The 57,224-nt window shown below is 63.4% G+C and carries 53 protein-coding genes and 1 tRNA gene (1 of these 54 running past the window's edge); 36 read left to right on the top strand and 18 right to left on the bottom strand.

Annotated features, from left to right (window positions below):
* The 3 genes from E1809_RS19555 to E1809_RS19545 all read left to right on the top strand — a co-directional run.
* Nucleotides 1-382: the end of a circularly permuted type 2 ATP-grasp protein gene (locus tag E1809_RS19555; RefSeq protein WP_133205906.1), read on the top strand. It extends 1,175 nt beyond the left edge of the window; only the last 382 of its 1,557 coding nucleotides appear in the window; the start codon falls outside the window, past its left edge; it ends in the stop codon at nt 380-382.
* Between the two features lie 72 nt (nt 383-454).
* Nucleotides 455-1,381 (top strand): alpha-E domain-containing protein, encoded by a 927-nt coding sequence (locus E1809_RS19550; protein WP_133205905.1) that lies wholly within the window; start codon nt 455-457, stop codon nt 1,379-1,381.
* Nucleotides 1,378-2,229, top strand: a complete 852-nt coding sequence (locus E1809_RS19545; protein WP_133205904.1) for a transglutaminase family protein — start codon at nt 1,378-1,380, stop codon at nt 2,227-2,229. The genes E1809_RS19550 and E1809_RS19545 overlap by 4 nt, the downstream gene beginning before the upstream one ends.
* A 79-nt stretch (nt 2,230-2,308) precedes the next feature.
* Here E1809_RS19545 and E1809_RS19540 read toward each other — a convergent pair whose 3' ends face one another.
* Nucleotides 2,309-3,760 carry an SDR family NAD(P)-dependent oxidoreductase gene (locus tag E1809_RS19540; RefSeq protein ID WP_133205903.1) on the bottom strand — a complete coding sequence of 484 codons (1,452 nt, stop codon included), beginning with the start codon at nt 3,758-3,760 and terminating at the stop codon, nt 2,309-2,311.
* A 110-nt stretch (nt 3,761-3,870) separates the two neighbouring features.
* Nucleotides 3,871-5,253: a glucose-1-phosphate adenylyltransferase gene (gene glgC / locus E1809_RS19535; RefSeq protein WP_133205902.1), complete on the bottom strand. Its 1,383-nt coding sequence runs from the start codon at nt 5,251-5,253 to the stop codon at nt 3,871-3,873.
* Between the two features lie 105 nt (nt 5,254-5,358).
* Here glgC and glgA point away from each other — a divergent pair, with 105 nt between their 5' ends.
* Nucleotides 5,359-6,576: a glycogen synthase gene (gene glgA / locus E1809_RS19530; protein WP_133205901.1), complete on the top strand. Its 1,218-nt coding sequence runs from the start codon at nt 5,359-5,361 to the stop codon at nt 6,574-6,576.
* A gap of 144 nt (nt 6,577-6,720) precedes the next feature.
* Here glgA and E1809_RS19525 read toward each other — a convergent pair whose 3' ends face one another.
* Nucleotides 6,721-8,823, bottom strand: a complete 2,103-nt coding sequence (locus tag E1809_RS19525; RefSeq protein ID WP_133205900.1) for an acyl-CoA dehydrogenase family protein — start codon at nt 8,821-8,823, stop codon at nt 6,721-6,723.
* Between the two features lie 35 nt (nt 8,824-8,858).
* Complete coding sequence (locus tag E1809_RS19520) at nt 8,859-9,551, bottom strand: TetR/AcrR family transcriptional regulator (protein WP_133205942.1); 693 nt, start codon at nt 9,549-9,551, stop codon at nt 8,859-8,861.
* A gap of 131 nt (nt 9,552-9,682) precedes the next feature.
* On the opposite strand from E1809_RS19520, the gene E1809_RS19515 reads away from it, so the two are divergent.
* The 3 genes from E1809_RS19515 to E1809_RS19505 are packed head-to-tail and all read left to right on the top strand — an operon-like array spanning nt 9,683 to nt 13,319.
* Nucleotides 9,683-11,053: an acetyl-CoA C-acetyltransferase gene (locus E1809_RS19515; protein ID WP_133205899.1), complete on the top strand. Its 1,371-nt coding sequence runs from the start codon at nt 9,683-9,685 to the stop codon at nt 11,051-11,053.
* A 5-nt stretch (nt 11,054-11,058) separates the two neighbouring features.
* Complete coding sequence (locus E1809_RS19510; protein WP_133205898.1) at nt 11,059-12,411, top strand: 3-oxoacyl-ACP reductase; 1,353 nt, start codon at nt 11,059-11,061, stop codon at nt 12,409-12,411.
* Nucleotides 12,408-13,319 (top strand): MaoC family dehydratase, encoded by a 912-nt coding sequence (locus E1809_RS19505; protein WP_133205897.1) that lies wholly within the window; start codon nt 12,408-12,410, stop codon nt 13,317-13,319. The genes E1809_RS19510 and E1809_RS19505 overlap by 4 nt, the downstream gene beginning before the upstream one ends.
* A gap of 206 nt (nt 13,320-13,525) precedes the next feature.
* Here the strand turns inward: E1809_RS19505 and E1809_RS19500 are convergent.
* A tRNA-Leu gene (locus E1809_RS19500) sits at nt 13,526-13,608 on the bottom strand.
* Nucleotides 13,609-13,640: 32 nt separating this feature from the next.
* Nucleotides 13,641-13,877, bottom strand: coding sequence for a hypothetical protein (locus E1809_RS19495; protein WP_133205896.1), 237 nt, complete (start codon nt 13,875-13,877; stop codon nt 13,641-13,643).
* 30 nt (nt 13,878-13,907) lie between these two features.
* On the opposite strand from E1809_RS19495, the gene E1809_RS19490 reads away from it, so the two are divergent.
* Together E1809_RS19490 and E1809_RS19485 are read left to right on the top strand one after the other, a co-directional pair.
* Nucleotides 13,908-15,212 carry a M20/M25/M40 family metallo-hydrolase gene (locus E1809_RS19490; RefSeq protein WP_133205895.1) on the top strand — a complete coding sequence of 435 codons (1,305 nt, stop codon included), beginning with the start codon at nt 13,908-13,910 and terminating at the stop codon, nt 15,210-15,212.
* A gap of 48 nt (nt 15,213-15,260) precedes the next feature.
* Nucleotides 15,261-16,418, top strand: a complete 1,158-nt coding sequence (locus E1809_RS19485) for an acyl-CoA dehydrogenase family protein (RefSeq protein ID WP_133205894.1) — start codon at nt 15,261-15,263, stop codon at nt 16,416-16,418.
* Between the two features lie 23 nt (nt 16,419-16,441).
* Here the strand turns inward: E1809_RS19485 and E1809_RS19480 are convergent, their stop codons facing one another.
* The gene (locus E1809_RS19480) at nt 16,442-16,675 is read right to left on the bottom strand and encodes a DUF5703 family protein (RefSeq protein WP_133205893.1); all 234 of its coding nucleotides are present in this window, start codon (nt 16,673-16,675) and stop codon (nt 16,442-16,444) included.
* A gap of 39 nt (nt 16,676-16,714) precedes the next feature.
* Between E1809_RS19480 and E1809_RS19475 the strand changes: the two genes are divergently transcribed.
* Nucleotides 16,715-16,987 (top strand): hypothetical protein, encoded by a 273-nt coding sequence (locus E1809_RS19475; protein WP_133205892.1) that lies wholly within the window; start codon nt 16,715-16,717, stop codon nt 16,985-16,987.
* A 42-nt stretch (nt 16,988-17,029) separates the two neighbouring features.
* On the opposite strand, the gene E1809_RS19470 is transcribed toward E1809_RS19475, so the two are convergent.
* Nucleotides 17,030-17,962, bottom strand: a complete 933-nt coding sequence (locus E1809_RS19470) for an aldo/keto reductase (RefSeq protein WP_133205891.1) — start codon at nt 17,960-17,962, stop codon at nt 17,030-17,032.
* Between the two features lie 52 nt (nt 17,963-18,014).
* Here E1809_RS19470 and E1809_RS19465 point away from each other — a divergent pair, with 52 nt between their 5' ends.
* Nucleotides 18,015-18,848, top strand: coding sequence for an undecaprenyl-diphosphate phosphatase (locus E1809_RS19465; protein WP_133205890.1), 834 nt, complete (start codon nt 18,015-18,017; stop codon nt 18,846-18,848).
* Between the two features lie 16 nt (nt 18,849-18,864).
* A complete protein-coding gene (gene mshC / locus E1809_RS19460; protein WP_133205889.1) occupies nt 18,865-20,145 on the top strand; it encodes a cysteine--1-D-myo-inosityl 2-amino-2-deoxy-alpha-D-glucopyranoside ligase in 1,281 nt (426 codons plus the stop codon).
* A 51-nt stretch (nt 20,146-20,196) separates the two neighbouring features.
* On the opposite strand, the gene E1809_RS19455 is transcribed toward mshC, so the two are convergent.
* Complete coding sequence (locus tag E1809_RS19455) at nt 20,197-21,102, bottom strand: PAC2 family protein (protein ID WP_133205888.1); 906 nt, start codon at nt 21,100-21,102, stop codon at nt 20,197-20,199.
* Between the two features lie 119 nt (nt 21,103-21,221).
* On the opposite strand from E1809_RS19455, the gene E1809_RS19450 reads away from it, so the two are divergent.
* The 18 genes from E1809_RS19450 to E1809_RS19365 all read left to right on the top strand — a co-directional run bounded on the left by E1809_RS19450 (nt 21,222) and on the right by E1809_RS19365 (nt 42,067).
* Nucleotides 21,222-21,953 (top strand): HAD family hydrolase, encoded by a 732-nt coding sequence (locus tag E1809_RS19450; RefSeq protein WP_133205887.1) that lies wholly within the window; start codon nt 21,222-21,224, stop codon nt 21,951-21,953.
* A gap of 42 nt (nt 21,954-21,995) precedes the next feature.
* Entirely contained in the window at nt 21,996-23,123 is a 1,128-nt protein-coding gene (locus E1809_RS19445) for a site-2 protease family protein (RefSeq protein WP_133205941.1), read from the top strand.
* A gap of 118 nt (nt 23,124-23,241) precedes the next feature.
* Nucleotides 23,242-24,294 (top strand): tRNA (adenine-N1)-methyltransferase, encoded by a 1,053-nt coding sequence (locus tag E1809_RS19440; RefSeq protein ID WP_133205886.1) that lies wholly within the window; start codon nt 23,242-23,244, stop codon nt 24,292-24,294.
* 100 nt (nt 24,295-24,394) lie between these two features.
* Entirely contained in the window at nt 24,395-26,209 is a 1,815-nt protein-coding gene (arc, locus tag E1809_RS19435) for a proteasome ATPase (RefSeq protein WP_133205885.1), read from the top strand.
* Nucleotides 26,210-26,259: 50 nt separating this feature from the next.
* Nucleotides 26,260-27,876, top strand: coding sequence for a depupylase/deamidase Dop (dop, locus tag E1809_RS19430; RefSeq protein WP_133205940.1), 1,617 nt, complete (start codon nt 26,260-26,262; stop codon nt 27,874-27,876).
* A gap of 133 nt (nt 27,877-28,009) precedes the next feature.
* Entirely contained in the window at nt 28,010-28,213 is a 204-nt protein-coding gene (locus E1809_RS19425; protein WP_059389233.1) for a ubiquitin-like protein Pup, read from the top strand.
* Nucleotides 28,214-28,290: 77 nt separating this feature from the next.
* The gene (prcB, locus tag E1809_RS19420; protein ID WP_133205884.1) at nt 28,291-29,100 is read left to right on the top strand and encodes a proteasome subunit beta; all 810 of its coding nucleotides are present in this window, start codon (nt 28,291-28,293) and stop codon (nt 29,098-29,100) included.
* Nucleotide 29,101: 1 nt separating this feature from the next.
* A complete protein-coding gene (gene prcA, locus E1809_RS19415) occupies nt 29,102-29,809 on the top strand; it encodes a proteasome subunit alpha (RefSeq protein ID WP_133205883.1) in 708 nt (235 codons plus the stop codon).
* 1 nt (nt 29,810) lies between these two features.
* Nucleotides 29,811-31,175, top strand: a complete 1,365-nt coding sequence (gene pafA / locus E1809_RS19410) for a Pup--protein ligase (protein ID WP_133205882.1) — start codon at nt 29,811-29,813, stop codon at nt 31,173-31,175.
* Nucleotides 31,176-31,284: 109 nt separating this feature from the next.
* Nucleotides 31,285-32,241 (top strand): FKBP-type peptidyl-prolyl cis-trans isomerase, encoded by a 957-nt coding sequence (locus E1809_RS19405; RefSeq protein WP_133205881.1) that lies wholly within the window; start codon nt 31,285-31,287, stop codon nt 32,239-32,241.
* Between the two features lie 48 nt (nt 32,242-32,289).
* The gene (locus tag E1809_RS19400) at nt 32,290-32,685 is read left to right on the top strand and encodes an FKBP-type peptidyl-prolyl cis-trans isomerase (RefSeq protein WP_133205880.1); all 396 of its coding nucleotides are present in this window, start codon (nt 32,290-32,292) and stop codon (nt 32,683-32,685) included.
* 95 nt (nt 32,686-32,780) lie between these two features.
* Nucleotides 32,781-34,784, top strand: coding sequence for a helix-turn-helix transcriptional regulator (locus E1809_RS19395; RefSeq protein WP_133205879.1), 2,004 nt, complete (start codon nt 32,781-32,783; stop codon nt 34,782-34,784).
* 9 nt (nt 34,785-34,793) lie between these two features.
* On the top strand, nt 34,794-35,144 hold the full coding sequence (locus tag E1809_RS19390; RefSeq protein ID WP_133205878.1) for a hypothetical protein: 351 nt from the start codon (nt 34,794-34,796) through the stop codon (nt 35,142-35,144).
* A gap of 35 nt (nt 35,145-35,179) precedes the next feature.
* Entirely contained in the window at nt 35,180-35,440 is a 261-nt protein-coding gene (tatA, locus tag E1809_RS19385; protein ID WP_133205877.1) for a Sec-independent protein translocase subunit TatA, read from the top strand.
* A gap of 62 nt (nt 35,441-35,502) precedes the next feature.
* On the top strand, nt 35,503-36,297 hold the full coding sequence (gene tatC, locus E1809_RS19380) for a twin-arginine translocase subunit TatC (RefSeq protein ID WP_205754261.1): 795 nt from the start codon (nt 35,503-35,505) through the stop codon (nt 36,295-36,297).
* A 24-nt stretch (nt 36,298-36,321) separates the two neighbouring features.
* Nucleotides 36,322-39,219: a DEAD/DEAH box helicase gene (locus E1809_RS19375; protein ID WP_133205875.1), complete on the top strand. Its 2,898-nt coding sequence runs from the start codon at nt 36,322-36,324 to the stop codon at nt 39,217-39,219.
* Between the two features lie 31 nt (nt 39,220-39,250).
* Nucleotides 39,251-40,912 carry an amidohydrolase gene (locus E1809_RS19370; protein ID WP_133205874.1) on the top strand — a complete coding sequence of 554 codons (1,662 nt, stop codon included), beginning with the start codon at nt 39,251-39,253 and terminating at the stop codon, nt 40,910-40,912.
* A gap of 408 nt (nt 40,913-41,320) precedes the next feature.
* On the top strand, nt 41,321-42,067 hold the full coding sequence (locus E1809_RS19365) for a polyprenol monophosphomannose synthase (RefSeq protein WP_133205873.1): 747 nt from the start codon (nt 41,321-41,323) through the stop codon (nt 42,065-42,067).
* Nucleotides 42,068-42,168: 101 nt separating this feature from the next.
* Here the strand turns inward: E1809_RS19365 and E1809_RS19360 are convergent, their stop codons facing one another.
* From E1809_RS19360 to E1809_RS19345, 4 genes are all read right to left on the bottom strand, one after another.
* Nucleotides 42,169-42,516, bottom strand: a complete 348-nt coding sequence (locus E1809_RS19360; protein WP_133205872.1) for an RNA polymerase-binding protein RbpA — start codon at nt 42,514-42,516, stop codon at nt 42,169-42,171.
* A gap of 265 nt (nt 42,517-42,781) precedes the next feature.
* A complete protein-coding gene (locus tag E1809_RS19355) occupies nt 42,782-43,834 on the bottom strand; it encodes an SPFH domain-containing protein (protein WP_235835690.1) in 1,053 nt (350 codons plus the stop codon).
* Between the two features lie 99 nt (nt 43,835-43,933).
* Entirely contained in the window at nt 43,934-44,395 is a 462-nt protein-coding gene (locus tag E1809_RS19350; RefSeq protein WP_133205871.1) for an NfeD family protein, read from the bottom strand.
* 106 nt (nt 44,396-44,501) lie between these two features.
* Nucleotides 44,502-45,356 carry a methyltransferase domain-containing protein gene (locus E1809_RS19345; RefSeq protein WP_133205870.1) on the bottom strand — a complete coding sequence of 285 codons (855 nt, stop codon included), beginning with the start codon at nt 45,354-45,356 and terminating at the stop codon, nt 44,502-44,504.
* 68 nt (nt 45,357-45,424) lie between these two features.
* Here E1809_RS19345 and E1809_RS19340 point away from each other — a divergent pair, with 68 nt between their 5' ends.
* Nucleotides 45,425-47,446, top strand: a complete 2,022-nt coding sequence (locus tag E1809_RS19340) for a S9 family peptidase (RefSeq protein WP_133205869.1) — start codon at nt 45,425-45,427, stop codon at nt 47,444-47,446.
* A 28-nt stretch (nt 47,447-47,474) separates the two neighbouring features.
* Here E1809_RS19340 and E1809_RS19335 read toward each other — a convergent pair whose 3' ends face one another.
* The 4 genes from E1809_RS19335 to E1809_RS19320 form a co-directional block, all read right to left on the bottom strand.
* Nucleotides 47,475-48,152 carry a peptide deformylase gene (locus E1809_RS19335; protein ID WP_133205868.1) on the bottom strand — a complete coding sequence of 226 codons (678 nt, stop codon included), beginning with the start codon at nt 48,150-48,152 and terminating at the stop codon, nt 47,475-47,477.
* An 81-nt stretch (nt 48,153-48,233) separates the two neighbouring features.
* Nucleotides 48,234-49,376: an FAD-dependent oxidoreductase gene (locus E1809_RS19330; protein ID WP_133205867.1), complete on the bottom strand. Its 1,143-nt coding sequence runs from the start codon at nt 49,374-49,376 to the stop codon at nt 48,234-48,236.
* Complete coding sequence (locus tag E1809_RS19325; protein WP_133205939.1) at nt 49,369-50,097, bottom strand: class I SAM-dependent methyltransferase; 729 nt, start codon at nt 50,095-50,097, stop codon at nt 49,369-49,371. Before E1809_RS19325 ends, E1809_RS19330 begins: the two co-directional genes overlap by 8 nt.
* Nucleotides 50,097-51,233 carry a type III polyketide synthase gene (locus E1809_RS19320; RefSeq protein ID WP_133205866.1) on the bottom strand — a complete coding sequence of 379 codons (1,137 nt, stop codon included), beginning with the start codon at nt 51,231-51,233 and terminating at the stop codon, nt 50,097-50,099. Before E1809_RS19320 ends, E1809_RS19325 begins: the two co-directional genes overlap by 1 nt.
* Nucleotides 51,234-51,404: 171 nt before the next feature.
* On the opposite strand from E1809_RS19320, the gene E1809_RS19315 reads away from it, so the two are divergent.
* From E1809_RS19315 to E1809_RS26815, 5 genes are all read left to right on the top strand, one after another.
* Nucleotides 51,405-51,869 carry a phage tail protein gene (locus E1809_RS19315; protein WP_133205865.1) on the top strand — a complete coding sequence of 155 codons (465 nt, stop codon included), beginning with the start codon at nt 51,405-51,407 and terminating at the stop codon, nt 51,867-51,869.
* A gap of 290 nt (nt 51,870-52,159) precedes the next feature.
* The gene (locus tag E1809_RS19310; RefSeq protein WP_133205864.1) at nt 52,160-52,840 is read left to right on the top strand and encodes an IclR family transcriptional regulator; all 681 of its coding nucleotides are present in this window, start codon (nt 52,160-52,162) and stop codon (nt 52,838-52,840) included.
* A gap of 183 nt (nt 52,841-53,023) precedes the next feature.
* A complete protein-coding gene (locus E1809_RS19305; RefSeq protein ID WP_133205863.1) occupies nt 53,024-54,496 on the top strand; it encodes an aromatic amino acid ammonia-lyase in 1,473 nt (490 codons plus the stop codon).
* Between the two features lie 83 nt (nt 54,497-54,579).
* A complete protein-coding gene (locus tag E1809_RS19300) occupies nt 54,580-55,806 on the top strand; it encodes an MFS transporter (protein ID WP_205754260.1) in 1,227 nt (408 codons plus the stop codon).
* Between the two features lie 279 nt (nt 55,807-56,085).
* Nucleotides 56,086-56,232, top strand: coding sequence for a hypothetical protein (locus E1809_RS26815; RefSeq protein WP_165962399.1), 147 nt, complete (start codon nt 56,086-56,088; stop codon nt 56,230-56,232).
* A 206-nt stretch (nt 56,233-56,438) separates the two neighbouring features.
* Here the strand turns inward: E1809_RS26815 and E1809_RS19295 are convergent.
* The coding region (locus E1809_RS19295; RefSeq protein ID WP_133205861.1) for a DUF5134 domain-containing protein at nt 56,439-57,224 on the bottom strand (786 nt) is incomplete at its 5' end.

Here is a 57,224-nt window from a genome sequence, read left to right as displayed (position 1 = left end):
GGAACTGGAGGCCTTGCGAAAGCGGGTCTTGGCCGATCCTCGTGGCTGGATCGCGCAGCCGGTGCTGCAACTGTCCACCGTGCCGACGCTTTCCGGCGACCGTTTCGGGCCGCGCCACGTGGACCTGCGTCCGTTCGCGGTCAACGACGGCGAGGACGTCTGGGTACTTCCGGGTGGCCTTACGCGCGTGGCGCTGAAGGAGGGCTCGCTTATTGTGAATTCGTCCCAGGGCGGCGGTTCGAAGGACACCTGGGTCTTGTCGGATTCGCCGCAACTCCCGTCGGCCGAATTGCCGCGATCGACCATCACGGTCCGGGAACAAGTCTCGGTTTGGCCTGTCGAAAGCAATTGGCGCGACCGCCAATCGGACCAGCAACAGTGACCCGTCACGCGACAGTGACCGGACTGGATACCTTGATCGCCACAACGCAGGACCCTAAGGAGGCACAGTCCCATGCTGAGCCGTATTGCTGAATCTCTTTTCTGGATCGGCCGCTACGTGGAGCGAGCCGACGGTACCGCCAGGATCCTGGACGTCCACCTGGAACGCCTGAACCATTTGCCGCTCGAGGAACAGCGCAGTGTGGCAAGGCAACTGCTCGCCGTCATGGGCGCCCGCCCTCAGAGCGAGGACTTTGGCCTGCCGGAACTCCTGAACGCCCTCGCCTATGACAAGACCAGCGCAACCTCGATTGCGGGTTCGCTGGGAGCGGCGCGCGAGAACGCCCGCCGGGCCCGCGAGACTGTGTCTTCGTCCTTGTGGGAGAGCCTCAACACCACGTACTACGGGCTGAACCAGCACCGTAAGGACGTCGTGGGGACCTACCGCTTCTGCAACTGGGTGTTGGAGCGGACAGCGATGGTGAGGGGTCTTGCCGACACCACAGTCAGCCACGACGAAAGCTGGCTGTTCCTTGTCCTGGGCCGTTCCCTCGAACGGGCCGACATGACTGCGCGCATGCTTTCCACGCGCGATGTCTTGTCCGCGGGCATGTCCTGGGTGAACATGTTGCGCTGTGCGGGCGCCTACGAATCTTTCCTGCGGACCCGTAGGGCCGCGTTCGGTGACCAGCACGCGGCGGAGTTCCTGCTCCTTGACCGGCTGTTCCCGCGCTCCATCGTGTTCGCCCTACGCGACGCCGACGAGTGCCTCTCCAAGCTCGACCCCACGGCGCAGCGCGTGGGCTTCATCAACGACGCCCGCAGGATCGTTGGCCAGGCCCGGACATTCCTTGAGTTCCACCGCACGGACGACCTCATGTCCGAGCTCCCGGAACACATGGACCGGGTCCAGAAAGCCGTGGCCCAGGCTTCCGACGCAATTACCCGTAAGTACTTCAATCAGGCGGATGAACTGGCCTGGGTGGGAGAAGTTTCATGACCCGGCTGAGCATCATCCACAAAACGGCGTACAAGTACAACCGTCGAGTGACCTTGTCCTACAACGAGGCACGGATGACTCCGCTGACAGACCCGCAACAGGTCGTCCTGGAGTCATCCTTGAAGATCACGCCTTCGCAGGCTGCAGTCAGCACCTACCGCGACTACTGGGGCACCCGCGTTACAGCCTTCGACATGCAGGTTCCCCACGAACGCCTCGAAGTCGTGGCCACCACCACCGTCGAGGTCCATCGCGTGGAAAGGGTGGCCCTTGACGAGGAAATCGTGGGATGGGATGTGCTCGCTTCGGATGAAGTGCGCGACCGCTTCAGCGACTGGATCCCGCAATCCCAGCTCAGCGGGCCCGGAGACGAGGTCCTCGGCATCCTTCCCGGCGTCGTGGAGGGCAAGAACCCGCACGAGACGGCGATGGCCGTTTTCGAATGGATGCGTGGCGAAATGAGCTACGTGAAGGGCACCACGGGAGTTACCACCAATGCCGAGCAGGCGTGGAACCAGCGCCAGGGTGTTTGCCAGGACCTGGCCCACTTGGCAATTGGATCCCTTCGTAGCCGAGGGATTCCCGCCCGCTATGTGTCGGGCTACATCCACCCGCGGCCCTCGGCAGAGATCGGCGAGACGGTGGCCGGACAATCGCACGCCTGGTTGGAATGGTGGGACGGTGAATGGCGCAGCTGGGACCCGACCAACCACAAACCGGCCGGCGACCTCCACGTGACTGTCGCCCGCGGCCGCGACTACCGGGACGTTCCTCCTTTGAAGGGCATCCTGTCCGGGGGCGGCGGCTCGGGCCTGACCGTCTCGGTGGAGATCACCCGCCTCACCTGACCTAGGAGTTTGTCTACAGGTGATGCCCCGTTAAGACGCATCTTAACGGGGTTCATCTGTACACAAACTCGAGTAATTCCTACCAGGGGGAGGGCTTGTAGTCCTTCAGGAAGACGCCGTACTGGTCTTCGCCCTGTTCGCCCATGACGATCGGATCGTAGACCCGCGCAGCGCCGTCCACGAGGTCAAGGGGTGCGTGGAAGCCTTCCTCCATGAGGCGGACTTTGGTGTAGTGCGGACGTTCGTCGGTGATCCATCCGGTATCGACGGCGGTCATCAGGATGCCGTCGGTGTCCAGCATTTCCTGTGCGCTGGTCCGCGTCATCATGTTCAGCGCCGCTTTCGCCATGTTGGTATGCGGGTGCCCCGGTCCCTTGTACACGCGGGAGAACTGCCCTTCCATGGCCGAGACGTTCACGATGTACTTGCGGCGTGCCGTGGAACGCTTCATGGCGCCGCGGAGCCGGCTGACCAGGAGGAACGGGGCCGTGACGTTGCAGAGCTGGACCTCGAGCATCTCAAGGGGATCGACTTCGTCCACTACCTGGGTCCAGCTGTTGATCGTCGCGAGGTCCGGAACCAGGCCGCCGGCGTCGATCGCGGTGCCGGAGGCGATCCGCTCAAGCGAGGCCGAACCGGTCGACAAGGCAAGGGAAGTGATGGCGTCTCCGGCCAGCACGGGGTGTTCGGTGACGCTGTGGGCAATGGCCAGGGGATGTTTGTCGTGCGCGTGGCCGAACGTGACGAGCTCCGGTCCGCCATTGCCTGCAAGGAGAGCTTGCGGCAAGGGCTCGTCTTCGGCGTCGACCAGTGGCTTGTACGCGTTTCCGGAGCGCCGCACGGTCTGTGCGGCGTTGTTGATGATGATGTCGAGGGGACCCGCTTGGTTGAGGGTATCCGTCAGCGCAATGACCTGTGCGGGATCACGGAGGTCGATGCCCACGATCCTGAGCCGATGCAGCCAATCCGCGCTGTCCTCCATCGCTGCGAAGCGTCGGGCAGCGTCCTTCGGGAAACGGGTGGTGATGGTGGTGTGCGCGCCGTCGCGCAGCAAGCGGAGGGCGATATACATGCCGATCTTGGCACGGCCGCCCGTGAGGAGGGCGCGGCGTCCGCTGAGGTCGGTGCGGGCATCGCGCTTGCTGTGGCTGAATGCCGCGCATTCCGGGCACAACTGATGGTAGAAGGCATCCACCTGCGTGTAATGCTGCTTGCAGATGTAGCAGGGCCTTGAGCGAAGGAGATGGCCCGCAATTTCGCCCGTCGCGGACGACTCGAGCTTGTTGCCGCGGGTCTCGTCGTCGATCCTGTCCGGCGCCGCCGTCGCGGTCAAAGCGAGTACCGCGCGGTCGGCTTCGGCGATTGAGTCCCTCTTGGTGACACGGCGATGGCGCTTGACTGCCTTGAACATCTTCCCCGTGGCGCGCCGCACGGCGAGGTAGTCGGGGTGCTCCTCGTCATAAGCGTGGATGGTGTTCAAGACCTTGAGGCAGGCCTGGATCTCTTCAGGCGTCAAATCGGCGGTGCTCATTGCGTCGATTTTACAGTGTGGAAACGGCAAAGCCTCCCCGGCGGCCAAGGCTCGTGACCTTGGCCGCCGGGGAGGCCCGGGGAGTTTGCGTAGCGGGTTGTTCGCCGGGGTCAGACCTCTACGGACGCGGGCTGGCTCCGGTCGGCGTGTTCGGCGGCGTCCCGGATGCCGGCGAATCCTTCCGTCGCCGTCCTGATGGCGTCCGGCAGGGAGCGGCGGTATTCGGCAGCCATGGCGAGTTCGGACTCATCGGGTTCAGGTACCACTTGGCCCTTGGCGAGCACCGTAATGCCGGACTCCGTGACCTTGAAACCGCGGGAGCGGTCGAACTCGGCGTCCAAGCCGATGGTTGCCCCGGCCGGGATCTTGACGTTCTTGTCGATGATGGCTCGCTTTACAACAGCGCCTTCCCCGACCCGGACCTTGTCCATGAGTACCGAGTCCTGGATTCGGCTGCCCGATCCGGCGTAGACATCGTTGGAAAGGACGGACCCTTCCACGATGGCCCCCGAAATCACGGCGCCGCTGGCCACGATCGAATCCAGGGCGGTTCCGATCGTGTTGTTTTCACCGCGCACGAACTTGGCCGGCGGAGCGATGCTCTGGCGGGTGTAGATCGGCCATTCCGAGTTGTACAGGTTGAACACGGGCACTGGCGAGATCAAGTCCATGTGGGCGTCGTAGAACGAGTCGATAGTACCTACGTCGCGCCAGTAGGTGCGATCGCGTTCTGTCGAGCCGGGAATGTCGTTGAGGGTGAAGTCGTACACGCCGGCTTCGCCCTTGCCTACGAAGTAGGGGATGATGTCCCCGCCCATGTCGTGCTTGGTGTCCAGTCGCTCCGCGTCAATGCGAAGTGCTTCCACCAGGGCATCGGCATCGAAGACGTAGTTGCCCATCGAGGCGAGGAACTGGGTGGGATCGGCTGCGAGGCCTTCGGTCTCGGCCGGCTTTTCGACGAAGGCCGAGATCTTCTGGGAATCGTTCTTGTCGACCTCGATCACGCCGAACTGGTTGGCCATGTTCAACGGCTGGCGGACGGCCGCGACGGTTGCCTTGGCGCCGCTTGCGACGTGCTGCTGGACCATCTGCTGGAAGTCCATGCGGTAGACGTGGTCTGCCCCGACGACGACGACGATGTCCGGATTGGCGTCGTGGATCAGGTTGAGGGACTGGTAGATGGCGTTTGCGCTACCGAGGAACCAGCTCTTCCCGACACGCTGCTGCGCGGGAACGGATGCCACGTAATTTCCAAGCTGCGTGGACATGCGCCACGTCTCGGAAATGTGGCGGTCAAGGCTGTGCGACTTGTACTGCGTCAGCACGACGAGTTGGAGATACCCGGAATTGACCAAATTCGAGAGAGCGAAATCGATCAATCGATACCCCCCCGCGAACGGCACGGCAGGTTTTGCCCTGTCTGCCGTCAATGGCATGAGGCGGTTTCCTTCGCCGCCAGCCAACACAATTGACAATACTTTCTTCAACGCCATGGTGCTTGCTCTCCCTGTACGTCTTTGTAGCCCCCCGAAAAAGCCCGGGGTTGCCGGACTCTTTCACACTAGAACACATACTCCGGAAGGACTACGTTAGGTAGCGTGCGCGTAGACATTGTGACTAAAGAATTTCCACCCGAAATCTATGGCGGAGCCGGAGTGCATGTTGCCGAGCTCAGTCGCGTCCTGGCAAAGCATGTGGACCTGCAGGTGCGAGCCTTCGGGGCGCCCCGCGAAGCGGGTTACCACGGGGCAACCGTGACGTCGTATTCCACCCCCGAAGATCTGGGCTCGGCCAACGCCGCCGTACAGACCCTCGGGGTGGATTTGCGCATTGTCCCGGATGTCGCCGGAGCGGACCTGGTCCACTCCCACACGTGGTATGCCAACATGGCCGGACACTTGGCATCCCTGCTGCATGGCATCCCCCATGTGCTCAGTGCCCATAGCCTGGAGCCCCTCCGCCCTTGGAAAGCGGAGCAGCTCGGCGGCGGTTACGCCTTGTCGTCCTGGGTGGAGAAGACCGCCTATGAGGCCGCCGCGGCGATCATCGCGGTTTCGGACGGCATGCGCCAGGACATCCTGCGCAGCTACCCTAACGTCGATCCCGCCAAGGTTCGCGTGGTCCACAACGGGATCGACGTCGACATGTGGCAACGGGACGAAGGGGAGGACGCGGTACGCGCCCTCGGCATCGACCCCGCCAAGCCGAGCGTGGTCTTCGTCGGTCGCAATACCCGCCAGAAGGGCGTTCCGTACCTCCTGAGGGCCGCCGCGAGCCTCCCGGCGGATGTTCAGTTGGTTCTCTGCTTGGGCGCGGCCGACACGCCGGAACTCGCCGCGGAAACCGCTCGCCTCATCGAAGACCTGCAAGACAAACGCGAAGGTGTGCTGCTGATCGAACGCATGCTTCCCCGCCACGAGCTCATCCAGGTCCTCAGCCACGCGACGGCCTTCGCTTGCCCTTCCATTTACGAACCGCTCGGTATCGTCAACCTTGAGGCCATGGCGTGTGGCGCGGCCGTCGTCGCCAGCGCGACCGGCGGTATTCCGGAGGTGGTGCAGCACGGTGAAACCGGCCTCCTGGTGGAACTGGAACAGGTCACCGATGGCACGGGAACTCCGTTGAATCCGGAGAAATTCGTTGCCGATTTCGCCGCGGCCCTCAATGAGGTTGTCTCGGATCCGGAGCGTGCGAAGGCCATGGGTGCCGCCGGCCGTATCCGGGCCGAGCAGCATTTCTCGTGGGAGTCGATAACGGAAACCACGCTCGAGGTGTACCGTTCGGTCCTCGGTGCCTCCTCAGCGCAGGCGGGCTAGTCTCCCGCAATGAGCCAGTAACGACGACGACGGCGACGATCCCCGCGCGGGAATTGTCGCCGTCGTTGTTTGGCGCGGTTGCCAGCGGCGAATATTTGCCGAATATTCACCGACCTAGCACTGCAGTGTGATAAAGGGAATTCCTTAAGCGGATTTGCTTCCCTTAACGGCACGGTGTGGTTTTTCCCGGGCAGGCAGTTTTCCCTCGGCGCGCTGCGCTTCGAAGTAGATGCGTGCCTCGTCTTGCCGTTCTTTCTCCGATCCGGAGGCAATGGCCGCACGCAAATGTTCGGGTCCATAGCCGAAGGATTCCACGAGCTCCAGGGCATGCGGCCGGATCTTGGCGAGCAGGCGGTTGGTGTAAGCCCCTACTGTCCGGCCCCGCTGCATCGACAAGCGGCCGTTCATGAGGTACCAGGACAAGTGCTTTTCGATGAGCGAGAGGCCAAAGAGGTCGCGGAGCCAGGTCATGACCTGCTTGGTTCCCGGATCGGAAATTCTCCCGAGGGCCTCCGTGAACGCTTCCCACTGCAGCAGTTCGGCATGGGCCTGTGCGGCATCGATCAGGTCGTCCTGGTGCTGGTTGAAAAGTGCGGCGGCTTGGTGCTGCGGCAGCTTGTTCGCCCCTTTGAGCGCCGAACCCACTTCCGCGACCATCGACTGCACCCGGTCCGCCAGCAGGGTGCGTTGCCCGCCCTCGTCGCGCAGGGCGACGGCGGCTTTCTGGACGGATCCGGTGTCCGCCACGAGTTGTGCCACCGCCCGCAGTCCGGTGCGGTGGAAAGCTGCCCCGGCAGCTTGGGTAACCACGAAGCGGGCGAGGACGCCAAAATCGACCTTCCGGAACTCCTTGGCGAAGTCGGCCAACAAGCGCTTGGCGACGAGCTGAAGCAAAACCGTGTTGTCACCCTCGAAAGTGGCGTAGACATCGAGGTCGGCGCGCAGAGACGCGAAGCGGTTTTCGATGAGGAACCCTGCGCCGCCGCATGCCTCGCGGCACTCCTGCAAGGTGTCGAGGGCATGCCACGTGCTCAAGGGCTTGAGGGCGGCGGCGAGGGTCTCCAGGTCTTGGCGGTCGGCATCCGAATCGTGGCGGCCGGAGAAGACGTCATCGAACTTCTCGAGTAGCTGCTCGTGCGCGAAGCCCGCCGCGAACGTCGTGGCGAGGCGCGTGAAAAGACGGCGCTGGTGCCGCTGGTAGTCGAGGAGGACTTCTTCTTCCTGGGTTGACGACGCGTGGAACTGGCGCCTTTCGGAGCCGTAGCGGATAGCGGTCGCCAAGGCCACTTTGCTCGCCGCGACCGCGGCGCCGTCGAGCGAAACGCGCCCTTGGACCAACGTGCCGAGCATTGTGAAGAACCGGCGGCCCGGACTGGCGATCGGGGAGCTGTACTTACCTTCGGCGGAGACGGCGCCGTAGCGGTCGAGGAGGTTCGTCCGGGGGATCCTGACTTCGCTGAAATGGAGGCGGCCGTTGTCGATGCCGTTGAGGCCGCCCTTGACGCCGTCGTCCTCGCCGCCCACTCCCGGCAGGAATTCCTCGGTGTCCGGGTCCCGCAGCGGGACATAGAACGCGTGGACACCATGGTTGACGCCTTGCGTCACCAACTGGGCGAAGACGACGGCGGCCAGGCCGTCTTCCGCTGCGTTGCCGATGTAGTCCTTCCACGCCGCACGGAACGGGGTGTTGACGACGAATTCCTGCGTCGCGGCGTCGTACGTGGCCGTGGTGGAGATGCTGGCGACGTCCGAACCGTGGCCTGTTTCGGTCATGGCGAAGCAGCCGGGAATGTCCAGGCTCATGATTCCGGGAAGCCAGGCGTCGTGGTGTTCCTGCGTGCCGAGGTGCATGACGGCGGCGCCGAACAGCCCCCACTGCACCCCGGCCTTGATCTGGAGTGACGGATCCGCGGTGACCAGTTCTTCGAAACCGGCGATGTTGCCGCCATGGTCGCTCGAGCCCCCCAATCGTTCTGGGAACGCCCGGTGCACGGCGCGGTTGTCGACGAGGTACTTCAGCTGCCCGAAGACGCGCTTGCGGTGCTCTGTGTGGGTAAGTCCTTCGATTTTGTGCACCTCGGGACGGCCCGCGAGTCCGCGTGCCGTGCGCCGCACGTCGGCCCATTTGCCTAGAAGCAGCTCGCCGAGTTCCGCGACATCGACGGAAGGGCCGCCGGCCTGGGCGGCTGCCGGGGTCCCGGCGGGCTCCCGAGTGCCGGAGGAAGTGCGGTCCGCTACTTCAGTCATGGTGATCCCTTCGTTGGTTCCGTGTAACTGGTGAGTCATTTGCCGGTGGCGGCGGGGATGGTGAGTTCAGGGGCGATTCCAACGCACAGCCAATCGGTGATGCGTGCCGCCATGGTTTCCTGGTCCGGTTTGGTTGGTGACGGGGGGCTGCCCAGCCACATTTCGCCTGCATTCCGCACGAGCCCGATTGCCGCCGTCGGCCAGTAGTCGACCAGCGTCAGGGCGTCCGTTCCCAGGCTTTCGCGGATGGGCCGGGCAATCATTGCCGTGATCGATTCGAAGAAGTGGCCAAGGGCACCTGAGGAGGCGATTGCATCTTGGGCAGATGGTTCCGCCGGTGAAAGGCGCGTGATGAAGGCGTAGACGTTGGGGCTGGACTCGGCCATCTGCAAGTATGCGGACACCATCGCCAACAAGCCTTCCCGGGGTGTCCGGGCGCTTTCCACTGCTTCTTTCATGCGTCGCTGCATCTGACCAAGGACCACCTCGCCCATCGCTTGTTGCAGTCCTGCCTTGTCGCCGAAATAGCGGTAATAGACCGACTTCGAAGTGCCGGCAGCGGATGCGATGTCCTCCATGGAGGCGTCGCTACCCAAGGCGTGGACGGCCTTGCGTGCGGCTTTGATGAGCGTGCGGCGGCGTTCTTCGCGATGGACTTGCCAGCGCGCGGTTCGGCCGTCGACGGTGGGAGCCTCGCCGTCGACGGCGGCAATCCCGACGGCGGGAATCCCGCCGTCCGCGACCGGTGGAACCGCAGCGCCGTGCTCGGTGGAAAACGCTGGACTGGGAATGTTCACGATACCCAGCGTATCAAGTACGCTGGGTATCGGTAACCCGAACAAATATTGAGGAGAAGCGCATGCCCGCAGAAGAGCAATCCGCGAGCGCACCACAGCAGACGTCCGGTGGCCATCAACCCATGCGTCGGGCAGTGGTGGTGGGCGGCAACCGTATTCCCTTTGCCCGTACCGGCGGCGCCTACACGAAGTCGTCCAACCAGGACATGTTGACGGCGGCACTGGACGGGTTGATCGCGCGTTTCGGACTTCAGGACGAGCGGATCGGCGAAGTTGCCGCCGGTGCGGTCCTGAAGCACTCTCGCGATTTCAACCTCACCCGCGAAGCCGTCCTTGGCTCCGCGCTCTCGGCTGAAACTCCTGCCTACGACCTTCAGCAGGCATGCGCGACGGGCCTGGAAACCGTCCTGGGCCTCGCCAACAAAATCAAGCTCGGCCAGATCGACTCAGCCATCGCCGGTGGCGTGGACTCTGCTTCGGACGCCCCCATCGCCGTCAGTGAAGGCCTCCGCGAAATCCTGCTGGACCTTAACCGGTCCAAAACGTTGCCCGAGCGGCTCAAGGTGCTCGCCCGGCTCCGACCCAAGGACCTCGCTCCGGACGCCCCCAATACAGGAGAACCGCGGACCGGTCTTTCCATGGGGGAGCACCAGGCCTTGACCACTGCACAATGGGAGATCGCCCGGGAAGCGCAGGATGAACTTGCGTACAACAGCCACCATAATCTCGCCGCGGCCTACGAGCGGGGCTTCTTCGACGACCTCATCACGCCGTACCGCGGGCTGAACCGGGATTCGAACCTCCGTCCCGATACCTCGATGGAGAAACTCGCGAGCCTCAAACCTGTCTTCGGCAAGGGCCTCGGCACGGAGGCCACCATGACCGCGGGTAACTCCACGCCCTTGACCGACGGCGCATCCACCGTCCTGCTCGGCACGGAGGAATGGGCCGATGCCCGGCGTTTGCCGAAACTTGCCGTCGTGGTCGACGGCGAAGCGGCCGCCGTCGATTTCGTCCACGGTAAGGACGGACTGCTGATGGCGCCCGTCTTCGCCACGCCCCGGCTCCTCGAGCGCAACGGGCTGTCGTTTGAGGACATCGACTTCTTCGAAATCCACGAAGCCTTCGCCGGCACGGTCCTCAGCACGCTCGCTGCGTGGGAGGACGACGAGTTCTGCCGCACCCGGCTGGGCCTCGGAGGCGCCCTTGGCAAGATCGACCGCGCCAAATTGAACGTGAACGGTTCGTCGCTGGCGGCCGGGCATCCTTTTGCCGCCACGGGCGGACGGATTGTGGCGTCCCTTGCCAAGTTGCTTCACGACCGTGGACCGGTTGACGGTCGTCCGGCCCGCGGGCTGATTTCCATTTGCGCTGCCGGCGGACAAGGCGTGGTGGCCATCCTCGAGGCGTACACCGCGCCGGAAGGACGGTAGCGGGCATGGCGGACAAGTACACGCAATTCGTCAGTCATGGCATTGGCAAGGACCTTGCCAAGAGGCTTGGATTGCCCCAACCGGCACGTCTCCGTCGGTATGCCCCGGGATTGCCCCTCGTGCCGGGACCGGTGCTGGTTCTGGGCACGGGACGCATGGATGCGAACGGAGCGGACGAACTGGCTTCCGAGCTTGCAGCTTGGGGCTTGGACGTTCGGCGCAATGCATTGCCCAAGGAAAAACTCGGGGCGATCATCCTGGTACTTGATGACGTTGGACATCCCGATGACCTCGCGAAGCCCGTCCTGACGGCGGCGCAGTCCCTTCGCGACCTTGCGCCCAGTGCGCGGGTGGTCACGGTGTCCCGTACGCCTGACTCCGCGGGCCTTCCGGCCGTCGCGGCAGCGCGCCAGGCGGTTGACGGATTGTTGCGCTCCCTGGCCAAGGAGCTCAGGGCGGGCGCCACGGCCAACGGGATCCTCCTCGCTAACGGTGTTGGCGCCGTCAGACTAAGTGCTTTGGGGGCGCTTCGCTTCTTCCTCTCCGGCCGCTCGGCCTTCGTCGATGGACAGTTGCTGACGGTAGCCAAGGATGCGGGGCAATTGCCGCCGGACCCCGATAGGCCACTCGCGGGCAAGGTCGCTGTGGTTACGGGAGCGGCGCGAGGCATCGGTGCCGCGATCGCCCGGACGCTGTACCGGGACGGGGCGAGGCTCGTCGTCGTCGATATCCCGGCGGCGGGGGACCACCTCGCCCAGGTCGCCAACGAGGTCCATGGCACCGCCCTGCAGGTGGACATTACGGCGGAAGACGCCGGGAGGCGGATCATCGACCACGCCTTGGAGCGCCATGGGGGCCTGGACATCCTGGTTCACAATGCCGGGATCACCCGGGACAAGCTCCTTGCGAACATGGACGAGAACCGTTGGAACGCGGTGATCGGCGTGAACATCGCAGCGCAATTGCGCATCAATGAGGCAGTCTTGGCTTCAAACCCGCACGGCTTGTCTCCCCGGATCGTTTCCGTCGCGTCCACGAGCGGCATCGCGGGCAACCGGGGACAGACCAACTATGCGGCGTCCAAGGGCGGAGTGATAGGAATGGTCCGCGCCACGGCGCCGTTGCTGGCCGAGCGCGGCGGGTCCATCAACGCGGTGGCGCCCGGCTTTATCGAGACAGAGATGACGGCCAGGATCCCCTTCGCCACGAGGGAGGTCGCGCGACGGCTCAATTCCCTCCAGCAGGGCGGCAGGCCCGACGACGTCGCCGAAGCCATAGCTTTCCTCGCATCGGACGCGGCGGGCGGCATCTCTGGCGAAGTGCTGCGGGTCTGCGGACAGAACCTGGTGGGTGCATGAGTCCGGAGCCAGCGCTGATCCTGGATGAGTTGCCGTCCTTGTCCAAGTTGTATGTGAATGCGGCTGCGACGGCCGCGCGACGGCGGTTGCTCGGGACGCAGGGCCTCAACAGCCTCCCGCCCGGGCGGCATGAGGTGCACGGAGTACGTGCAGATGTAGGCAACCTCACGGCCTACCAGCACCTCATTGGCGAGAGCGCCAGCGATGCCATGCCGGCCGGATTCATCCATGCCCTCGCGTTTCCCGTGGCCATGAGCGTCCTCAACCGTGACGACTTCCCGCTCCCGTTGCTGGGAATGATCCACTTGGGCAACCGCGTGGAGCAGATGCGCGCGATTCAGTTCAGCGAACTGCTCGACATCCGCTCCTGGGCTGAGGACATGCGCGGGCATCGCGCCGGGACGCAGGTGGACATCGTCGCGGAGGTCCGCGCGAGCGACGACGGAACCCTGGTTTGGCGGGGTGTTTCGAACTACTTGGCCAAAGGCGTGTACTTGCCGGGCATCAACAAGCCCGGGACGGGCAGCGCGGCGTGGGAGTTCACGCCGCCTGCTCCGACGGCCGAGTGGCAGCTTGGCGTCGATACGGGCCGGAGTTACGCCACAGTGTCCGGGGACTACAACCCGATCCACTTGAGCATGCTGTCCGCGAAGGCGCTTGGACTTCGGAGATCGATCGCGCACGGCATGTACCTCGCTTCACGGGCGCTGGCGGACGTCGGATCAGTCAAGTCGGAGGCCTTCCGGTGGGATGTGAGCTTCGAAGCGCCGGTGTTCCTCCCGGCCCGCGTGGCTTTGGAAATCGCCACCGTCCAGTCGGCGGCCGGCGGTTGGCAGCGTTCGGATTACGTTGCGTGGAATCCGCGCAGTGGCAGGAAGCACTTCAGCGGCTCCGTAACCGGGCTGTAGGGGCGGTCAAGACCCGCAAGCAAAAGTACGACGGCGGCCGCTCGCGCGAGTGACCGCCGTCACTTTTCCGGTCAAAGACACTAAAGAGTTGAATTGCGGATAATGCAATTTAATGAATGTGACTAACGTCGCAAATTCACTGCGGAGGGAAATTCAAATTAAACAATCAAGGCCCGGAATCAATATGATTCCGGGCCTTGCATTTGTGCGCGGAGGGGGACTTGAACCCCCACCCCCTTGCGAGGACTAGCACCTCAAGCTAGCGCGTCTGCCATTCCGCCACCCGCGCAGGTGGTGTTCGGAGCGTTCGTTCTGCGCCTTTCAGCGCTTCTCTTTCCTCCGAAGCAGCGAGAAAAACTCTAACACGGTTTCCGGGAAATAAAAAAATCGGGCTTCGACCGGCGTGGTCCGGCGCAGAATTTGTTCTGCGACGCCGTGACCAACCGGCTGGGGAACGCCGCCAAAACCCGGGAAATCGCGGCCCAAACCGACGCCCGGTGGGTAGGCTGAAGGAAGTGTGCGGGAACGCCGCCAATCGGCGGCGCGGCCGGCCGGCATCCGTGAACCTCAGCTAGCAAGGAGAGCCCCATGACTGATATCCGACCCGAGGACGAAGTCGTCCGGATCTGCCAGGAACTCATCCGGATTGACACCTCGAACTTCGGGGACGGCTCCGGCCCTGGGGAACGGGCGGCGGCGGAGTACACCGCCGGACTGATCAGCGAAGTGGGACTCGACGCCGAGATCTTCGAGTCCGCTCCGGGCAGGGCCAGCGTCGTTACGCGCCTGGCGGGGGAGGACCCTTCTGCTGACGCCCTTGTAGTGCACGGCCACCTCGACGTGGTTCCCGCGCTCAAGGACCAGTGGACGGTGGATCCCTTCAGCGGAGAACTGAAGGACGGGCTCATCTGGGGACGCGGCGCCGTCGACATGAAGGACATGGACGCGATGATCCTTTCCGTGCTGCGCGACTTCGCCCGGACAGGACGCAAGCCCAAGCGGGACATCATTTTCGCTTTCTTCGCCGACGAGGAAGCGGGCGGAGACTACGGTGCGCGATACGCCGTCGAACACCGGCGCGAACTCTTCGACGGCGCGACCGAAGCGATTTCCGAAGTCGGCGGCTTCTCGGCGACCATCGGCGGCCAGCGGACCTACCTCCTCCAAACCGCGGAAAAGGGCCTGTCCTGGCTGCGCCTGCTCGCCCATGGGCGAGCAGGGCATGGCTCGCAGATCAACACGGACAACGCCATCACCCGCCTCGCCGCGGCCGTCACGCGGATCGGCGAATACAAGTGGCCTGTGGAACTGACGCCCACAACCCGCCAGTTCCTGGACGGCGTCACTGAACTGACCGGCGTCGAATTCGACGCCGACAACCCTGACATCCTCCTGAAGGAGCTCGGAACGGTGGCCCGGTTCGTCGGCGCCACGCTGCAAAACACCTCAAACCCAACGCTGCTTCGCTCCGGCTACAAACACAACGTCATCCCCGAATCGGCCGAGGCCTTCGTGGATTGCCGTACGCTGCCCGGCCAGCAGGAGCTCGTTTTCGAAACCATCAAGCAGCTTGCCGGAGACGGGGTGGAAATCAGCTACGTCAACAAGGATGTGTCCCTTGAAGTGCCGTTTGCCGGGAACCTGGTGGACGCGATGATCGACGCCCTGCACTCGGAGGACCCGGGAGCGAAGGTCCTGCCGTACACGCTGTCCGGCGGAACCGACAACAAGTCCTTGAGCAAGATCGGCATCGCCGGCTATGGCTTTGCCCCGCTGATGCTGCCGGACGAACTTGACTTCACCGGTATGTTCCACGGCGTCGACGAGCGCGTTCCGGCCGACTCACTAAAGTTTGGTGCGAAGGTCCTGAACACCCTGTTGACCAACTACTAGGCCTGTCGACCAACTACCAGACCTATTGACCACTACCAGGGAGGAACAGTGCCTGACGGGATCCTGCCGGACGCGCTGCTGGAACGTATCCGCGCCCGCGCGGCCGGCTACGACCGGGACAACTCGTTTTTCCATGAGGACCTGGGGGAACTGGCCGCGGCCGGTTACCTGAAGATCTTCGTTCCGGAGTCCGACGGCGGTGCGGGCCTCGGGCTTGCCGGCGCGGCGGTGCTCCAGCGTCGGTTGGCAGCCGCTGCTCCCGCCACCGCGCTGGCCGTCAACATGCATCTCGTGTGGACGGGCGTCGCACGCATCCTCGCCGCCCGCGGAGACGACTCGCTCCAATACGTCCTCGATGAAGCAAGCCGTGGCGAGATCTTCGCCTTCGGGATTTCCGAGCCTGGAAACGACTCGATGCTCTTCGACTCAGGAACCGTCGCTGAACCTTTGGAGGGCGGTGGCTACCGCTTCACCGGCCGCAAGATCTTCACGAGCCTCTCTCCGGCGTGGACCCGGCTCGGGATCTTCGGCAAGGACGGCTCCGCGCGTGAAGGGGACGGCGAACTGGTCTTCGGCTTCATCGGCCGCGACGCCCCGGGGCATGAGACGCTCAGCGACTGGAACACCCTGGGCATGCGGGCCAGCCAATCCAACACGACCCTTCTGCAAGGGGCAGTGGCTCCGCCGGAGAGGATTTTCCGCAAGCTGCCGGTGGGGCCGAACCAGGATCCGCTGATCTTCGCGATCTTCGCGTGTTTCGAGACCCTGCTGGCCGCCGTGTACACGGGGATCGGCGAACGCGCCTTGACGCTGGCAGTTGAAGCGGCAAAGGGCCGAACCTCGGCAAAGAACGGTGGCCGGAGCCTCTCGCAACTCCCGGACATCCGATGGAAGATCGCCGAGGCCGCCATGGCCATGGACGGCATCCAGGCGCAGTTGTCTTCGGTAGCCAACGACGTCGATGCCTTGGTCGACCATGGGGCCCAGTGGTTCCCGAAATTCGTGGGACTCAAAGTGCGGGCAACAGAGAACGCGCGGACCATGGTGGACACGGCAATCCGGGTTTCCGGGGGATCGGCCTACTTCAACGGTTCCGAGCTTGAACGCCTGTACCGGGATGTGCTCGCGGGGATCTTCCACCCGTCCAACGACGAGTCCGCGCACGCGACCGTAGCCAACGCCTGGCTTGGCCCGCTCGAAAGCTGAACTCTTGAAGAGCTTGAACGTGGCTAAACGGTGCGTTGGACGTTGAGTACCTTGCGACGCAACCAGAACCGTCGACCACCGCCGATGTAGAGGACGCTGCGCTCCAGTTCCCACTTGCCGTACTCGGAATGTTCGGCGAGGCGACGCCGGGCCTCGGGCAAGGAATCGTCAGGGCTGACCGTCAGTACGAGGTACTCATACTGCCTTGCGTAGTCCCTCTTGCGCTCCACCGAACTGCTCAGAAATTGTTCTCTCATCCCTCTCCATTTTCGTCTTTTTCGGGCTAACGTGAAGTCATGAGCATCGATCCGCGTGTCGCGCTTCAGTCACTGACAGCCGCTCTGGAAGAGCATCTGGTAGCCGCATCCGCCCGCCGGGGCGAAGGCGATCCAACAGTGGAGGCAGCATTTTTCGCTGTCGCCGATGCCTTCGAGGTATATGAGGACTCACTATACGAGGCCTACTCGGAAGTCACACCCCTGCAGGTGTTTGACGACGATGAAGAGGATCAGGACGAGGACAACAACGAGCTCCTCGACGAGGACGAACTGGAGATCCTGGACCAATGAAGGTCGGCCGCCGGTAGCGTCCTCGAGATGCCCCAAACAATCTCAGAACGCGGAAACGTCTTCCAGCGCCCTCGCGATTTCCGTGGGCAGCGGTGTCAGTTGCGCGTCGAGCAGTTCCTTGAGCTGCACTGCGGTCCGTGCTCCCACGACGGCGGTAGAAACGCCTGGGCGGGACAACAGCCAACCCAGCGAGACGTCCGACGGCGAACGGCCAAGTCCGCGGGCAGCCATGGCGACAGCTTCAACAATCCTGGTGGACGCGCCGTCAAGGTACTTTTCGACGTAGCCGCCAAGGCGGGACTCCGCCGCGCGTGACTCGCCTGGAATCTGCCCCCGGTATTTCCCGGTGAGTACGCCGCGGCCAAGCGGACCCCAGGCCATCAGGCCCAACCCGGCGTCTTCCACGGCTGGAATCAGCTCGCCTTCGGCGCTGCGGTTGACGAGGGAATATTCGGATTGGTTGGCGACGATGGTGAAACCGGCCGAAGCCGCGGCCTTGGCGGTCTGCCAGCCGTTGTAATTGGAAATGCCGACGTACCGTGCCCGGCCCGAGCGCAAGGCGAGGTCAAGGGCGGAAAGAGTTTCATCGAGGGGGACATTTCCGTCCCAGGCATGCGCGAACCAGAGGTCGACGTAGTCCGTCCCCAGCCGCGCGAGGCTAGCGTCGAGCGCGGACAGCATGGCGCCCCGCGAGGCGTCGACGCTGCGGCGGCCGTCCGACGTCGAGACGCCTGCCTTGGTGGAAATCACCACTTCCGAACGTGCCACGATGTCACCCACCATGGAACCCAGGAGCGCCTCGGCCCGGCCGCCTGCGTATGAGGCCGCGGTGTCGATCGTGGTGCCGCCCGCGGCCAGGAAATCACGGACCAACTCGCGGGCGTCCTGCTCGTCTGTTTCTTCCGCCCACGACATGGTGCCCAAAGTGAGGGTGGACACCCGGAGTCCGCTATTGCCGACGTAACGCTGCTGCATAGCAGATAGCTTACGGGGAGAACGACCTGTTCATGACGTAGGGTCTATTCACGTGAACTGGATAGAAGCAGCCTTCCTTGGCCTCGTGCAAGGCCTTACAGAATTCCTGCCGATTTCTTCAAGCGCCCACCTGCGCATCGTCGGTTCGTTCCTACCCAACGCGGCGGATCCCGGAGCCGCTTTCACGGCCATTACCCAGCTTGGCACGGAGACGGCCGTCATCGTCTTTTTCTGGCGGGACATCGTCAGGATCGTCGGCGCGTGGTTCGATTCATTGCGCGGCAAAGTCTCTAGGGACGACCCCGACGCCCGGATGGGATGGCTGGTCATCCTCGGCAGCCTTCCTATCATCGTGCTTGGGCTGCTTTTCCAGGACCAGATCGAATCGGTTCTTCGCAGTTTGTGGATCGTGGCCACCATGCTCATTGTCTTCGGCATGATCCTCGCCGTTGCCGACGCTGTCGGGCGCCAGGAACGGGAACTTAAGCAATTGAGCTACAAGCACGGCATCCTGTACGGACTCGCCCAGGCGATGGCCCTCATCCCGGGTGTTTCACGCTCGGGCGGAACTATTACGGCCGGCTTGCTCATGGGCTACACGCGTGAGGCGGCTGCGCGCTATTCCTTCCTGCTGGCGATTCCCGCCGTCTTCGGCAGCGGCCTGTACCAGCTATACAAAGTGGTGGCGAAAGAGGGAATCAGCGGCCCCTTCGGCCTTCCCGAGACTCTGTTGGCCACCGTCATCGCTTTCGTGGTGGGATTCATCATCATCGGCTGGTTCCTCAGGTTCGTTTCCACCCACAGTTACCGGGTCTTCGTCTGGTACCGGATTCTCCTTGGCCTGGCCCTCTACCTTTTGCTCGGTTTCAATGTCATCAGCGCCTAGCACTATGGTTGAGGCTGTGAAATCGTGGATCTCCCGCCCTGTTCCCGAACTGCCCGGCACCATGCCGAACCTGAGGCTCTTCGACACGGCGCTCAACTCGATGGTGGACATCGAACCTCGCAGTGAGCAGTCGATGTACGTATGCGGCATCACTCCGTACGATGCAACCCACATGGGGCATGCGGCCAGTTACGTGGCCTTCGACCTCCTCAACCGTGCTTGGCGGGACAGCGGCCAGCGGGTCGCCTATGTCCAGAACGTGACCGACGTCGACGATCCCCTCCTGGAACGCGCGACGGCCACTGGCGTCGATTGGCGCGCACTGGCTGCAAGCCAGATCGAACTCTTCCATTCGGACATGGACGCGCTCAACGTCCTTGCCCCGAACTATTACATTGGCGCCGTCGAAGCGATTCCGATGATCGTTCCCGCCATCGAAAAGCTCATTGCCGACGAGCTCGCGTACCGCGTCCGCGGAGCCGACGGGGAGCCCGACGGCGACGTCTACTATGACGTCGAAGCCGCCAGCAAGCAATCGGACAGCCCTGACGCCTGGACTCTCGGGGACATCTCGGGACTCGGCGAAGTGGACATGCTTGAGCTTTTCGCCGAGCGCGGCGGAGATCCCGGCCGCGCCGGCAAGCGGAACGCCTTGGATCCGCTCCTGTGGCGCGTGGCCCGCGATGGCGAACCGAGCTGGCCCGGGGAGAGCCTCGGAGACGGACGACCCGGCTGGCACATCGAATGTACGGTCATCGCCCAGAAGTACCTGCCCGCGCCATTCACGGTGCAGGGCGGCGGCTCGGACCTTATCTTCCCCCACCATGAAATGGGCGCCGGGCACGCGTACTCCCTTAGCGGAGTTCCGTTGGCGCGGCACTACTCCCACGCAGGCATGGTCGGCCTCGACGGAGAAAAGATGAGCAAGTCCAAGGGCAACCTGGTGCTTGTGTCCAAACTCCGGGCCGCGGGTGAAGAACCGGCCGCGATCCGGCTCGCGATCCTCGCAAACCACTATCGCTCGGATTGGTCCTGGACCGACGAGGGATTCGCGCAGGCAAAGGACCGGCTGCGCACGTGGCGTGCGGCTTGCAATATCGCCCCTGAAGGATCGGCCGCTGGGCTCCTTGCCCGCATGCGCACTGAACTCGCCGACGACCTCAACGCGCCAGGTGCGCTTGCCGCCGTCGACGCCTGGGCCGAAAACGCGCTGTCCTCGCCGGACGCGAAGCAATGCGCCCTGGATGCTGCTCTGGTGAACGACGCCATCAACGCCCTGCTCGGCGTCGAACTCTAGGCGCGTCCCGGGAAGGGCAGTGGAACTGGGCAAGCCCTGACGGCCAAGCCGTCAGGGCTTTTCCTTGCCCCTTCTCTTCAGGTACCTCTCGAACTCGCGCGCGATCGACTCGCCGCTCGCCTCGGGGAGGTCCGCGGTGTCTTTGGCTTCCTCAAGCTGCCTTACATAGGCGGCGATTTCCGGGTCTTCAGTGGCGAGTTCGTCCACGCCGCGCTCCCATGCCTCGGATTCTTCGCTGAGGGCATGGGTGTCCAACGGCAACTGGAGCAGGTCTTCGATCCTGTTGAGGATGGCCAATTGCGCTTTGGGTGAAGGCGCCTGGGCAACGTAGTGCGGCACGGCCGCCCACAGCGAAACGGTGGGAAGCCCGGCGAGCAGCGCAAACTCGGCGAGGACACCGACAATGCCCACGGGCCCCTCGTACTGGGAAGCCTCCAGGTTCAAGCGTTGCCGCAGGCCGTTGTCGTCCGTGGTGGTGCTGACCGGGATCGGGCGGCTATGCGGAACATCGGCCAGGAGCGCGCCGACGAGCACCACATAGTCCACCTTCAATGCTTCGGCATGGACCAGGAGCTCGGCTGTGTAAGCGCGCCAACGGTAGGACGGTTCAGTGCCGAGCACGATCACTACATCGACGTTGCTGTCCGGAACGCTGGCTTTGAAAAGGCGGGTGGAGGGCCATTTCACCTTGCGGGCTCCGGTAGAAGTCCGCCGCACCGTGGGCCTGGTGAACTGGAAGTCGTAGTAGTCGTCGGCATCAACGGACGCAACCTTCTTTCCCTGCCACAACTTGTTCAAGTAATGCAGGGAATCGCTTGCTGCTTCGCCGGCGTCGTTCCAGCCTTCGAACGCCGCCAGCATCACGGTGATGCGCTGTCCCTCAGGGACGGGAACCAGAAGGCTCTCGGGTTCGGGGGAAGTGGCCTGTCCGTCGGGGGCTCCGTCCAAACTGTTCATCCACTCACCCTACGTCCAAGTCCGGCAACCGTGCATGGCGTTAAGGGAACCGCGTGGATGTCCTTCGCCGCGGCGTAGACCGGCAAATGCGTACCTTCCTTCCACGTAGACTTGATGGCATGCATGCCTCATCCAGCCAGCCCCTCCTTAAAGCCGCGCTCTGGGACATGGATGGCACGCTGGTCGATACCGAACCGTATTGGATCGCCGCGGAGCGTAGCCTCGTCGAGTCGTACGGGGGCGTGTGGAGCCACGAGCAAGCCATGCAACTCGTAGGCCAGTCCTTGATGTATTCGGCCGGCATCTTGCAGGCCGCCGGAGTGAACCTCGGCAAGCGCGAAATTGTCGACACCCTGAGTGCCCGCGTCATCGAGTGCATCCGTACGGAAGTGCCGTGGCGGCCCGGCGCCCGAGAGTTGCTCGACGCCCTTTACGAAGCCGGGGTGCGGTGCGCCCTTGTGACGATGTCCGAAGGCCCCATGGCCAGGGAAGTGGTAGCCAGCCTGCCCAAGCCATACTTCGAATTCCTTGTGACGGGAGATACGGTCAGCCGCGGCAAGCCCGATCCGGAGGCCTACCTCACCGCCGTGGAGCGGCTTCGCATGACGGATCCTGAATTGGCTCTCGGACAATGCGTCGCGTTGGAGGACTCCGTACCCGGAGTTGCGGCCGCGATCGCCTCAGGCGTGGTCACGGTGGGCATTCCGCACCAGATGCCACTCCCCGAAGATTCCCGGCGGACCACATGGAAAACCCTCGCAGGCAAGGGTGTAGCAGATCTCGAGGCCCTTGTTGCCGAGCGCGCAGCGGCCGGCCTTCCTGCCGGCGCCCTGCTCGGACAGGCGAACTAAGTGAGCATTCCCCCGAACGCCGGCCAAAGGGCCCGCGGAAGTATGAAAGACGGCATCCCCCTGGGCCGGATCGCAGGCATCCCGGTCTATTTGGCCTACTCCTGGTTCATCATTGCCGCGTTTACGGTGATTGTTTACGGGCCTGCGTTGCTGCTGCGCAACCACTTCCTGGGGGTCGGTGCGTATTTTGTTGCGTTCGCATACGCGTTGCTCCTTGCGATTTCCGTGCTGGTCCACGAATTGGCCCATGCACTGAGCGCCAAGGCCTTCAATTGGCCCACCGAGAAGATTGTGCTCAATCTCTGGGGCGGCCACACGCAGTTCGAAAACTACACTGCATCCCCGGGCCGTTCAGTGGTTGTTGCCCTGGCCGGGCCGGCCGCGAACTTTGTGCTCGCGGGGGCCGCTTGGCTGTTGCTGGCGGCGGGTGTATTCACTGGGGTGGCTGACACCTTGACGAATATCCTCATGTGGGCAAATTTCCTGATAGGCGTCTTCAATGTCCTCCCGGGCCTGCCACTTGATGGCGGCCGGCTGGTGGAGTCGGCCGTCTGGAAAGCCACGGGCAGCCAGGAAAAAGGAACGATTGCTGCTGGATGGACTGGGAGGGCCATCGCGGTAGTCCTCTTTGTAGGGGTCGTAGGCCCGCCTATGCTGAGTGGAACCAGCACAGATCTCCCCACATTCGCTATCACCCTCCTCGTCTGCAGCTTCTTGTGGATGGGGGCGTCCGGGGCCATCAATAACGCGACCCTTCGCAGCCGCGTCCATTTGGTGAGCGCCGCCGCCCTGGCCGAACCCGCCGTCGGGATTCCCAACTCAGCAACCGTTGCGGATGTCCTGAGCGTGGCACCCTACGGTTTTCCCGCCGTCGTGATCTGCGCGCCGGATGGCCGCCCGCAAGGGGTGGTGGACCCGGCCGCCATCGCCGCTGTGCCGCCGTCGGAGATCTACGGGACCTTCGTCACAGCGGTTTCCACGCCTCTCGCGGACGGCGCCTACGTGCCCTGGACCTCGCGCGGTCAGGAACTCATTCAATACCTGGCCCAACTCAACGGTGGCGAGTACGCGGTGGTGGACGATACCGGCGTCGTGACGGGCCTGCTGCGGCAGCAAACCGTAGTGACAGCCATTACAGGTAAAGAAGCCCGGCGGAGCGGGCGCCCCTAGGAGCTTGCCGGTAGAGTTACCTGCCGGTCGCGAATTAACCCGGCCGCCAGTGCGCATCACCAAGCAGCAACTACGGCAACAATTGACGGCCCAGCCGTACAGGAGCGAGGAACCACCCATGAGCAGCGAAACCGCCGCCAACCACACGGCAACCGGCATCGCCGACCCCGCCGTCCAGCCGACCGGCGCTGCCCGGCGCAGGGGACCGTTCCGTGTTGGCGAGCGGGTCCAGCTCACGGATGAACGCGGCCGGATGAACACCATCACGCTGGAAGAAGGCGGAGCCTTCCACACGCACCGGGGCTTCCTGAACCACGATGAAATCATCGGCCAGGTAGATGGCTCGGTGGTGGCCAACAACATTGGACAGCAGTACCAGACGTTGCGGCCGCTGCTCTCCGACTTCGTCTTGTCCATGCCGCGTGGTGCCGCGGTGGTGTATCCCAAGGACGCCGGTCAAATCGTCACCATGGCGGACATCTTCCCAGGTGCCCGCGTGGTCGAGGCCGGCGTCGGGTCAGGCGCCCTGTCGATCTCCCTGCTCCGGGCCATCGGCGACGGCGGTTACCTGCACTCGTTCGAGCGGCGCGAAGAATTCGCGGACATCGCCCGCGGAAACGTGGAGACAATCTTCGGCGGCCCGCACCCCGCCTGGAAGATTTCCCTGGGCGACTTCCAGGAAGAAGTTGTCCGCAGCGAAGAGCCTGGCTCCGTCGACCGTGTGGTCCTCGACATGCTCGCCCCTTGGGAATGCCTCGACGCCGTAGCCACGGTACTGGCGCCGGGCGGCGTCTGGATCAACTACGTCGCAACCGTCACCCAGCTTTCCCGCACCGCGGAGGCCATCCGTGCCGACGGCCGCTTCACCGAACCTGACGCCTGGGAGTCCATGGTCCGCGGTTGGCACCTTGAGGGTCTGGCCGTGCGGCCAGACCACCGGATGGTGGCCCATACAGGTTTCCTTCTCGTGACGCGGCGGCTTGCCGACGGCGTGACGGGTATTTCCGTGAAGCGACGCCCGTCCAAGACCGAGTTCAGCGAAGAGGACCTGAACGCGTGGACGCCCGGCGCGGTGGGGGAGCGGTCCGTGTCGGACAAGAAACTGCGCCGCGCAGCCCGGGACGCGATCGCCGGCACGAATGTCAAGGATGACCCCGCGCCGGGGCAGTAGCGGAAGATCACAAACTGGCCGGTATTCCGAATGTCACAGGTTTCCCAACGCTTTTGAGGGCTAAGGTCTATTTATAGAAAGCGGAAGGAGCTGATGCTTCGTGGATACGTCGAACAATGACTTCGGGCGCTCAACACCTGAAGAGTCATCGAACAAGGCTGTGGCTGAAGGAAAAGTGGGGCATGGAGGCGGAGTAGTCCAACCAGTGGAGGACTCCGGCGAACTCACTGTCGCGGAACGCCAAATAAACATCCTTCGCGACAAACTTCGCCATATCGACCGCCAGTTGGCCACTGCCACGCAGAACAACACCAAGCTCGTAAACATGCTGGAAACGGCCAAAGCCGAAATCCTGCGCCTCAAAGGAGCGCTCGAACAGGACGGACAACCGCCCTATAGCTTTGGGACCATCCTCCAGATCAACCCCCGGCGCCAGCCCACAGCAGGCAGCACCGGCCAGGCGGCAACCGAGGAATCGGTGGACATTTTCAACGCCGGCCGGAAGATGAGGGTGGGCGTCAGCCCCTTGGTCAACATCAACCACCTCGCGGTGGGTCAGGAAGTCCTCCTCAACGAGGCGCTGCTCGTGGTGACCGGACTGGGCTACGAACGCGCCGGCGAACTCGTCACGCTCAAGGAACTGCTCGGCACTGACCGCGCCTTGGTGGTCGGGCGGGCAGACGAGGAACGGGTCGTCCGGCTCTCGGGCGCCCTGCAGAAGGAACGCTTGCGCGTCGGCGATGCCTTGTCGCTGGATTCGCGCACGGGCTATGCCCTCGAGAAGGTGCCCAGGGCTGAAGTCGAAAACCTTGTCCTCGAAGAAGTTCCGGACATAACGTATGAGGACATCGGTGGCCTGGGACCGCAGATCGAACAGATCCGCGACGCCGTCGAACTGCCGTTCCTGCACCCTGACCTGTACCGCGAGCACGGACTCAAGGCACCCAAGGGCATCCTGCTCTACGGTCCTCCCGGTTGCGGAAAGACCCTCATCGCGAAGGCCGTAGCCAATTCACTGGCCGCCAGGGCATCCGAGCGGGCGGGCAACCTGGACCTGAAGAGCTACTTCCTGAACATCAAGGGTCCGGAGCTCCTGGACAAGTATGTTGGCGAGACTGAGCGCCACATCCGCTTGATCTTCGCCCGGGCACGCGAAAAGGCCTCGGACGGTAGCCCCGTAGTCGTGTTTTTCGACGAGATGGACTCTCTGTTCCGCACGCGCGGCACAGGTGTTTCATCCGACGTCGAAACGACCATCGTGCCGCAGCTCCTCAGCGAGATCGACGGCGTCGAGCGGCTGGACAACGTGATCGTCATCGGTGCGTCGAACCGTGAAGACATGATCGACCCCGCGATCCTCCGCCCCGGGCGACTGGATGTGAAGGTGAAGATCCAGCGGCCCGATGCCGAGGCAGCCGCGGATATCTTCGCGAAGTACATCACCACCGACCTCCCGTTCCATCCGACGGACCTCGCCGAGCACCGCGGAGACGTCCAGGCTACGGTGGACGCCATGATCCAACGGACCGTGGAAGCGATGTACTCCACGGAGAAGTCGAACGAGTACCTCGAAGTGACCTATGCCAACGGTGACACCGAGATGCTCTACTTCAAGGACTTCAACTCCGGCGCCGTTGTCCAAAATGTCGTGGACCGGGCCAAGAAGTACGCGATCAAGGATCTCCTGCTCACCCACCAGAAGGGGCTGCGGATCGACCACCTCCTGCGCGCCGTCGTCGACGAATTCCGCGAGCACGAGGACATGCCGAACACCACCAACCCGGATGACTGGGCACGTATCTCCGGCAAGAAGGGTGAACGCATCACCTATATCCGCACCATCGTCCAGGGCAAAGCCGGCCAGGAGCCCGGGAAGTCGATTGAAACGACTCCCAACACCGGCCAATACCTGTGACGGCCCGGCCGGAAGCCCTGCCCTCGGAGAAACTCCCCGCGGGCGGGGCCATGCGGGTCATGGGTTCGGAAACCGAATACGGCATCCACGCGCCCTCGGCTCCGGGGGCGAACGCCACGATGATGTCTGCGCGCATCATCCAGGCCTATGCCAACCTCACCCGCCAACGGGCAGCTGGCGGCGCCGAAACCCGCTGGGACTATACGGACGAGGAACCGCTGCACGATGCCCGCGGCTGGACCCTCGAGCGCAGCGCGGCGGATCCCAGCCAATTGACGGACAGGCCGCCCGTGCTCGACGCCGAAGCCGTCGCGTTGGCGTACGGCCGGCAGGAACTCGAAGCTGACGGCGGCGACGAATCGGGCTCGCTCCTGATGAACATGGTCCTCGGCAACGGGGCCCGCCTGTACGTGGATCACGCCCACCCGGAATACTCCAGCCCCGAGGTCACGAATCCCCGCGATGCAGTTGCGTGGGATGCCGCCGGCGATCTCGTCGCCTTGGCCACAGTACGGAAGGTCGCGGCCGATCCTGATTTGCCGGCAATCAACCTGTACAAGAACAACACCGACAACAAGTCAGTGTCCTACGGCTCGCACGAGAATTACCTCATGCCTCGCTCGGTCCCGTTCGGGGAGATCGTCCGGGGCCTGACTCCGTTCTTCGTCACACGGCAGGTCATTTGCGGCGCGGGCAGGCTCGGGCGTGGCCAGGACGGCTCCGGCGCCGGCTTCCAGGTCAGCCAGCGGGCCGACTTCTTTGAGGCCGAGGTCGGGCTGGAAACCACCATCAGGCGCCCGATCATCAACACCCGGGACGAACCGCACGCCACCGCGGACAAGTACCGGCGCTTGCACGTCATCATCGGCGACGCCAACCTGAGCCAAGTCTCCAACTATCTGAAGTTCGGCACCACGGCCTTGGTGCTGAGCCTCATCGAAGCCGGGAAGGCGCCAAAGATCGAGGTCCACGAGCCGGTGGGCGCCCTTCAGGCCATCAGCCACGACACATCTTTGACGGCGACCGTCAAGCTGCTCGACGGCAGGCGGGTCACGGCGTTGGACATCCAGTGGATGTACTACGAGGCCGCGGCCAAGCTTGCCCAGGAGACGGGCGTCTCGGACGCCTTCACCGGCGACGGGCATACACGTGAGGTCCTGGACAGGTGGGAATCCACCTTGGCGCTGTTGGGGAGCAATCCCGCGGCTGCGGCGTCGTCGGTCGAATGGCTCGCCAAAATGTCCTTGCTGAACGGCTATCGGAACCGTGACGGGCTTGAGTGGAACGACGCACGATTGGGCCTTGTGGACCTGCAATGGTCCGACGTCAGGCCCGAGAAGGGTCTGTACTACCGCCTGCTTTCGCGCGGCCGCATGCAGTCAATCGTCGACGACGCCGATATCGCCCGGGCAGTCTTCGAACCGCCGTCGGACACCAGGGCGTACTTCCGCGGGAAGTGCGTCTCGACCTTCGGCAAGGACGTCGTCGGCGCGAGCTGGGATTCGGTCATTTTCGACGTCCCGGGAATCGGAAAGCTCCAGCGGGTTCCCACCCGTGAACCCCTCCGGGGCACCGAGGCGCTGACGGGCCGGCTCTTCCGGAAGCACGACACCGCGGGGGCTTTTCTTCGTGAATTGCTCGGTTTGGATCCAGCTCCGCCGGCCTGAACCGGTGAGGCGGGCGGGCCGTTACTACGGCTCGCAAGCAAACCGCAAAAACCGCAGCGGCGCAGCCTTCTGCGTGGCAGTATGGCATTACAGGAAGTCCCCTCGGCCGGGGATGGACAGAATGGAGAAGGAAATGGCAGCTCAGGAGCAGCAGCAACCGCAATCGCGGGACGTTGAGGTCGAAACCGACGCCCCCGAGGCGCCGCCCGCGGCACCGGAAGCACAGGCGTCAGTAGCCACGCAGGGCGTTGATGACCTCCTGGACGAAATCGACGGCGTCCTCGAGTCCAACGCAGAAGAGTTCGTGCGGGCATTCGTGCAAAAAGGCGGCCAGTAACAAACCCCAGCTAATCCAAGGGCCCGGTCGGCGCGAGGCCGCCGGGCATCGGACGTCAGAGTCGAAGGAGCGCAGCTATGCAGGATCCAGCAGCCGGCCATCTGGCCACCCAGGCAACGTCTTCGTTTACCGAGCATCTGCAACGCTCCCGACCTGAACTCCTTCCCTTCAACCAAACGCTGCCGGCGGGACATATCCCGCCGGTGCCGCATGGGACCACCATCGTGGCGCTCAGTTATCCCGGCGGCGTCCTGGTAGCGGGCGATCGCCGCGCCACGATGGGGAACGTCATCGCCAGCAGGCACATCGAGAAGGTGTTCCCGGCCGACGAATACTCGGTCCTCGGGATCGCCGGCACCGCAGGCCTCGCTATTGACATCATCCGTTTGTTCCAAGTGGAGCTGGAGCACTACGAGAAGATCGAAGGAACACTCCTCAGCTTGGACGGCAAAGCCAACCGCTTGGGAGCCATGATCCGCGGCAACCTCGGCATGGCAATGCAGGGCCTCGCAGTGATCCCGCTCTTTGCGGGATTCGATCTGGTGTCCGGCGTGGGCCGGTTGTTCTCGTACGACGTCACGGGCGGAAGATACGAGGAAATAGAGCATCATTCAGTCGGTTCCGGCTCCGTATTCGCGCGAGGCGCGCTCAAGAAGCTCTGGCGGCCAAACCTCACCGAGGACGAAGCTGTCGCGGTCGCGATGGAAGCCCTCTACGACGCCGCCGACGACGACTCCGCCACGGGCGGCCCGGATCCGGTCCGCCAACTCTGGCCAGTTGTCTACACGGTCAACCGCGCCGGTGCCCGCCGGATCTCCGAACGGGAATTGGCTGCGGTTGCCGGATCCATTGTCGAGTCGCGTGCAGTTGCCGGACGGGAGGCCTGAGATGACACAGCAGTTCTACGTATCGCCCGAGCAGCTTATGAAGGACCGTGCGGATTTCGCGCGGAAGGGCATCGCCCGGGGCCGTTCCGTCGTCGTGATCAGCGGCGCGGACGGAATTGCCCTGGTCGCGGAGAATCCCTCGCCCTCCCTGCATAAAATCGGGGAAATCTACGACAAAATCGCCTTCGCGGCCGTCGGCAAGTACAACGAGTTCGAAAGCCTTCGTCAAGCGGGCGTGCGCTACGCGGATGTCCGCGGCTACTCCTATGACCGTGAGGACGTCACCGCCCGCGGATTGGCGAGCGTCTACGCCCAAAGCCTGGGCGCGGTGTTCACCGCCGAGCAGAAGCCGTTCGAAGTGGAACTGGCCGTCGCGGAGGTGGGGCGCACCCAAGAGCAGGACCATCTCTACCGCTTGACGTTTGACGGTTCCATCGCCGACGAAAAAGGCTTCGTGGTGATGGGTGGCGTGGCCGAGCAGGTCGCGGGTGTAGTTGCGGCCGGTTGGCACGCGGATCTTGGCCTCGCGGATGTATTGCGGCTGGCCGTCAAGGCGCTGGCCACGGACAAGGAAGTGGACGCTTTGCCGGGTACCGCCGTCGAGGCCGCTGTCCTGGATCGAAGCTCCGAGAGCGGCCGCGGATCGCGGCGGGCCTTCCGGCGTCTTCGGGCGGAAGAAATCACGCAGCTGCTGACAGGGGAGGCCTGACATGGACAAAAGGATCTTCGGCATCGAGACCGAATTCGGCATTTCCTATTCGAGTCCGGACTCCCGGCCCCTCGCCCCGGAAGAAGTTGCCAGGTACCTCTTCCGCAAGGTGGTGAGCTGGGGCCGGTCTTCGAATGTCTTCCTCACCAACGGCTCCCGGTTGTACCTCGACGTGGGCTCGCACCCGGAGTACGCGACGGCGGAGTGCGATGACCTTGCCCAGTTGATAGCCCATGACCGGGCGGGCGAGCTGATTCTCGACGACCTCGTCGAGGAGGCGCAGGGACGCCTGGCGGCGGAAGGTTTCAACGGGACGGTGTACCTGTTCAAGAACAACACCGACTCGGCCGGAAACTCCTATGGCAGCCACGAGAACTACCTCATCCCGCGGCGCGGCGAGTTTTCCCGGCTCGCGGAGATCCTGATTCCCTTCCTCGTCACCCGTCAATTGATCGCGGGTGCGGGCAAGGTCCTCAAGACTCCCCATGGAGCCACCTTCGCTTTTTCCCAGCGGGCAGACCACATCTGGGAAGGCGTGTCCTCGGCCACGACCCGGTCCCGGCCGATCATCAACACCAGGGACGAACCACACGCTGATGCCGAGTTCTTCCGGCGCCTGCATGTGATTGTGGGCGATTCCAACATGTCCGAAACCACGGCCCTCTTGAAAGTGGGAACCGTGGACCTGCTCCTGCGCATGATCGAGGCCGGGGTGATCATGCGCGACATGCGCATGGAGAATCCGATCCGCAGCATCCGTGAGATCTCCCATGACCTGAGCGGCAAGGCGTTGGTACGGCTGGCGAACGGGCGGCAGTTGACGGCCCTGGATATCCAGAGGGAGTATCTGGCCAAAGTCAGCGCTTTTGTGGCGTCGAACGGTGCCCATAACCAGCACGTCCCGCTCATCCTGGACTTGTGGGAGCGGACGCTGGACGCCATTGAGAGCGGCGACTCCAGCGGAGTTGATACCGAGGTCGACTGGGCCATCAAGAAGAAGCTGATGGACGCCTACATGCGCCGCCATGGAATCGGCTTGGATTCCCCGAGGATCGCCCAATTGGATCTGACGTACCACGACATCTCCCGAAAGCGCGGCCTTTTCTTCCTGCTTCAATCCAGGGGCGCGGCCCGCCGGCTCGTGGCCGATACCGACATCAAGGACGCGGTTGACGCGCCGCCCCAGACAACCAGGGCGAAGCTCCGCGGCGACTTTGTCCGCCGGGCACAGGAACTCGGACGCGACTACACGGTGGATTGGGTCCATTTGAAGCTGAACGATCGCGCCCACCAGACAATCCTGTGCAAGGATCCATTCCGTAGTGTCGACGAACGGGTGGATGCCCTGCTGGACTCGATGGGCTGACTCCCAGCTTCACCCGCTATTCTGGAGGTTGGCCTTAAACAGGCCTTTACGCGCATGGCCGGGCAATGCACGGCCATGCTCTCCTTTTGCCCCGACGAAAGTTCAGTGTGTGCGACGTCTTCTAGCAATTCTCATCCCTGCCATCTTGCTGCTCACGGCTTGCGGAGGAAGCCCGGCACCGGCACCATCCGCCGAACCGACCAGCCAGTCCTCCGGCGATGTGGCCAAGCTGGATTCCCTCAAAATCACCGACAACGGCGACAACAAGGCGCCGGGCCTGGACTTCACCAAGCCGTTGGACGTCTCCCAACCGACCATCAAGTTGATCAACGACGGTACCGGCGACAAAGTAAAGGCCGGGCAGATTGTCGGCATGTCTTACGTGACTGTTGACGGCAAGGATGGCAAGACCATCGACGATTCCTTCCCGAGCGGTCCGCAGCCCCTCGAACTCAACGACACCTTCAAGAGCGGCAACCAGATCATCTACAACGCCCTCGTCGGTGCGAAGGTAGGCGCGTACTTGGCGTTCGCGGCTCCCGGCACCGCAGCTTCCGGTGAGACGCCGGCCACTTCGGCCCAATTGGCCGTGCTCAAGATCGAGTCGGCGAAGGATGCGCCCAAGGCTTTGGACAAGCCTGAGGGCGACGTCGTCACTCCTCCCGCCGGACTTCCTACCGTGAAGGTGGATAACAACGGGGTTCCGCAGATTTCCGTCGCTGGCGTGAAGCCGCCCACGGACCTGATTTCCCAGGACCTGATCAAGGGCAAGGGCGATGTCGTCAAGGCAACGAGCACCGTCATGGCCAACTATGTCGGCGTGACCTTGTCTGATGGCAAGCCGTTCGATTCGAGCTACGATGACAGCTTCGGCCACAAGGGCGTTGCTACTTTCCCGCTCACCAACGTGGTTAAGGGCTGGACCCAGGGCCTCACGGGCAAGACAGTCGGCTCCCGCGTGCTCCTCGTCATTCCGAAGGCCTTGGCCTACCCGGATGCGACGCCCGGCAGTGGACAGCCGGTGGGAGACCTCGTCTTTGTTGTCGACATCCTTGGCGCCTACTAGCCTGTTCTGAGCATCGCCAACGCGTTTCAAACTATTTGAGGAGTATCCATGTCATTTGGTCAGCGTGACTATGACCGCACGAAGCCGGAGATCGACTTCCCCGAGGGTGACGTTCCCACTGAGCTCGTCATCAAGGACATCATCGTCGGTGACGGGCAGGAAGCCCAGGCTGGCGACACCGTTTCCACGCACTACGTGGGCGTTGCATGGTCCACCGGCGAAGAATTCGACGCCTCCTGGGGCCGCGGCGCTCCGCTGGACTTCCGCGTCGGCGTCGGCCAGGTCATCCAGGGTTGGGACCAAGGGCTGCTCGGCATGAAGGTGGGCGGCCGCCGCCGACTGGAAATCCCTTCCGAGCTCGCTTACGGCACCCGTGGTGCCGGTGCCTCCATCAAGCCCAACGAGGCCTTGATCTTCGTCGTGGACCTCGTCGCAGTCCGCTAGATTCCGCACCGCTGGAAAGCACGTCCACAGCCGGAGAAATCCGCCTGCAGACGTGCTTTCTGCCTTTAACCGCGGAGTTTAGTAACGTTGCCATCGTGTCCGCTTCCCGTACCGAACGACTCCTGAACCTGCTCATTGCGCTGCTCGACACCAAATACGGGCTATCCCGGGCCGTCCTGAGGGAGAAGGTCTACCATTCGGCCGGAGACGGCGACGCCGCTTTCGGCCGCATGTTTGAGCGGGACAAGGCGGACTTGAAGCAGTTCGGCTTCGAGATCGAGACGATCCTCGAGCAAGGCCTCGGCTCCGACGATCCCGCGTCCACGCGTTACCGCATCGGCAAGGAATCCAACACCCTTCCGGACGTGCACCTGACTCCCGCTGAGGGAACGGTCCTCCTCCTCGCGGCACAGTTGTGGGAACGTGCCGCCCTCGGCTCCGCCGCCGCCAGCGCGCTGCGTAAGTTGCAGGCATCCGGGGGCCTGGCCGACGTCGAACTTCCTGCCGGCGTCCAGCCTCGCATCAAGCCGGCTGGCCAGGCGTTCGACGACATCATTGGGGCAATGAACGGCAAGCATCCCGTCAGTTTCGGTTACCGGGCCGCCAGTACCGGCCGGGAAGAACGCCGAATCGTGGAGCCTTGGGGGCTCGGGAGCCGTTTCGGCCAGTGGTACCTCGTCGGTTTCGACCGGGAGCGGAAAGCGAAACGCTTCTTCCGTTTATCCCGCATGACCACTGACGTCCACGTCGAGGCGCGGGACCATTGCGAGATCCCCTCCGGGTTCGATACCCGGGCCGAGCTGGACAGCCTCAACGAGCTTCCCTTGCAGGAGGCTTCCCTCGAAGTTGCCGAAGGTCGGCTGCTTGGGCTGCGGAAGCGCGCAGTAGACACTACCGGTCTTGCCTCCGGACCGGGCAGGGAGGGACTCCCGGTGCTGTTCCGGGACACCGAGTCGCTCGCCGAGGAACTCGCTTCCTACGGTCCCCACGTCCGGGTCGTCGGCCCTCCCGAGTTGCGGGACGCCGTCGTACGCCGCCTTGAAGGGGCGGCCGCATTCGCGGCGGCTCCCGGCGTCGAAATCCTTTTTCCCGACGCCGGTCCCGCGCCCCGGGCGCGCAAGCGCACGTCCGAGGACCAGCTCAGCCGCATGCTGCAATTGGTCCCATTCCTGGTCCATAACCAGGGCCTGCCCATCCAGGAAGTGGCGGACCGCTTCGGGATCAGCCGCAAAGAGCTCATCGAGGACCTGAAAATCCTGATCTGCTCGGGACGGCCCGAGGGCTACCCGGACGATTTGTTCGATATTGATTGGGAAAACGAGCACGTTTACATCCGGGAGCACCTCGAACTCAACCGGCCCATTCGCTTCAGCGTGGACGAAGCGTGCGCGTTGCTGACCGGCCTCGCTACGCTGAATGGCCTGCCCGCCCAGGGCGGCTTGTCTGAGGACGAGCAAAGCGGGGCCCTGGAATCCGTGACGTTGAAGCTCACGGGCGCGGCCGGCGAAGCGGGACGATTAGCGGCCGCCGTGGCCGTGCCGCCGGTGGCTCCGGCTGACGCCTCAGCTTTTGACGTCATCACCACGGCACTCCATGAGGGGAGCCAGCTGCACTTGAGCTACTTGTCGCAGCAACGCGACTCCGTCTCCGAACGGGACGTCGACCCCCTGCGCCTCTACTCGCTGGACAGCACGTGGTACTTCGAAGCGTATTGCCACAGCAAAGCCGGCCTCCGCAATTTCCGCTTGGACCGGATCGAGAAAATCGCGCCCAACGGACAACGGGTTTCCACGAGCGCGGAAGCCCAAGCGAACACCCCGGCGAAGCTCTACACGCCGAACGACGACGACGTCGTCGTGGTCCTGCAACTGACCCGCCAAGGCGCCGGCCTGGCGGATGACTACTACGCCGAACGTACGGCAGCGCTTCCCGACGGCGGGTTGCTCGCCGAGGTCAGGTTCGGCAACGCGGACTGGCTGCCCATGTTCGTCGCCCAGCATGGCGGTGCCGTGCGGATCCTCTCGCCGCAGGAACTGACCCATGCTTCGCTTGCGTGGTTGGAAGCGGCGCTTGGCCAGTACGGGATGAAGGCTGGATAGACTACACAAATGCCTTGGTGGACTTGGATCCTTTTGTGGGTCGCCCTGATTGCTGTGACGTTGCTTTGCTACGTTTTCATGGGCATCCGGTTGTTCCGGAAGTTCATGGCGATGCTTCATGAGTTCAGTGCCGCGGGGGAGGAGCTGGGGCGCCCCCTGCATCCCTCCCTGTCGGTAGAGGACGACGGCGTTCCGTCGTCCAAGGTGTTCGGTGCGGCCGTTTTTGCCTCACCGGAGCAGATGCGTCATGATTACGTGACGGCCAAGGCCTCCCGCCGGGAAGTTCGTCGCCAAAGGCGCGTCAAGCGCAAAGCAGAACGGGGCCAACCCCAGTCCCTGCACGACATTGAATTCAGTTAGACGTAGGATGTATTCCAACGAAAGGACTTCCCAACATGAGGCTTGAAGGCTGGCATATCGTCGTTATCGTCGTATTGGCCCTGGTGCTCTTCGCGGCGCCTAAGCTGCCTTCCATGGCGCGGAGCCTCGGCCAGTCGATGCGCATTTTCCGGTCCGAGGTTCGCGAGATGAAGAAGGACGGATCAACGGACGCGAGCGGAGATACCGACCCGGTCGAGGGCAAGGTAGTCGGTCACCCGGACCAAAAGACCAGGAACGCCGGCGAGACTGACGTTCCGCCTGGCACTCGTCTCTGACAAGTGGTGCATGCGAACACGTGGTGCAAGTGAATAATCGAAAAGCCAATCCTGAAGGAAGGATGGCGCTGCTCGATCACCTGAAGGAATTGAAGAACAGGCTCTTCAAAGCTGCGATCGCCGTCATCCTCGGGACCATTGTCGGCTTTATCGTCTACCAGCCGCTTCTTGCAGCGTTGGTAAAGCCCATCAAGGACCTCAACGAGCAGCATGGCAGGCAAGCTGCACTGAACTTCGACGGGGTCGCGAGTTCCTTCGACCTGATGATCCAGGTCTCGGTGTTCCTCGGCGTCATCATCGCCAGCCCGGTGTGGATCTACCAATTGTGGGCATTCATCGTGCCCGGACTCCATAAGAACGAACGCCGGCTTGCCTTGTCTTTCGTTGCCGCTGCCGTGCCCCTTTTCATCGGTGGCGTCTTACTGGCTTGGCTCGTCCTTCCGAATGCTGTCCGGGTCCTGACCGAGTTCACTCCGCAGGGCGGCTCGAACTTCATCAGCGCGGATGTGTACCTTGCCTTTGTCATCCGGTTGCTATTGGCGTTTGGTGTTGCCTTCCTGATTCCGGTCATCTTGGTCGGTCTGAATATGGCCGGCATCGTCAAAGGCGCGCGGCTGCTCAAGAGCTGGCGAATCACCGTCTTCCTCGTATGCCTGTTTGCGGCCATGGCCGCACCCGGTGCTGATGCGATGAGCATGTTCTATCTGGCTGTACCCATGCTGGTGCTCTTCTTTGCTGCCATTGGAGTCTGCCTCGTCAACGACAAGCGCCGTGTGCGCCGCCAGGCAAAGGTCTCTGCTGAGACGGAGGCCACGGCAGACGTCGCCACTCCTGCCTCGGATCTGGAGAACCTGTAGCCTCCCGGCCACTAGGCTTGAAGCATGTCTTCCAATTCCGGGGCACTCTCGCCCTCAGAAGCGTTCCAAGCCGCAGCGGAGCGGAGTGCCGAAGCCAAAACGTACCTCGGCACTTTCGTCCGGTCCCTGGAGTTCGAGCTTGACGATTTCCAGCGTGAGGCCTGCCGCTCCCTCCAGGAAGGCAAGGGAGTGCTGGTCGCGGCACCTACAGGTGCCGGGAAGACGATCGTCGGCGAGTTCGCCATCTACCTTGCGCTCGAACGGGGCTTGAAGGCTTTCTACACCACGCCGATCAAGGCGTTGAGCAACCAGAAGTTCTCCGAGCTGTCCGCGAAGTACGGTGCTTCGAACGTAGGGTTGCTGACCGGGGATACAACGATCAACGGTGAAGCGCCCGTGGTGGTGATGACCACCGAAGTCCTGCGGAACATGCTCTACGCTGACTCGGATACACTCGGCGACCTCGGCTACGTGGTGATGGACGAGGTGCACTACCTCGCGGACCGGTTCCGTGGTGCTGTGTGGGAAGAAGTCATCATCCACTTGCCCAGCGAGGTCCAAGTGGTTTCCCTCAGCGCTACTGTCTCGAACGCCGAGGAGTTTGGTGCCTGGCTGGACACCGTGCGCGGGCACACTGACGTCATCGTTTCAGAGCACCGCCCAGTTCCCTTGTGGCAGCACGTCATGGTCGGCCGTGAAATCGTGGACCTCTTTGCCGGGGACACGAGCTTTGACGAGATCGCGCCCGGCGCCCCGGAGCCTGGTTCAAGCGTGCCGGTGGTGTCCGCCGGGAAGGACCGGAGTTCTCGCCAGAAGGAATTCGAGGTCAACCCCGAATTGTTGTCCATGGCCAGGGCGGAGAGCCAAATGAACTCCCGGGCCCGGTACGGACACGGCGGCCGCAACCGCCGCGGGCAGGACCGGCAGCGCAATTCCGGTTCCGGGGAACAGCGCAGTCCCGTGCGGAAGGCCAGCCGTCCCCAGATCATCGCCAGCCTGGACCGGCAAGGACTCCTCCCCGCAATCACCTTCATCTTTTCCCGCGCTGGTTGCGACGGCGCGGTGGCGCAGTGTGCCGCTGCGGGCCTATGGCTCACCACCGAGCGTGAACAGCGGATCATCGCCTCGAGGGTGGACGAGGCAAGCCGCGAGATTCCGGCAGACGACCTCGACGTGCTGGGCTTCTGGAGTTGGCGCGACGGCCTCCTTCGAGGCCTCGCCGCCCACCACGCCGGTCTCTTGCCTACCTTCAAGGAAGTGGTCGAGAACCTCTTCGCCGATGGCTTGGTGAAGGCCGTGTTCGCCACGGAGACCCTCGCGCTTGGGGTCAACATGCCGGCTCGGTGCGTTGTCTTGGAGAAGCTCGACAAGTTCAACGGCGAGGCCCACGTGAACATCACTGCGGGGGAGTACACCCAGCTGACGGGCCGCGCGGGCAGGCGTGGAATCGACGTCGAAGGCCATGCCGTGGTCTTGTGGCAACCGGGAACCGATCCGACCGCCGTAGCCGGCCTGGCGTCCAGGCGGACCTATCCGCTGAATTCAAGCTTCCGGCCCACGTACAACATGAGCATCAACCTGATAGCCCAATTCGGCCGGACGCGGGCGCGCCAGATCCTGGAATCCTCGTTCGCCCAGTTCCAGGCTGACCGTTCCGTGGTGGGCTTGGCCCGGCAAGTCCGCAGTCGCGAGGAATCGTTGGCGGGATACGCGGAATCCATGAAGTGCCACCTCGGCGACTTCACTGAATACGCCAAGCTCCGCCGCGATCTCAGCGATGCCGAGCAAATGGCTTCCAGGAGCACATCCCGGGCGCGCAAATCCCTCACCGTCGACTCGCTCGCACGGCTCATGCCGGGGGACATCGTCAAGGTCAGCGGCGGACGGACGCCGGGTTACGCCGTCGTACTCAATGGCGATTCAAACTCGCGTGAACCGCGCCCGGCGGTGCTCTCCGAAGACAACCAGATGCACAGGATCGGCGTGTATGAGGTCGAAGGACCGGTCGCTCCGGTGTCATGGGTGCGCATCCCGAAGTCATTCAACGCCAAGCTGCCAAAGTCCCGCCGGGACCTCGCCTCAGCCATGCGGAATGCCGTGCGCGAGGGCCGCCCGCCCGCGCGCGGGTCCAGCCGGAACGAGGACTTCGGCCGTGCCCAATATCTGCCGGATCAGGAAAAGAGGATCGCCGACCTGCGGAGGGCCTTGCGTGCCCACCCCTGCCATGGTTGCAGCGAACGCGAAGACCATGCCCGGTGGGCCGAACGCTGGTGGAAACTCCGGCATGAAACCGATGGCCTCGCACGGCAGATCCAAGGACGCACCAATACGATCGCGAAGACCTTCGACCGCGTATGCGACGTCCTCGCCGGCTACGGTTACATCCAGGCGTCCGACGGCGGCAACGTCACCATCAGTGCGGACGGCCAGCGCCTTCGGCGCATCTACGGCGAGAAGGACCTCCTGATTTCCCAAGCCATTCGGCAAGGAGCCATCAAGGACCTCGACGCCGCGGAGCTTGCCGCGCTAGCGAGCACGATGGTTTACCAAGCCAAGCGGGACGACCGCGGCCTGCGTCCAAAGATGCCGTCTGTTTCACTCGAGACCGCGGTGGACATTGTGGTCCAGGAGTGGTCCGTCCTGGAAGACATCGAAGACAAAAACCGCCTTCCCCTCACGGCGGAGCCCGAGCTCGGGTTGGTGTGGCCGATCTTCAAATGGGCCAAGGGCCGCCACCTCCAGGAGGTCCTGAGCGGAACCGACCTCGCAGCGGGCGATTTTGTGCGCTGGGCGAAGCAAGTGATTGATTTGCTGGACCAGATGGCCAAGATTCCCGGGCTCGAACGGCGCCTGGCCAAAATCTGCCGTGAGGCGATCGACCTCGTCCGGCGCGGCGTCGTGGCCTATTCCAACGTCGCCTGATCCATTCCAGCTTCCACCTAGGAGTAATTCCATGACCCTTCCAGGCCTTCCCGCCGACATGCCTCAGCGCAAGGTCACGATGTACCGAAACGGCTCCGTCTATACCGCAGCGGATCCGTTCGCGACCGCCATGCTGGTGGACGGCGACACGGTCGCATGGGTTGGTTCGGAGCAGGCCGCGAGCTCGATCGCCGATTCCTCGATGGACATCATCGACCTCCGCGGCGCATTGCTCGCCCCCGGATTCGTCGATTCCCATGTGCACCTCAGCGAGACGGGGATTGCGGCTGATTCTTTGCAACTGGCCGAGGTGCGTTCCGCCCGTGAGCTGCTTGACGCCGTCGCCCGCGCCGCCGCAGCCGTTGGCGCCGAAGGAACGGTGCTCGGGAACGGTTGGGACGAATCACTGTGGGACGATGCGACCCTGCCCACGCAGGATGAACTCGAACGCGCCGCAGGTGGCCGCAAGGTGTACCTCGCGCGCGTCGACGCCCATTCCGGCCTGGTGTCGTCGTCGCTCGCGACCGCGGCGGGCATCGTGGGGATGGACGGGTACGACGGCGGAGCGAGGGTCCTGCGGGCCGCCCACAACGCGTCGCGCCTGGCGGCCCGGCAGATGCCCCAAGGCGAGCGTCGACGCTATCAGGAACTCGCCCTCCGTGAGGCAGCGGCGAATGGTTATGTCGCTCTGGCCGAAATGGCGGCCCCACACCTGTGCAGCATCGATGACCTACGGCTCTCGGCAACATGGAATTCGGGGCCGGAGGCACTGCCTGAGGTCTTGCCGTACTGGGGCGAGCTGGCTTCATCGGCCGAGCACGCAGCGGAGATCCTCGGACGCCTGGGAGTTCCCGTCCTCGGCCTGGCCGGGGACCTGAACATCGACGGCTCCATCGGATCCAGGACGGCGGCTCTCAGCGAGGACTACGCGGATGCGCCTGGTGAGCGCGGCGGGCTGTACTTGTCAGCGGATGAAGCAGCGCGCCATATTGCGGCTTGTTCGACGCTCGGCATCCAAGCCGGCTTCCATGTGATTGGCGACGCCGGACTGAAGGCTGCATTGGACGCCTTGGACCAGGCCGCCGCGGAAGTGGGTGAGCAACGCGTTCGTGCCGCCGGGCATCGCCTCGAGCACGTTGAGATGGCGGACGCCGAGGATCGCGCCCGGCTTGCCAAATACTCGATCACGGTGAGCGCGCAGCCTGCCTTCGACGCCGCCTGGGGTGGAGCGGGCAAGCTCTACGAGCAACGGCTGGGCTCCCGGAGCACCACCATGAATCCCTTCGCTTCCTACTATTCGGAGGGCGTACCGGTGTGCTTTGGAAGCGATAGCCCCGTGACCCCCCTGCGGCCTTGGTCAAGCGTCAGGGCCTGCTTGGAGCACAGCAACCCTGCGCAACGCATTTCAGCACGTGCCGCTTTCCTCGGCCACACGCGTGCAGGATGGCGGGCCAGCAGGCAGCAGAACCCGCTCCTGGGGCAATTGGTTCCGGGCGCACCGGCGAGTTTTGCCGTGTGGGAGGTCGAAGAACTCATGGTCCAGGTGGCCGATGACAGGGTGCAGTCCTGGTCCACGGATCCGCGTGCGCGGACGCCCCTTTTGCCCGCGCTCGACAGGGGGAGCGATCCCGTGTGCTTGCAGACTGTTCGGGAGGGCCGAGAGCTCTTCGCCAGCGGTGCATTGCGGTCATAGACAAAAATAACCGCTCGCCTTGAAGGCCGCTTGACCTGCGATTTCGGGAGAATCCGCAGGTCAGGGCACGGTTGACAGGAGTTGTAAAGCCCGTAGCATTTAGGCTCAACAGGCTGCCACAGCTAGTACCCGGTTGTCTGGCCGCGGTTTCCCGAACCGCGGCACTCGTAGTGGGCAGGTCCGCCGCGCAGCAGAAAACGGTTCGGTCCCGGGATGGAACGGGGATCGGCACTGGACCTGGGCCGGTGGACCTGCCCGCGGCCACGAGTCGCCGAGTGCGCTTGTGGCCGGCGCCACACGCGCGCGGGATGGTCGAAAAAGTCACCCTATAATGGAGAGTTGCGCCTGAATGCCAGCCTCGCTGCTTCTCCGGCTCACCGACCGCTTCCCTTAAGGAAAGGCCTCTTCTTGCGTGTCCTGACGATCATCCCCACGTACAACGAGCTGGAATCGCTGCCCAAGACGCTCGGACGCCTGCGCGCGGCCGTGCCCGCTTCGGATGTCCTGGTTGTCGACGACAACAGCCCTGACGGCACGGGACAACTCGCCGACGGCATTGCAGCCGAGGATAGCCAGGTCCATGTCCTGCACCGCAAGGGCAAGGAGGGCCTCGGGGCCGCGTACATCGCCGGGTTCAAGTGGGGCATGGCGGCCGGCTATGACGTCCTCGTGGAGATGGATGCAGATGGTTCGCACCAGCCCGAGCAGTTGCCGCTGTTGCTCGAAGCAATCACCGACGGCGCCGATCTCGCGATGGGTTCGCGCTGGGTTCCCGGTGGCGGCACGGTGAACTGGCCCCTGTACCGGCAGGCGATTTCCCGGACGGGAAGCACCTACTCGCGGATCATGCTTGGCATGAAGGTCAAGGACATCACAGGCGGTTACCGGGCCTTCCGGCGGAGCACGCTTGAAGCGCTGAACCTCGATGCCGTGGAGTCCGTGGGATACGGCTTCCAGGTGGATCTGGCGTGGCGCGTCGCCAAGCTCGGATTGACGATCGTGGAACGTCCCATTACGTTCGTGGAGCGCGAACTCGGCGCTTCCAAAATGAGCGGCAACATCGTCGTTGAGGCCATGATCAACGTCACCAAATGGGGCCTGGCCGCGCGCTGGGAAAAGCTGACCGGGAAGAAGAAGTCCGCGGTCTCGAAGTAGGGCGTCCTCGGAAAGCCCACAGCACTGGATTTGATAAAAGACAAGGTCCGCACCCTGATCGGGTGCGGACCTTGTCTTTGTTTTATGCGTCGAATTCGCGATTAGGCCGAGCGGCGCTCTCCGCGGCGTTCACGCAGGATGTTCAAGCGGTCTTCGAGGATCTGCTCCAGCTCGGGGAGGCTGCGGCGCTCGAGGAGCATGTCCCAGTGCGTGCGCACGGCTTTCTCGCTGTTGTCCACCGGGCGTTCACCGTCAACCAAAAGCGCTTCCTTGCCGGTTTTCGAAACCCAGACAGGGGGAATTTCGGCTTCGGAAGAGAATGTCACGAAGACCTGCTCCCCGTCGGCGCAACGGTATTCAACCCGCTGACGAGGTGCCGGCTCCACACCGGATTCGGTTTCCATGCTCTGGGCGCCAAGACGCATGCCCCGCAGGCTGCGATCGCTCATGATTACTCCCTCTATCTGTCCGCGGAGCCAGGCTCCACGCTAGCCGGACGTCGTCTGGACGCCGCCCGGGCTACTGTATGCACACGTTGCATCAATAGATGAAACGCCTGACCAAGCGTAAATGTTCCGCCCGGACTGAACCGGCCGGACAAATACACCATTATACGCGGAGGCAAGGTAAGAGGACAAAAAGGAGGCGTGTGCGGGGTTTGTTAGTGGACAAAGGAAGGGATCGGCCGCAGCCGATCCCTTCCTGACATCCTTGCTATTCGCCCTGCTGGCTGGCTTGAGCGGGAGGCGATTCAGCGTGCCTCGAAGTCGACGTCGCGGTTGCTGATGCTCCCGAGGTCACCGGAACAGCGGCAGGTGATTCTGTCAGCCCAGCCGAGGACTTGCCAGCGCCACCGAACAGGTCCGCAACTCCCGTTCCGCCCTCGACACCGCCCAACGCACCTCCGATTCCCTTGAGGGCTTCACCAACTTCGCTCGGGATGATCCACAGCTTGTTGGACGTTCCCTCCGCGATCTTCGGCAGGGTCTGCAGGTATTGGTAGGCCAGGAGCTTCTGGTCTGGATTCCCCTTATGGATGGCGTCGAACACCTTCTGGATGGCCTGCGCTTCACCGTCGGCCCGGAGGATGGCGGCTTTCGCGTCACCTTCGGCGGCAAGGATGGCAGCCTGTCGCTGGCCTTCCGCGGTGAGGATCTGGGACTGTTTGGTGCCTTCGGCGGTCAAGATTGCAGCGCGCCGGTCACGTTCGGCCCGCATCTGCTTTTCCATCGAGTCCTGGATCGAGTGGGGCGGGTCGATTGCCTTGAGCTCCACCCGGGAAACGCGTATGCCCCAGCGTCCGGTGGCTTCGTCCAAGACGCCGCGGAGTTGCCCGTTGATTTGGTCGCGCGAGGTGAGTGCTTCTTCCAGGTTGAGGCCACCCACCACGTTACGAAGGGTAGTGGTGGTCAACTGCTCGACGGCCTGGATGTAGTTGGCGATCTCGTACGTCGCTGCGCGCGGATCCGTGACCTGGAAGTAGACCACGGTGTCGATGGACACCACCAGGTTGTCTTCGGTGATCACCGGTTGCGGCGGGAAGGAAACAACCTGCTCGCGAAGATCCAAGAGCGGCAGCAGCCGGTCGACAAAGGGGATCAGGATGGTCAGTCCGGGATTGAGCGTGCGCTGGTACTTGCCCAGGCGCTCCACGACGCCGGCGCGTGCTTGCGGGATGATCCTGATCGAGCGGACCAATACAATAACCACGAATATGACGAGAACGAGCAGCACGATCGCTGCTGCGGATCCTCCCAAGCTATCCATACATCTCCTTCATTCCCCAACTAATCATGTGATGTTGTCTTTGGAGCGAAACCGCCTGTTCGCGGTATTCGCACGGTTCGGAAAGCTATCGCGCGGGACTCAGCGCGGGCTGTTTTCGGCAAGTGAGGTGACTACCGCCGTCGCACCTTCAATCTTGGCGACCTGGACTGTCTCGCCCGCGGCGATGACGACGCCCGCGCTGCGGGCGCTCCATACGTCTCCACCGATCTTGACGAGGCCGGCCGTGGCGCTGACCGGTTCCATCACCAGTGCCGGCTGGCCGATCAGGCGATCCACGTTGGTGCGCTGTTCGGCCGGCCCTTTGCGGAGGTGCCTCAACGCGATGGGACGGACAAAAGCGATCATGAGCAGGGATACGATGCAGAAAACCACCACCTGCAGCCACAGGTCCGCGCCCGCGAGGTCGGCGACAACGGCAGCCAAAGCGCCGCCGCCAAGCATGATGAAGAAGAGGCCCAGCGTCAGCATCTCAATTACGGCGAACGCCAGGAAGACCGTGAGCCATAAGGCCCACCAGTTGCTGCCAAGCCATTCGAACATCGTTCCCCCTGTTCCGGACCTGCAGCGCCAGCCGGTCCGATCCGGACTGCATCGGCAAGATCACAGGTGCCTGTTTCTCCATCCTAGCCCGGCGCGGCGCTTCCCGTTAGGCGCCTTGTCCGCGCCCCCGGAAGGCGGTGACAGTGAACTTCGCGGTGGCTTGGACGGGCCCCTCCCCGTCCATTGAGGCGAGCAATGTTGAACGGTCCAGGTGGTGTCCGGCCGGGCCCATGAAGGCGGCATCGGCGACGTCGCGCGCACCGAGCATCAACTCGATGTCGAGGCCGTGGGATTCCTCCTGCACGAAGAACTCCCGCATTGACTCACTCAAGCGTTCGTCCTTCCCGGACTCGATTGCCAGCATTCCCGTCCGCCCTGCGATCTCGGCAAGGTGGCCCGGCCGCGGGGTCACCACGATCACGCGACCGGCGGGACGGAGCACGCGGGCAAATTCCGCGGGATGGCGCGGGGCGAAAACCACGGTGACGACGTCCACCGAATGCCCGGCGAGGGGGAGCGGACGCCAGATGTCCCAGACGAGGTTGATTGCCTCGGGGTTCAGTCGGGCTGCCCTGCGAAGGGCGAATTTCGAAATGTCGATGCCAATTGCCGCAGCAGGGGCGAGGTCCAGCACTGCGCGCAGGTAATGGCCGGTACCCGTGCCCGAATCCAGGATGGTTGCGCCTGGATGCTCCAATGCCGGTGCGGATAGCTTCGCGAGGGCGTCGGCCAAGGGCTTGTAGTGGCCGGCGCCCAGGAAGTCGCTCCGCGCGGCGACCATCTCGGCCGTGTCGGCTTCGAATACCGTTCCCTTTCCCGTCAGGAAGTTGAAATAGCCTTGCTTGGCGGCATCGAAGCTGTGGCCGGAGGTGCATTTCAGCGAAAGATGAGCCGTACCGACTACGTCGAACGAGCCTTGGCAGACGGGGCATCGCAGGCAAGTGACGGCGTCGGAAAGCATATGGACAATCCTACGGTGGGCGGAGTGGCGCCCGCCGCCGTGGAAGGTCGGCAGCTAGGCTCACGAACGTGAAAGCCGATCAGCTACCCCTCCTGAAATCTGTCTCCGCGCCAGCCGCCCACCCCTCCGGCACGCGCGCAGTTGTCTCCGTTACCCGCCCCGACTTCGCCGCGGACTCGTACGTAGGCCAACTTTGGAGCGTCGACTTCGACCCCGCGGTTCCGCCCAGACGGATCACCCGCGGCTTCCGGGACACCTCCCCGCGGTTTTCGCCGGACGGCAAGGTATTGGCGTTCCTTCGTTCGCTCCCGGACGGCAAGCCCCAGTTGCATATCGTGGAAGCGGACGGCGGTGAGCCGCAGGCGGTGACGGACCAAAAGCTGGGGGTCTCGGAGTTTTCGTGGGCCCCCGATTCGCTTCGCATTGTCTTTTCGGCCCGCGTTCCGGACGACGGCCGTTACGGGACCACCGACGGCGTCGGCGCTGGAAGCGAAGACGCGCGGCTCGTGACGGACAACCAGTACAGGCTCAACGGACTCGGGTACACGGCGGACAAGCCCGCGCAGCTGTTCGTGGTCGAGATTCCCGATCCGGGGTCCGAGCCGCCAGTGGCACCGGTGGGCCGGGCTGCGAAGGACGCCGGTTCCGATGCGCCGGGCTTGCTGCCGGTGGCCGCGCAGCTGACATTCGGCAGTTCGGACCACGCTGTTCCGTCCTTTAGCCGGGACGGTGCGAGCGTGTACTTCATCGCGGCCCTCCATGAAGGGCACGACGCCGATATCGCCTCCGGGATGTATCGCGTCCCGGCGACTGGCGGCGAGCCGGTCGCGGTACGGCCGGGCTCGTCGGCTCAATCAGTCCACGACGTTTGCGAATCCGACGACGGCGAACATCTGTTCTTTACCGCGCAGGACCTCGGCGACGACGGCCTGGATTTTGTTGCGAGGAACACCGGACTCTACGTGATGCCGGCCCGGGGCGGCCAGGCCAAGTTGCTCAGTGATGTCGAGAACCAGGATTTCTCCGCCGGTCGCCTTGAGCGTTCCGGGCCTGACGGGGTTCTTGCGTTCAACACCAAGCGCGGCGGCGTTGAACTGATCAAGTGGACGGCCGACGGCGGTACCGAGGTCCTCGTCGACAGGTCACGGGTGGTTTTGGGCGCGTCAGGCGGAGGGGACGCGATGGCTGTCACCGTGGGCGATGCGCTAAGTCCGGGAGAACTCGGGGTCCTGGAACCCGAAGGACTGCGTTTGCTCACTGGCTTCGGCAAGGAGCTTCGCGACGAATCAGCAATATTTGAGCCGAAGGAACTCACCGCCGCCGGGGCCGACGGATACCCCGTGCACGGTTGGGTGGTCCTTCCCGAAGGCCACGGTCCGCACCCGGTCCTCCTCAGCATCCACGGCGGTCCGTTCGCACAGTACACCGGAGCTTTCTTCGATGAAGCCCAGGTTTACGCCGAGGCGGGCTACGCCGTCGTGATGTGCAACCCACGCGGATCCGCCGGGTATGGACAGGCACACGGGGGAGCCATCAAGGAAAAGATGGGCACCGTGGACATGGCGGATGTGCTGACATTCCTTGACCGTGCGTTGGAAGCCTTTCCTGTCATGGACCGGGACGCCGTGGGCATTATGGGAGGCTCTTACGGTGGCTACTTGACTGCTTGGGTCATCGCGCACGAGCACCGGTTTAGGGCTGCCATTGTGGAGCGGGGATTCCTCGATCCCGTGAGCTTCACCGGGTCCTCGGACATTGGCTGGTTCTTCGGTGGCCAATACACGGGCGGCTCGGCGGAGCAAATGATTGCCCAGAGTCCCATGGCCAACGTGGGGAACGTCCGGACGCCAACCTTGGTGATCCACAGCGAAAACGACCTTCGCTGCCCTGTCGAACAGGGGCAGCGCTATTTCGCCGCGCTCAAAGCGCAAGGCGTCGAAACGGCGTTGGTCCTCTTTCCCGGCGAGGACCACGAGTTGTCACGTTCGGGGACGCCGCACCACCGGAAGCAAAGGTTCGAGCACGTTCTTTCCTGGTGGGCCAAGCATCTGCCGTCTGCGGCCAATCCGGCCCCCGAGGACGGGGTTTAGGCGGAACTGCCGGCCGGGCCGGGTTCCGTCAGGAGTCGAGGAAGCCGAGTCCGTGGCGCGCTTCCTCGATTCCCGGATATGCCCAATTCGTCCTGTATTCGCCGTCGTTTGACAGCGAGCGCAGCTCGGCCCGGTCCAAGTAAATGCCGCCGTGCAAGTGGTCGGTCTCGTGTTGGACTATCCTGGCTTGCCACCCGGTGAACTCCTCGGCAGCTGTGCTTCCGTCGGGACGCTGGTAGCTCAGGCGGACATCCCTGTGGCGTGTCACAACGGCCTGGAATCCACGCATGGACAGGCAGCCTTCATAGAACGACGCCGTCGATGGGCTGGTGGGTTCGTACGTGGGATTCAGGATCGGGAAAAAGCCGAGCGGCGTGCGCTGGCGGGCTTCGGAGGCGATCGGATCGACGTCGAAGCGGTCTTCCAAAACGGCCAGCTGCAGCGGAATTCCCAATTGCGGGGCAGCCAGGCCGACGCCCGGAGCGGCATGCATGACGTCCCGCATCCTCTCGATGAGCTGGACGAGTTCCGTGTCGTCGATCTGGCCATCGAAACGTGCTGCGTGCTGCCGAATTACTGGATGGCCGACCTGCACGATGGCGGGGAGGCCTTCTGTTGCCAGGATCTGCTGTATGACGTCGCGGATTTGCGACGCCGTGAAAGGCGTCTCCGGGCCGACGGGCAAGGGGCGGGTCGCGAACTCCATGGCTTGAGCATAGTTCGCTTTGTACTGCAGCCGTTCAATGCGGCCCGGGTCCTGATGAGGCGGCCGCTGCGTTTCCCGCGGCTAATGCATGGTGAATCGTTTGGCCACCAATTCCGAGAAGACCGGCAAGGTGATGGCGCGGCCGATCATCGCGTTCCGCGCATTGAGCACTTTAGGGTGCAAAGGCCTGCCCAACGCCATGTTCACGCTGGCCTGCCAGATCGCCTTCTTCGCAGCTCTTTGCCGGGACCGTTCGAATTGCGCAAGTTCGGCGGGGACGGGCCGGTTTGCGGAGGTTCGCAGGGCGGTGCTGACAAGCGGAGCGAGGGCGGCAGCGTCCAACCAGCCCAAGTTCATTCCCTGGCCGCCGATCGGGCTGATTTCGTGGGCTGCGTCCCCGATCAAAGCGATCCGGCCGTGGACCATGCGGGAAACCAGGCGCGAGGTGACACCAAATGCACTGATCATGGTGTTGCTCGATGAATCGACCGCGTGGGCCGTCCGATTCCGGATCAGGGCAGCAAGCTTGGCGGGGGTTGGTTCCGGGCAGGACGTGCCAAGGCGGACTACCCAGCGCCTGATGCCGCCCGGCAGCGGGAAGGATTCCACGATCCCTCCGGGTTCGAGGAAGAGGACAGCGATGTCGCCGAACCTGGACTCATCGCGGTAATCTCCCATGACGTAGTAGTCGGGATAGGTCCGCAAACGTGGTTCGAGTCCGAGTCCTCCGCGCAACGCTGAATGCACTCCGTCGGCGGCGACGACGAAGCGGCTCCGAAACTCCACTGGAGCGTCCCGGAACCGGCCCCGCAAACGCAACGTGCCGCCGTCGTCGGCTACTTCCTCAACGTGCACGCCGCGGTGGAGTGCCAGCGGGCCAAGCTCGGCGACCCTCGACTCGAGGGCTTGGATGGTGAGGTACTGCGGCACGGAAAGGATGAACGGGTATTCGGAAGCCGGGCGGGCAAAATCCATGTCCGCCACCTTGCGGCCTCCGCTGTAAGCGGCCCCGCGCGTAATGCGGACTCCCGAGGAAACCAAGGGGGCGGCGACGCCGACGGAGTCGAGTGCCGCCAAGGCCGGCGGATGGATGCCGATCGCCCTTGTTTGGCGGGCCGGTGAGGTATGTCGTTCGAGGACCGCTACCCGGTGGCCTTCGCTCAGCAGGAGGGCCGCCATGTACAGGCCGACGGGACCGGCTCCAACCACTACCACGTCAAACATCGGGGGCCTCACGGACGCGGTAGACCAGGATGTTGTGCCACGAACCGGAGCGTTCCACTGTCCAGGACGGGGGAGCGGCGGCTTGGAGTTCCGCCGTGGTGTAGCTGCGCTTGATGGAGGTTAGCCCGTCGCTGTGGATGTACGAACCGAACCCGAGCGGCCAGAACGCGGCCCAGAACAGCGCGTACGCAATGCGGCTGCGCTTGAGGTCGTTGTGTAAGGCCAGGCGTCCGCACAGTTGTTCGGTATCACCAAGGAGTGCGTCGAGTTGCTGGGGGGTCAAATGGTGCAGGACGTGGTTGGAGATGACGATATCGAAGCGCAGCCCTTCCGAGACGAGCTGAGAACTGAGCGCCTGGCGGAACGTTACTCCCTCGACCGGAGGTGCCGAGCTTGCGAACTGGAAGGCGCGCTCATCGGGATCGATTGCCGTGATCTCCAGGCGGAATCCATCCTTGGCGGCTCGGCGAGCCAGGTTTCGTGCGATGTCACCGCCACCGCACCCGATGTCGAGCACGGTGGCGGATTCCGACGTCGTGAGCAGCGGCCTGATGTGCGACGCGTACGTGCCCTTCCAGCCTGAAACCACCGCGTTGACAAGGTGGAACCGCGCGTAGCTCCGGTTGAGGCGCCCGGGCTCGCAGTCCGGGCGGTCCATGTCCTCGACGGCGAGCGCGTCGCGCTCCCGGAGGAAGCCGCCGAACCCGGGAAACCCGACCATCACAAGGAAGGGGAGATCCTGGTGAAGAGCCCCGTCTCCACTGTGAGTCCCGGGCCGAATGCCATGGAGCAAATGGGTTCTTCGCGTTCCACCGGGGTTTGTTCGAGAATGTGCTTCAAGACGAAGAGCACCGTTGCACTGCTCATGTTTCCGAAATGCCGTAGGACCTCCCGGGCGGGGAGCATTTGTTCTTCCCTGAGGCCGAGTTTCGACTCCACTTTGTCCAGGATGCTCCGGCCGCCGGGATGGATGGCCCAGTGGGTGATGTCCTGGTACGGACGTCCGGCGAATGCGGGAGCCCGGGCGAGCAACGGCTCCAGTGCGCCGGTGATGTGCTCTTCAATGATGTGAGGTACGTATGTTCCGAGCACCATTTCGAAGCCTTCGTCTCCGATGTTCCAGGCCATGGCTTCTTCGCCCACCGGGGTCAGGACGGTCTCGAAATGGTCCAGCCTGATCGCTGGGTCCGGTCCTTCCGGCTCACGGGACGTGACTACGGCGGCCGCCGCGCCGTCCGCGAAGATGGCCGAACCCATGATGGTGTCCGGATCATTCGAGGTGCGTACGTGCAGTGAGCAAAGTTCCGCGCAAATCACCAGGACGACTGCTGATGGATCGGCCTGGCAGAATTGCCGGGCCGCGCGCAGCGCCGGGAACGCCGCGTAGCAACCCATGAAACCGAGGTGGTACCGCTGGACTGCGGGGCTGAGGCCCAACGCCCTGACCACTTTGTAGTCGGGACCCGGGTTGAAGAACCCGGTGCAGGAAACGGTGATGACGTGGGTGATGTCGAGCAGGTCGATATCCGGGCACTTGCCGATGGCAGCCTTTGCGGCTTCGATGAACAACTTGGTGGCTTCAACGGCGAAAATCTCGTTGCGGACTTTGGTGCTGGGGCTCAAGACCTGCCCGGTATGGGGGTCGAAGAAGGCGGGATTTTCGACCTTGCTGTCCAGGGTCAGCTCGGCTACGGCGGTGAAGCGTGTGTCGATGGCCGCAGAGTCGAAGCAGGTCCTGACAAGCCGTGAGCCGAGCCGGGTCAGGCCTGGCTGAGAGGCGAAAACGTCGCGCGCCTCGGGTTGGACAAGGACGGTGGGCGGTACGGCAGTTTCCAGGGACCTCACGTAAACCGGCATGCTTCATTCTTGGCGACGAAGGTGGCGTTGACAATGGCGGCGGACGGATTCCGTGCAGATTCCAAGCGCTGTTGACGGGCGCCGGAACAGAGTGCCTGGGTCTCGTCATTCGGGGCGTAGCGTAACGTCTACCTTGCGACGACGTCGGAAGAATAATGACCAGGAGGGTACATGAGTTACGCCGTTGACTTCACGAACGTGTCCACCATTGGCTTGGAGTCTTCTCCAGTTGCGGAGGCGCTGGCCGGGTTGCGAGCCAATGAAGCGCGTTACTTCAAGAACAAGTACGACCACGTCTTTACCGTGGAACCCGCGAAAGAGGCTCCGGAGACGGTCGATTGGGTGACACGGATCCTGTCCGAGGAGCGCGACATCGTCATAGCCTCCCCTCCGCTCGAGGCTACCGCGTTCGAGGTCGAAGGGATCCGGATGGCGTACCTCTTCTACGAATCCGGTCTGTCAATCAACGTGATGTATGGCATCGAAGACGGCGGGAAGCGCGCAGTGGGATTCAAGCTTTCCCAAGGCATGGAGGTTCCCGGGGAATTGGCGTCAAGCTTCAAGTTCGCCCGGCAAAAGTCGAAGCTCGCAGGGGAGATCCGCGGATCCTACTTTGTGATCAAGGGTCAGTACTGATCCAGGGGTAGGCTGCCGCCAGCCCGACGCCGAACGGCGAGCCGGGGAGGCACCGAACCGAACGCTTCCTGCAGTTTTACGGCGGGGGACCGGCGATGGCCGGAGTCCTCCGCCGTCGGCATTTAAGTGCTGGAGCCGCCCCTGGTTCGCACCCGACGTCGCCCGTGCCTTCGTTCCCGCAGGGCTAGCATTGTCACTAGATGGCAACCATATTTTACTTAATGGAACGCCTCTGTGATACTTGACACACACTTGATAGCAATCAGTCGGTCAGGACGAGAGGAACCAGCATGGGCGAGACATCCACCCGCACAGTAGACCGGGCAATCGACCTGCTCGCGGTTGTTTGCGACACCAGGGGGATGACGCTCGCCGATTGCGCCCGGGCCACGGACTTGTCGGCGAGCACGGCTTTGCGATTGCTTCGCACGCTGGAGGCAAAGGGCTTCGTCCAAAAGACGGAGGAAGGCCTCTACAGCCCGGGACGCCGGATCATGCAGCTCGGTGCCGCGGCGCTAAGCGAGGAATCGCTGATCGATTACTGCAAAGCCGATATGGAAGCGCTCGTCAGTGACACGGGCGAATCCACCTACCTTAGTGTGCCTGGATTTCGCGAGACCGCGATCTATATCAGCATTATCGAAGGCACCCATTCCGTGCGCCATACAAGTTGGGTCGGGCGGACCATCCCGCTGGCCGGCACGGCTGCGGGCGAGGCGCTTGTTGGACGCGTCGCGCCCGGAGCCTATGTGGTTGTCGAAAAGGGCGTCGAAGCAGATGTGACTGCTATCGCAGCGCCTGTTTTGTCCGGTCGCCGCGTGGTGGCCGCACTGAGCCTTGTCATCCCCAGCTACCGGCTCAATGAAGTCCTGGTTGCCCGGTACGGCGAATTGCTTGCAGCCACCGCCGGGAGCCTTTCTTCCGGGCTGTCCCACGAACCCGGCGTCCCGACGGCGGCCCTCTCCTCATGATGTTCGGCTGACTTTCGGTGCCCGATGGGTGCGAACCCTGCCGGGCGACCGCATTTCGGCGGGTGGCGCGCCAGTGGTCCGATCCTTTGGGTCCGCCGACGGATCGATCCCTACTAATACCTGATCAATCAATACAGGCTTCGACGCAACGACGCTCGAAGCGAACCAAGGACGGTTGGTGAAATGACTAGTCAGCAGAGCCTCGCCAAGAGTGCCACCATGCTGGGCGGCCCGGAGTTGAGTTGCAAGCAACTCGTGGAGCTCGCGAGGACCCGCGGCGACATACAGGTCGATGGCGTTGGTGCCGGCCGCGTCGCACAATCCTGGGCTGCGCTCAACAACGCAGCCGAAACACGGCCTGTATACGGCCGCACTACGGGCGTAGGTGCGAATAGAAGCATCCGTGTCGAGGGTCCCCGGGGGGACAAGGACGTCAACCTTCTTCGAAGCCATGCGACCGGATCCGGCCCGCGGCTTTCGGCAACCGAGGTCCGCGCAGGGATCCTCGTGAGGCTGAACCAGTTACTGAGGGGCGGCGCCGGCATGCACCCGGACATAACACAGGCACTCGCAGAAGTCCTCAACACAGGAAACCTTCCCGTTGTTCATTCCTATGGCTCGATCGGTACTGGCGACTTGAGCGCCTTTGGAGAAATAGCCGTGGGACTCATGGGGGAAGCCGAACTGGACAATGGACACGCCGAGTCCACCTGGTGGCCGCATGAAGGAGACGCGCTACCCTTCATTTCGACCAATGCCATGACGATCGCGCGGGCATGCTTGGTCGCAGAGCGGCTGAATGAATGGTTGACAGCCTACGAGGCCATCGCAGCGACGTCCCTGCTCGCCGTGCGCGGGTCCCTCGAAGCATATTCGCCGGAGGTCGGCAGGGCTCGTCCACACGCGGGACAGGTTGCCGTTGCCCGGGACATGCGCGCTTTGTTGTCAGGGCACGCTTGGGACGGGCAACGGGTCCAGGACTCCTACGGTTTCCGCGCGATGCCGCAGGTAGCGGGCGCACTAAAACACGCGCTGGAGCTGTTGACCGGGATATTGGACACAGAATTGAATGCTGCTGCCGAAAATCCGCTCGTCAGCGTTGAGGGCCGGGATGTGTTCCATAATGCGAACTTCCATACCGTCGAACTGGCGTTGGCCTTGGACCACACGAAACTTGCCCTGTCCAGTGTGGCCCACCTCTCGTTGGCCCGGCTGAATGATCTTTCCAACCCGGAGATGACAGGCCTTGATACCTTCCTCGCAGCCGGCGAGCCCGGCAGCAGCGGGACCATGCTCCTTGAATACAACGCCGCGGCGGCACTGGCGAGGCTCCGTTCATCCGCCCAACCGGCAACGCTGGGATCGGTGGTCATTTCGCGCGGAACCGAGGACCATGCGAGCTTCTCCACGCAGGCCGTCGAACAGCTGGAAGCATCCTTCGAGGCCGCGACGGTAGTCCTCGCTTGTGAACTGTTGGCCGCCACGCGCGCTGTGCTCCTCCAAGGCAGGCCACCAATACCGGGGACGCCCTTGGGAGATCAGTTCGAACGAGCCCGGCTGTTGCTGGCAATCGAAGATCCAAAGGACCGATCGCTCGGCGGAGACCTTGAACGCGCCATACAGCACATCAACTTGTTGACGGGATCGGAGGACTAACCATGTCGACTACCAGGACAAACAAGCTATATCCGAATCTCGACGAAGTCCCCCTCAACCGATTCCACCTCAAAGTCACAGCTATGACTTTTGGGGCGAACTTCTCCGACGGCTATGCTCTGGGCATCATCAGCGGAGTCCTGCCTGCGATTTCGACCCAGATGCACCTGGACGGTTTTTGGCAGGGCATGCTTGCCAGTTCCGCCCTGATCGGACTCTTCTTCGGCAGCCTCTGCCTGGGCCGTGTTGGCGACATCATTGGCAGGCAGCGCGTCTACGTTCTGAACTTCGCGCTCATTGCCGCCGCCTCCCTCGCGCAGTTCTGGTCACCCAACGTTGAAATCCTCTTCGTGCTTCGACTCCTCATTGGATTCGGGCTCGGCGCCGACTATGCCGTGGGGCCGACCCTACTATCCGAATTTGCGCCGAGGCGCCATCGCGGGCTGATGCTCGCGTCCCTCACCGTCCTGTGGACTGTGGGCTATGTCATCGCCAATATCCTGAGCACCTACGCCAATAGTGACCCCGAGGCATGGAAATGGTTGCTGGCCAGTGGATTCATCCCGGCCGTCGTCGTCTTGATCGTGCGGATCGGAACTCCGGAATCGCCGGGCTGGCTGATCAGCAAGGGCCGTGTTGATGAAGCACGGGAAATCGTCCGCAAGCACCTGAAAGTGGAGCTCAATCCGGAGGAGTTCGAGGTCAGTTCCGGCTCGGGGAGCTACCGCGAACTCTTCAGCAAGAAAATGTGGCGGAGGACCGCCTTCGGCTCCTTGTTCTACAGCGCGCAGGTCTTGCCGTACTTCGCCATTTACACGTTTGTGCCGACGATCCTGGGCCAGTTGAAGATTGACGATGCCGACCTGCAGAATCTGGTCATCAACCTCTTCCTGCTGGCAGGCGGTGTGGTGGGCCTATGGTTCGTCCAAAAGCTGCCGCGGCGGGCATTTACCATCTGGACCTTCCTCATCCTCGCAGTATCCCTCGCAGCGCTTGGCGCCATGGCAGACCTGCCGGCCCTGTTCATCATGGTGCCGTTCGCCATCTACACCTTCGTGATGTCCGGAGCCTCCAACATCACGCAGGTCTACCCGCCTGAATTGTTCCCCACGGAAGTCCGTGCCTCAGGGGTAGGCCTGGTCAATGCGATCAGCCGGATCGCCTCCGCAATCGGAACCTTCTTCCTTCCCTTGAGCCTGGACGCTTGGGGGATTCCAGTATCGATGTTCTGGCTTGCAGGCGTCCTCTTGCTCGGACTACTCGTAACGGTAGTTTGGGCTCCGGAAACCAAACGGGAACAGTTGGTCTAGGTATCGGTTCAGGGAGCGGCGGGAGCCAGGACCGAGGCTGGAAAAATATTTCAGAAACATTTCAGGCAGGTTTCCGGCATGTTAACTCAATTGGGAAAATAGCCCACGCAATTTCTCAAGGAATTTTGTATAATGGACTCGATTTGGCGTACGGACGGACGTACTTTTGAAAGTGAAAAGAATGCAGGCAGCCGGAATCAAAGCGTCGGGCTTCGAGGCGAAGTGACGCAAGGGTTGGGGCCCTGATGATGCAAATGCCGAGTGAGAAAGAAAACGGCCATGACACGTGAAGAAGCCTTCGCAAAGTGCGGCGCCGACTCGTATGTCGAGTTTTACGGTGGTCGATGGATCGTTGTGCCTTTCGCACACGAAGAACAGCCCCTGTTCTTCGTGTGCTCGCCCCGTGCGCTTCGCAGCGCTCTCTGATTCCGAACTCCAGATCCGCTACATTTCGTCCCAAACCGCGACGCAGCCAGCCCGCCATGCAGGCGGGCTGGCTGCGTACTTTTAACAACCGGGCTCCTACGTGTCAATGTCTGGATGCGTTCTTCCTCAACGAAATGACCCTGTGTGAAAAGCTCGGCCAGCCTCGCTCTGTCCGTGCGGGCAGCGTTGGGGTCCTCAGGTTTTGTTCAGCTGGTCATGGTGGCGATGGCGAACATGAGGGCCATGGTGGCGGCGCCGGTGGCTTCGAGGGCGTGTTTGGTGCGGTTGTTGTGTTTGTTGTGGTGTGTGCCGTGGCCGGTAGTGGGTTGGCGGCGGAGGAGCAGGGTGGTGAAGGTGATTGCTGCGGTGCCGAAGAGGATGGCCAGGATCAGGGCGGGGGCGCTTTGATGGGCGAAGAGCGCGGTGAGCGGGTTGGCTGTGCTTGTTGCCGCTGCTGGTGTGGTGGTGTGGTGGTTCATGGGCATGGAGCCCATGTCCATGCCTCCCATGTTCATCTGAGGCATGCCCGTGGTTCCGATTCCTGTGCCGGTGGCGGTCTGGCTGGTGGGGGTGTTCATCATGGTGAGCATGAGGGCGGCGGCGGCCATGGTCGCGGCGTGGTAGGCGCAGGTGATCCGGCCCTGGGTGCCGGTGCAGAGGAGTTTGTATTCGGGGCGGGCGATGGCCTGGAGCGTGAACCAGAGCGCGGCGGCGGCGAGGACGCCGATCTGGGCCAGGAGCGCGGCCGGGGCGAGGTTCCAGATCATCGCGGCCATGGCGGCATGCATGAGGGCGTGCAGGGCTTCGTTGATGCGGTCCGTGGCCTGGCGGGCCCGGGCGGCGAGGTAGAGGTGGTAGGCGCCGGCGGCGGACAGCACGGCCGTGAGGGCCCAGGAGACTGCGGGGATTTCGAACACAAGGATCACGCCCTCACTAGGGAACAAAAAGTTTGTGGCTGGAATGGACTCGGTCCCCGGCGCTGCTTCGGGGCA

Source organism: Arthrobacter terricola (genome assembly GCF_004354015.1).
Taxonomy (GTDB): Bacteria; Actinomycetota; Actinomycetes; order Actinomycetales; family Micrococcaceae; genus Arthrobacter; species Arthrobacter terricola.
The sequence above is the reverse complement of the archived record's forward strand: the minus strand, read 5'-3'. Positions and strand labels throughout refer to the sequence as shown.

Excerpts from the sequence above, each read along its gene's own strand:
- E1809_RS26815 (WP_165962399.1), top strand. The coding sequence starts at position 56,086 with ATGACACGTGAAGAAGCCTTCGCAAAGTGCGGCGCCGACTCGTATGTC.
- E1809_RS19505 (WP_133205897.1), top strand. The coding sequence starts at position 12,408 with ATGAGTCCGGAGCCAGCGCTGATCCTGGATGAGTTGCCGTCCTTGTCC.
- E1809_RS19440 (WP_133205886.1), top strand. The coding sequence starts at position 23,242 with ATGAGCAGCGAAACCGCCGCCAACCACACGGCAACCGGCATCGCCGAC.
- E1809_RS19475 (WP_133205892.1), top strand. The coding sequence starts at position 16,715 with ATGAGCATCGATCCGCGTGTCGCGCTTCAGTCACTGACAGCCGCTCTG.
- E1809_RS19390 (WP_133205878.1), top strand. The coding sequence starts at position 34,794 with ATGCCTTGGTGGACTTGGATCCTTTTGTGGGTCGCCCTGATTGCTGTG.
- dop (WP_133205940.1), top strand. The coding sequence starts at position 26,260 with ATGCGGGTCATGGGTTCGGAAACCGAATACGGCATCCACGCGCCCTCG.
- E1809_RS19540 (WP_133205903.1), bottom strand. The coding sequence starts at position 3,760 with ATGAGCACCGCCGATTTGACGCCTGAAGAGATCCAGGCCTGCCTCAAG.
- E1809_RS19470 (WP_133205891.1), bottom strand. The coding sequence starts at position 17,962 with ATGCAGCAGCGTTACGTCGGCAATAGCGGACTCCGGGTGTCCACCCTC.
- E1809_RS19330 (WP_133205867.1), bottom strand. The coding sequence starts at position 49,376 with ATGTTTGACGTGGTAGTGGTTGGAGCCGGTCCCGTCGGCCTGTACATG.
- E1809_RS19480 (WP_133205893.1), bottom strand. The coding sequence starts at position 16,675 with ATGAGAGAACAATTTCTGAGCAGTTCGGTGGAGCGCAAGAGGGACTAC.
- E1809_RS19335 (WP_133205868.1), bottom strand. The coding sequence starts at position 48,152 with ATGGAGTTCGCGACCCGCCCCTTGCCCGTCGGCCCGGAGACGCCTTTC.
- E1809_RS19315 (WP_133205865.1), top strand. The coding sequence starts at position 51,405 with ATGAGTTACGCCGTTGACTTCACGAACGTGTCCACCATTGGCTTGGAG.
- E1809_RS19310 (WP_133205864.1), top strand. The coding sequence starts at position 52,160 with ATGGGCGAGACATCCACCCGCACAGTAGACCGGGCAATCGACCTGCTC.
- tatA (WP_133205877.1), top strand. The coding sequence starts at position 35,180 with ATGAGGCTTGAAGGCTGGCATATCGTCGTTATCGTCGTATTGGCCCTG.
- E1809_RS19375 (WP_133205875.1), top strand. The coding sequence starts at position 36,322 with ATGTCTTCCAATTCCGGGGCACTCTCGCCCTCAGAAGCGTTCCAAGCC.
- E1809_RS19455 (WP_133205888.1), bottom strand. The coding sequence starts at position 21,102 with ATGAACAGTTTGGACGGAGCCCCCGACGGACAGGCCACTTCCCCCGAA.
- E1809_RS19300 (WP_205754260.1), top strand. The coding sequence starts at position 54,580 with ATGACTTTTGGGGCGAACTTCTCCGACGGCTATGCTCTGGGCATCATC.
- E1809_RS19350 (WP_133205871.1), bottom strand. The coding sequence starts at position 44,395 with ATGTTCGAATGGCTTGGCAGCAACTGGTGGGCCTTATGGCTCACGGTC.
- tatC (WP_205754261.1), top strand. The coding sequence starts at position 35,503 with ATGGCGCTGCTCGATCACCTGAAGGAATTGAAGAACAGGCTCTTCAAA.
- glgC (WP_133205902.1), bottom strand. The coding sequence starts at position 5,253 with ATGGCGTTGAAGAAAGTATTGTCAATTGTGTTGGCTGGCGGCGAAGGA.
- E1809_RS19515 (WP_133205899.1), top strand. The coding sequence starts at position 9,683 with ATGCCCGCAGAAGAGCAATCCGCGAGCGCACCACAGCAGACGTCCGGT.
- E1809_RS19525 (WP_133205900.1), bottom strand. The coding sequence starts at position 8,823 with ATGACTGAAGTAGCGGACCGCACTTCCTCCGGCACTCGGGAGCCCGCC.
- E1809_RS19545 (WP_133205904.1), top strand. The coding sequence starts at position 1,378 with ATGACCCGGCTGAGCATCATCCACAAAACGGCGTACAAGTACAACCGT.
- E1809_RS19490 (WP_133205895.1), top strand. The coding sequence starts at position 13,908 with ATGACTGATATCCGACCCGAGGACGAAGTCGTCCGGATCTGCCAGGAA.
- E1809_RS19305 (WP_133205863.1), top strand. The coding sequence starts at position 53,024 with ATGACTAGTCAGCAGAGCCTCGCCAAGAGTGCCACCATGCTGGGCGGC.
- E1809_RS19495 (WP_133205896.1), bottom strand. The coding sequence starts at position 13,877 with ATGCCGGCCGGCCGCGCCGCCGATTGGCGGCGTTCCCGCACACTTCCT.
- E1809_RS19325 (WP_133205939.1), bottom strand. The coding sequence starts at position 50,097 with ATGGTCGGGTTTCCCGGGTTCGGCGGCTTCCTCCGGGAGCGCGACGCG.
- E1809_RS19370 (WP_133205874.1), top strand. The coding sequence starts at position 39,251 with ATGACCCTTCCAGGCCTTCCCGCCGACATGCCTCAGCGCAAGGTCACG.
- E1809_RS19320 (WP_133205866.1), bottom strand. The coding sequence starts at position 51,233 with ATGCCGGTTTACGTGAGGTCCCTGGAAACTGCCGTACCGCCCACCGTC.
- E1809_RS19360 (WP_133205872.1), bottom strand. The coding sequence starts at position 42,516 with ATGAGCGATCGCAGCCTGCGGGGCATGCGTCTTGGCGCCCAGAGCATG.
- E1809_RS19445 (WP_133205941.1), top strand. The coding sequence starts at position 21,996 with ATGAAAGACGGCATCCCCCTGGGCCGGATCGCAGGCATCCCGGTCTAT.
- E1809_RS19550 (WP_133205905.1), top strand. The coding sequence starts at position 455 with ATGCTGAGCCGTATTGCTGAATCTCTTTTCTGGATCGGCCGCTACGTG.
- E1809_RS19400 (WP_133205880.1), top strand. The coding sequence starts at position 32,290 with ATGTCATTTGGTCAGCGTGACTATGACCGCACGAAGCCGGAGATCGAC.
- E1809_RS19345 (WP_133205870.1), bottom strand. The coding sequence starts at position 45,356 with ATGCTTTCCGACGCCGTCACTTGCCTGCGATGCCCCGTCTGCCAAGGC.
- E1809_RS19510 (WP_133205898.1), top strand. The coding sequence starts at position 11,059 with ATGGCGGACAAGTACACGCAATTCGTCAGTCATGGCATTGGCAAGGAC.
- prcB (WP_133205884.1), top strand. The coding sequence starts at position 28,291 with ATGCAGGATCCAGCAGCCGGCCATCTGGCCACCCAGGCAACGTCTTCG.
- E1809_RS19450 (WP_133205887.1), top strand. The coding sequence starts at position 21,222 with ATGCATGCCTCATCCAGCCAGCCCCTCCTTAAAGCCGCGCTCTGGGAC.
- E1809_RS19355 (WP_235835690.1), bottom strand. The coding sequence starts at position 43,834 with ATGGATAGCTTGGGAGGATCCGCAGCAGCGATCGTGCTGCTCGTTCTC.
- pafA (WP_133205882.1), top strand. The coding sequence starts at position 29,811 with ATGGACAAAAGGATCTTCGGCATCGAGACCGAATTCGGCATTTCCTAT.
- E1809_RS19425 (WP_059389233.1), top strand. The coding sequence starts at position 28,010 with ATGGCAGCTCAGGAGCAGCAGCAACCGCAATCGCGGGACGTTGAGGTC.
- prcA (WP_133205883.1), top strand. The coding sequence starts at position 29,102 with ATGACACAGCAGTTCTACGTATCGCCCGAGCAGCTTATGAAGGACCGT.